The organism is Streptodolium elevatio (genome assembly GCF_040649515.1).
GTDB lineage: Bacteria > Actinomycetota > Actinomycetes > Streptomycetales > Streptomycetaceae > Yinghuangia > Yinghuangia elevatio.
Genome location: NZ_JBEZFP010000061.1, coordinates 1 through 49,231 on the forward strand (window position 1 = coordinate 1; position 49,231 = coordinate 49,231).

General features: G+C 71.9%; 46 protein-coding genes and 1 pseudogene. 25 read left to right on the top strand and 22 right to left on the bottom strand.

The window, feature by feature from the left end; translation table 11 throughout:
- The first annotated feature begins 323 nt into the window (after positions 1-323).
- Entirely contained in the window at positions 324-1,385 is a 1,062-nt protein-coding gene (locus AB0C36_RS22755) for an ABC transporter permease (protein ID WP_358356743.1), read from the top strand.
- A gap of 88 nt (positions 1,386-1,473) precedes the next feature.
- On the opposite strand, the gene AB0C36_RS22760 is transcribed toward AB0C36_RS22755, so the two are convergent.
- The 3 genes and pseudogenes from AB0C36_RS22760 to AB0C36_RS22770 form a co-directional block, all read right to left on the bottom strand.
- Positions 1,474-2,433 carry an NAD(P)H-quinone oxidoreductase gene (locus tag AB0C36_RS22760; RefSeq protein ID WP_358356745.1) on the bottom strand — a complete coding sequence of 320 codons (960 nt, stop codon included), beginning with the start codon at positions 2,431-2,433 and terminating at the stop codon, positions 1,474-1,476.
- Positions 2,434-3,256: 823 nt separating this feature from the next.
- Positions 3,257-3,442, bottom strand: a pseudogene (locus AB0C36_RS22765) (hypothetical protein); the annotation flags it as partial.
- 41 nt (positions 3,443-3,483) lie between these two features.
- Positions 3,484-4,101 carry an L-threonylcarbamoyladenylate synthase gene (locus tag AB0C36_RS22770; RefSeq protein ID WP_358356747.1) on the bottom strand — a complete coding sequence of 206 codons (618 nt, stop codon included), beginning with the start codon at positions 4,099-4,101 and terminating at the stop codon, positions 3,484-3,486.
- A gap of 169 nt (positions 4,102-4,270) precedes the next feature.
- Between AB0C36_RS22770 and AB0C36_RS22775 the strand changes: the two genes are divergently transcribed.
- Positions 4,271-4,411 carry a hypothetical protein gene (locus AB0C36_RS22775; protein WP_358356749.1) on the top strand — a complete coding sequence of 47 codons (141 nt, stop codon included), beginning with the start codon at positions 4,271-4,273 and terminating at the stop codon, positions 4,409-4,411.
- A gap of 104 nt (positions 4,412-4,515) precedes the next feature.
- Here the strand turns inward: AB0C36_RS22775 and AB0C36_RS22780 are convergent, their stop codons facing one another.
- Positions 4,516-4,911, bottom strand: a complete 396-nt coding sequence (locus AB0C36_RS22780) for a MerR family transcriptional regulator (RefSeq protein WP_358356751.1) — start codon at positions 4,909-4,911, stop codon at positions 4,516-4,518.
- Between the two features lie 50 nt (positions 4,912-4,961).
- On the opposite strand from AB0C36_RS22780, the gene AB0C36_RS22785 reads away from it, so the two are divergent.
- Positions 4,962-5,774 carry an MBL fold metallo-hydrolase gene (locus AB0C36_RS22785; protein WP_358356752.1) on the top strand — a complete coding sequence of 271 codons (813 nt, stop codon included), beginning with the start codon at positions 4,962-4,964 and terminating at the stop codon, positions 5,772-5,774.
- 702 nt (positions 5,775-6,476) lie between these two features.
- Positions 6,477-7,043: a hypothetical protein gene (locus AB0C36_RS22790; RefSeq protein WP_358356754.1), complete on the top strand. Its 567-nt coding sequence runs from the start codon at positions 6,477-6,479 to the stop codon at positions 7,041-7,043.
- A 72-nt stretch (positions 7,044-7,115) separates the two neighbouring features.
- Here AB0C36_RS22790 and AB0C36_RS22795 read toward each other — a convergent pair whose 3' ends face one another.
- A complete protein-coding gene (locus tag AB0C36_RS22795; protein WP_358356756.1) occupies positions 7,116-7,418 on the bottom strand; it encodes a hypothetical protein in 303 nt (100 codons plus the stop codon).
- A 190-nt stretch (positions 7,419-7,608) separates the two neighbouring features.
- Here AB0C36_RS22795 and AB0C36_RS22800 point away from each other — a divergent pair, with 190 nt between their 5' ends.
- Both AB0C36_RS22800 and AB0C36_RS22805 read left to right on the top strand, forming a co-directional pair.
- Entirely contained in the window at positions 7,609-7,863 is a 255-nt protein-coding gene (locus AB0C36_RS22800) for a hypothetical protein (protein ID WP_358356758.1), read from the top strand.
- Positions 7,864-8,211: 348 nt separating this feature from the next.
- The gene (locus AB0C36_RS22805) at positions 8,212-9,315 is read left to right on the top strand and encodes a hypothetical protein (protein WP_358356822.1); all 1,104 of its coding nucleotides are present in this window, start codon (positions 8,212-8,214) and stop codon (positions 9,313-9,315) included.
- A 66-nt stretch (positions 9,316-9,381) separates the two neighbouring features.
- Here the strand turns inward: AB0C36_RS22805 and AB0C36_RS22810 are convergent, their stop codons facing one another.
- The 5 genes from AB0C36_RS22810 to AB0C36_RS22830 all read right to left on the bottom strand — a co-directional run bounded on the left by AB0C36_RS22810 (position 9,382) and on the right by AB0C36_RS22830 (position 13,843).
- The gene (locus AB0C36_RS22810; RefSeq protein WP_358356760.1) at positions 9,382-10,128 is read right to left on the bottom strand and encodes an HNH endonuclease; all 747 of its coding nucleotides are present in this window, start codon (positions 10,126-10,128) and stop codon (positions 9,382-9,384) included.
- A gap of 725 nt (positions 10,129-10,853) precedes the next feature.
- A complete protein-coding gene (locus AB0C36_RS22815; protein ID WP_358356762.1) occupies positions 10,854-11,018 on the bottom strand; it encodes a hypothetical protein in 165 nt (54 codons plus the stop codon).
- Between the two features lie 81 nt (positions 11,019-11,099).
- The gene (locus tag AB0C36_RS22820) at positions 11,100-11,621 is read right to left on the bottom strand and encodes a hypothetical protein (protein WP_358356763.1); all 522 of its coding nucleotides are present in this window, start codon (positions 11,619-11,621) and stop codon (positions 11,100-11,102) included.
- Between the two features lie 114 nt (positions 11,622-11,735).
- Complete coding sequence (locus AB0C36_RS22825) at positions 11,736-12,068, bottom strand: hypothetical protein (RefSeq protein WP_358356765.1); 333 nt, start codon at positions 12,066-12,068, stop codon at positions 11,736-11,738.
- Positions 12,069-13,699: 1,631 nt separating this feature from the next.
- Positions 13,700-13,843: a hypothetical protein gene (locus tag AB0C36_RS22830; RefSeq protein ID WP_358356767.1), complete on the bottom strand. Its 144-nt coding sequence runs from the start codon at positions 13,841-13,843 to the stop codon at positions 13,700-13,702.
- A gap of 156 nt (positions 13,844-13,999) precedes the next feature.
- Between AB0C36_RS22830 and AB0C36_RS22835 the strand changes: the two genes are divergently transcribed.
- A complete protein-coding gene (locus tag AB0C36_RS22835) occupies positions 14,000-15,169 on the top strand; it encodes a saccharopine dehydrogenase family protein (protein ID WP_358356768.1) in 1,170 nt (389 codons plus the stop codon).
- Here AB0C36_RS22835 and AB0C36_RS22840 read toward each other — a convergent pair.
- Entirely contained in the window at positions 15,162-15,371 is a 210-nt protein-coding gene (locus AB0C36_RS22840) for a hypothetical protein (RefSeq protein ID WP_358356770.1), read from the bottom strand. The genes AB0C36_RS22835 and AB0C36_RS22840 overlap by 8 nt on opposite strands.
- Between AB0C36_RS22840 and AB0C36_RS22845 the strand changes: the two genes are divergently transcribed.
- Positions 15,370-15,918, top strand: a complete 549-nt coding sequence (locus tag AB0C36_RS22845; RefSeq protein ID WP_494410255.1) for a hypothetical protein — start codon at positions 15,370-15,372, stop codon at positions 15,916-15,918. The two genes, AB0C36_RS22840 and AB0C36_RS22845, sit on opposite strands and share 2 nt — an antisense overlap.
- 471 nt (positions 15,919-16,389) lie before the next feature.
- Positions 16,390-16,752: a hypothetical protein gene (locus AB0C36_RS22850; protein WP_358356774.1), complete on the top strand. Its 363-nt coding sequence runs from the start codon at positions 16,390-16,392 to the stop codon at positions 16,750-16,752.
- A 489-nt stretch (positions 16,753-17,241) separates the two neighbouring features.
- Here the strand turns inward: AB0C36_RS22850 and AB0C36_RS22855 are convergent, their stop codons facing one another.
- Positions 17,242-17,634: a DUF6223 family protein gene (locus tag AB0C36_RS22855; protein WP_358356776.1), complete on the bottom strand. Its 393-nt coding sequence runs from the start codon at positions 17,632-17,634 to the stop codon at positions 17,242-17,244.
- Positions 17,635-17,851: 217 nt separating this feature from the next.
- Between AB0C36_RS22855 and AB0C36_RS22860 the strand changes: the two genes are divergently transcribed.
- Complete coding sequence (locus AB0C36_RS22860) at positions 17,852-18,976, top strand: sensor histidine kinase (RefSeq protein ID WP_358356778.1); 1,125 nt, start codon at positions 17,852-17,854, stop codon at positions 18,974-18,976.
- Complete coding sequence (locus tag AB0C36_RS22865) at positions 18,973-19,635, top strand: response regulator (protein WP_358356780.1); 663 nt, start codon at positions 18,973-18,975, stop codon at positions 19,633-19,635. The genes AB0C36_RS22860 and AB0C36_RS22865 overlap by 4 nt, the downstream gene beginning before the upstream one ends.
- 717 nt (positions 19,636-20,352) lie before the next feature.
- Here AB0C36_RS22865 and AB0C36_RS22870 read toward each other — a convergent pair.
- A complete protein-coding gene (locus AB0C36_RS22870) occupies positions 20,353-20,607 on the bottom strand; it encodes a hypothetical protein (protein WP_494410256.1) in 255 nt (84 codons plus the stop codon).
- Positions 20,608-21,066: 459 nt separating this feature from the next.
- On the opposite strand from AB0C36_RS22870, the gene AB0C36_RS22875 reads away from it, so the two are divergent.
- Positions 21,067-21,201 carry a DUF1508 domain-containing protein gene (locus AB0C36_RS22875; RefSeq protein WP_358356824.1) on the top strand — a complete coding sequence of 45 codons (135 nt, stop codon included), beginning with the start codon at positions 21,067-21,069 and terminating at the stop codon, positions 21,199-21,201.
- Here AB0C36_RS22875 and AB0C36_RS22880 read toward each other — a convergent pair.
- The gene (locus AB0C36_RS22880) at positions 21,155-22,021 is read right to left on the bottom strand and encodes a helix-turn-helix transcriptional regulator (protein ID WP_358356784.1); all 867 of its coding nucleotides are present in this window, start codon (positions 22,019-22,021) and stop codon (positions 21,155-21,157) included. The two genes, AB0C36_RS22875 and AB0C36_RS22880, sit on opposite strands and share 47 nt — an antisense overlap.
- A gap of 100 nt (positions 22,022-22,121) precedes the next feature.
- Here AB0C36_RS22880 and AB0C36_RS22885 point away from each other — a divergent pair, with 100 nt between their 5' ends.
- Positions 22,122-23,033 carry a phytanoyl-CoA dioxygenase family protein gene (locus tag AB0C36_RS22885; protein WP_358356786.1) on the top strand — a complete coding sequence of 304 codons (912 nt, stop codon included), beginning with the start codon at positions 22,122-22,124 and terminating at the stop codon, positions 23,031-23,033.
- 357 nt (positions 23,034-23,390) lie between these two features.
- Here AB0C36_RS22885 and AB0C36_RS22890 read toward each other — a convergent pair whose 3' ends face one another.
- Positions 23,391-24,209 carry an MBL fold metallo-hydrolase gene (locus AB0C36_RS22890; protein WP_358356788.1) on the bottom strand — a complete coding sequence of 273 codons (819 nt, stop codon included), beginning with the start codon at positions 24,207-24,209 and terminating at the stop codon, positions 23,391-23,393.
- A gap of 113 nt (positions 24,210-24,322) precedes the next feature.
- Here AB0C36_RS22890 and AB0C36_RS22895 point away from each other — a divergent pair, with 113 nt between their 5' ends.
- On the top strand, positions 24,323-24,922 hold the full coding sequence (locus AB0C36_RS22895) for a helix-turn-helix domain-containing protein (protein WP_358356790.1): 600 nt from the start codon (positions 24,323-24,325) through the stop codon (positions 24,920-24,922).
- Between the two features lie 251 nt (positions 24,923-25,173).
- On the opposite strand, the gene AB0C36_RS22900 is transcribed toward AB0C36_RS22895, so the two are convergent.
- Positions 25,174-25,425 carry a response regulator gene (locus AB0C36_RS22900; protein WP_358356792.1) on the bottom strand — a complete coding sequence of 84 codons (252 nt, stop codon included), beginning with the start codon at positions 25,423-25,425 and terminating at the stop codon, positions 25,174-25,176.
- A 953-nt stretch (positions 25,426-26,378) separates the two neighbouring features.
- Between AB0C36_RS22900 and AB0C36_RS22905 the strand changes: the two genes are divergently transcribed.
- From AB0C36_RS22905 to AB0C36_RS22925, 4 genes are all read left to right on the top strand, one after another.
- Positions 26,379-27,713: a cation:proton antiporter domain-containing protein gene (locus AB0C36_RS22905; protein ID WP_358356793.1), complete on the top strand. Its 1,335-nt coding sequence runs from the start codon at positions 26,379-26,381 to the stop codon at positions 27,711-27,713.
- A gap of 739 nt (positions 27,714-28,452) precedes the next feature.
- Positions 28,453-29,253 carry a hypothetical protein gene (locus AB0C36_RS22915; protein WP_358356796.1) on the top strand — a complete coding sequence of 267 codons (801 nt, stop codon included), beginning with the start codon at positions 28,453-28,455 and terminating at the stop codon, positions 29,251-29,253.
- 167 nt (positions 29,254-29,420) lie between these two features.
- Complete coding sequence (locus AB0C36_RS22920) at positions 29,421-29,753, top strand: hypothetical protein (protein WP_358356797.1); 333 nt, start codon at positions 29,421-29,423, stop codon at positions 29,751-29,753.
- A 20-nt stretch (positions 29,754-29,773) separates the two neighbouring features.
- Positions 29,774-30,532, top strand: a complete 759-nt coding sequence (locus tag AB0C36_RS22925; RefSeq protein WP_358356798.1) for a GNAT family N-acetyltransferase — start codon at positions 29,774-29,776, stop codon at positions 30,530-30,532.
- Positions 30,533-30,810: 278 nt separating this feature from the next.
- Here AB0C36_RS22925 and AB0C36_RS22930 read toward each other — a convergent pair whose 3' ends face one another.
- Positions 30,811-31,464, bottom strand: a complete 654-nt coding sequence (locus AB0C36_RS22930; protein ID WP_358356800.1) for a hypothetical protein — start codon at positions 31,462-31,464, stop codon at positions 30,811-30,813.
- Positions 31,465-32,027: 563 nt separating this feature from the next.
- Between AB0C36_RS22930 and AB0C36_RS22935 the strand changes: the two genes are divergently transcribed.
- Positions 32,028-33,371, top strand: a complete 1,344-nt coding sequence (locus AB0C36_RS22935) for a hypothetical protein (protein ID WP_358356802.1) — start codon at positions 32,028-32,030, stop codon at positions 33,369-33,371.
- Between the two features lie 39 nt (positions 33,372-33,410).
- Here AB0C36_RS22935 and AB0C36_RS22940 read toward each other — a convergent pair whose 3' ends face one another.
- The 4 genes from AB0C36_RS22940 to AB0C36_RS22955 all read right to left on the bottom strand — a co-directional run bounded on the left by AB0C36_RS22940 (position 33,411) and on the right by AB0C36_RS22955 (position 37,025).
- Positions 33,411-34,289 (bottom strand): NAD(P)-dependent oxidoreductase, encoded by an 879-nt coding sequence (locus AB0C36_RS22940; RefSeq protein WP_358356803.1) that lies wholly within the window; start codon positions 34,287-34,289, stop codon positions 33,411-33,413.
- Positions 34,286-34,969, bottom strand: a complete 684-nt coding sequence (locus AB0C36_RS22945; RefSeq protein ID WP_358356805.1) for a TetR/AcrR family transcriptional regulator — start codon at positions 34,967-34,969, stop codon at positions 34,286-34,288. The genes AB0C36_RS22940 and AB0C36_RS22945 overlap by 4 nt, the downstream gene beginning before the upstream one ends.
- Positions 34,970-35,138: 169 nt before the next feature.
- Positions 35,139-35,615, bottom strand: a complete 477-nt coding sequence (locus AB0C36_RS22950; RefSeq protein ID WP_358356807.1) for a hypothetical protein — start codon at positions 35,613-35,615, stop codon at positions 35,139-35,141.
- A gap of 444 nt (positions 35,616-36,059) precedes the next feature.
- Positions 36,060-37,025 carry a hypothetical protein gene (locus AB0C36_RS22955; RefSeq protein ID WP_358356808.1) on the bottom strand — a complete coding sequence of 322 codons (966 nt, stop codon included), beginning with the start codon at positions 37,023-37,025 and terminating at the stop codon, positions 36,060-36,062.
- Between the two features lie 689 nt (positions 37,026-37,714).
- Here AB0C36_RS22955 and AB0C36_RS22960 point away from each other — a divergent pair.
- Positions 37,715-38,971, top strand: coding sequence for an SLC13 family permease (locus tag AB0C36_RS22960; protein ID WP_358356826.1), 1,257 nt, complete (start codon positions 37,715-37,717; stop codon positions 38,969-38,971).
- 251 nt (positions 38,972-39,222) lie between these two features.
- A complete protein-coding gene (locus AB0C36_RS22965) occupies positions 39,223-41,796 on the top strand; it encodes a S8 family peptidase (protein WP_358356810.1) in 2,574 nt (857 codons plus the stop codon).
- Between the two features lie 49 nt (positions 41,797-41,845).
- Here AB0C36_RS22965 and AB0C36_RS22970 read toward each other — a convergent pair whose 3' ends face one another.
- A complete protein-coding gene (locus AB0C36_RS22970; RefSeq protein WP_358356812.1) occupies positions 41,846-42,298 on the bottom strand; it encodes a flavodoxin family protein in 453 nt (150 codons plus the stop codon).
- A 436-nt stretch (positions 42,299-42,734) separates the two neighbouring features.
- Between AB0C36_RS22970 and AB0C36_RS22975 the strand changes: the two genes are divergently transcribed.
- From AB0C36_RS22975 to AB0C36_RS22990, 4 genes are all read left to right on the top strand, one after another.
- Positions 42,735-42,929 (top strand): hypothetical protein, encoded by a 195-nt coding sequence (locus AB0C36_RS22975; protein WP_358356814.1) that lies wholly within the window; start codon positions 42,735-42,737, stop codon positions 42,927-42,929.
- 199 nt (positions 42,930-43,128) lie between these two features.
- Positions 43,129-44,922 (top strand): ATP-binding protein, encoded by a 1,794-nt coding sequence (locus AB0C36_RS22980; RefSeq protein ID WP_358356816.1) that lies wholly within the window; start codon positions 43,129-43,131, stop codon positions 44,920-44,922.
- 421 nt (positions 44,923-45,343) lie between these two features.
- The gene (locus AB0C36_RS22985; RefSeq protein WP_358356818.1) at positions 45,344-48,325 is read left to right on the top strand and encodes an ATP-binding SpoIIE family protein phosphatase; all 2,982 of its coding nucleotides are present in this window, start codon (positions 45,344-45,346) and stop codon (positions 48,323-48,325) included.
- 367 nt (positions 48,326-48,692) lie between these two features.
- Positions 48,693-49,067, top strand: a complete 375-nt coding sequence (locus tag AB0C36_RS22990; RefSeq protein WP_358356820.1) for an RNA polymerase-binding protein RbpA — start codon at positions 48,693-48,695, stop codon at positions 49,065-49,067.
- Positions 49,068-49,231: the final 164 nt, after the last annotated feature.

Consider the following 49,231-nt stretch of genomic DNA (forward strand, 5'->3'; position numbering starts at 1 on the left):
GATGCGGATCGGTGGCGTCGCACAACTCCTGCGCGGCGGGTTCCAGGTAGGGCGTGACGGGCGGGGGAAGCGAGGTCATGGCGGCTCCAATCGCGAGCACACGCGTGCCCTGGAAGATACGTCCCGCACGACTGCCGACCGCTCGGGTACGGACGGGCCGCTCACGGGACAAGGCCCCTCGCCCAATCCTGGTACGCAGCCCGGGCGGCGCAACCCGACGCGAACGGATTTCGCGCCGCCCGCCGTCCCGCGGCGCGTTGCGGGCCTACTCCGTTCGGCTCTCCCGGCCTGCGAAGGGGAGCACCGGGCCGGACCGTGGGGTGATGACGCAGAGCGTGCTGGCCGAGGTGAAGGACGCCGTCACTCCGCGGGCCACGGTGCTGGTGATCGGCGTGATCGCCCTTCAGATGCTGTTCATCGCGTCCTACGTGGGGGCGCTGCACGACCCCAGGCTCAAGGACGTGCCGTTCGGGGTCGTGGCGCCGCAGGCCGTGGCGGAGCAGACCGTGGCGCGCCTCGACGAGCTGCCGGACTCGCCGTTGGACCCGCGCGCGGTGGCCGACGAAGCAGCCGCACGGCGGCAGATCATGAACCGGGACATCGACGGCGCACTCGTGGTGAGCCCGGCTGGTACGACCGACACCCTGCTGGTCGCCTCCGGCGGCGGCAAAGCACTCGCCATTGCCCTGGACACGCTGACCGCCGCCTTGGACCGCACGCAGGGCCGCACCGTCCACACGGTCGACGTGGCCCCGGCGTCCCCGCACGACTTCAATGCCTTGTCGGCCTTCTACCTCGTCATCGGCTGGTGCGTCGGGGCCTACCTGTGCGCGTCGATCCTGGCGATCAGCGCCGGCGCCCGCCCCGCCAACCCCGCCCGGGCAGCGACACGGCTGGGCACCATGACGCTCGTCGCGATCGCCGGCGGACTCGGCGGCGCGGTCATCGTCGGACCGATCCTGGGGGCCCTGCCGGGCAGCGTGGTGTCCCTGTGGGGGCTCGGCGCACTGGTCATCTTCGCTGTGGGGTCCGCCACCCTCGCCCTCCAAGGGCTCTTCGGCATCATCGGCATCGGCCTGGCCATCCTGCTCGTGGTCATCGCGGGCAACCCGAGCGCGGGCGGCGCGTTCCCCCAACCGATGCTGCCGCCGTTCTGGCAGGCGATCGGCCCGGCCCTGCCTCCCGGCGCAGGTACCTGGGCGGCCCGCTCGATCGCCTACTTCCACGGCAATGCCATGACCTCCGCCCTGCTGGTGCTCTCCGCCTGGGCGCTCGCCGGAATCGTCGTCACGATGCTCGCCGCGATCCTGCGGCAACGCCGCCCGGCAGCCCCGGAAGACGCGGCGGGACGGCACGGCCGCCCCGCCGCAGAGCCGGGCCGATAGCACCGCAGGCCGGTGCGCGGCGCCACGCATCGGAGACGGAGGCCACCGGCCGACGGCCCCGGACCAGCCCGCGCCGGCACGGTTCGTGTCAGTCGTTCACGAGCACGATCTTGCCGGTGTGCCCGCCGGACTCCATCACCCGGTGCGCCTCGGCAGCCTGGGACATCGGCAGCGTCCGGTCCACGACCAGCCGAACGGCCCCGCTCTCGATCATCGGCCAGACATGACGCTGTACGTCCGCGACAATGGCCGCCTTCTGGACCGCGGAACGCGTGCGCAGCGTCGTACCGTGCACCGACAACCGCTTGAACACCAGATCCGCCAGGTTCAACGAGCCCTCCAGGCCGTCCTGCAGGCCGATGACGACCAGGCGTCCGTCCGCGGCGAGGGACCGCACGTTGCGTTCGAGGTAGCCGCCGCCGACCACGTCGAGGATCACGTCGTACGGGCCCTGCTCGGCGAAGTCCTCCGTGCGGTAGTCGATCGTCACGTCGGCCCCCAACTCCCGCGCCTGGGCGGCCTTCTCGGGGCCGCCCACGGTGGTGACCACACGGGCCCCCAGCGCCTTGGCGACCTGGATCGCGAAAGTGCCGATACCCCCGCCGCCGCCGTGCACGAGGAGCGTCTCCCCCGCGGTGAGTCCCACGGTCATGACGAGGTTGGACCACACCGTGGCCGCGGCCTCGGGCAGGGCCGCCGCCTCGACCAGGCCGACCCCCCGAGGCACCGTCAGCAGCTGCCCCGCCGGCACGGCCACCTTCTGGGCGTACCCGCCCCCGGTCAGCAACGCGCACACCTCGTCACCCACCCGCCAACCGGTCACGCCCTCACCGACCGCGCTGATCCGACCCGAGACCTCCAGCCCCGGGTACGGGGACGTGCCCGGCGCCAGCGGATACAACCCCCAGCGCTGCATGACGTCCGCCCGGTTCAGGGCACTGGCGCTCACATCAACCACGACTTCGCCGGGCGCGGGCCGCGGATCCTCGACGTCGACCCACTCCAGGACCTCGGGGCCACCCGGTTCCTTGATCGCTACAGCCTTCATGGCACTCCCATCCCACGGCCGACCGAAGGGCTCGTCCATTGCCGAGGCAAACACGGCGGCAAGCCCGCGGCAAAAGATGCACGCGCCGACCGCACGGACCGCAGGGCCGTCACCGCGATCACCGGCAACCCACGCCCCGACGAGGATCACCGCAAGCCCAATGTATGCACTGCATACTCTACGACGAGAAGTATGCACCGTCAACATTGGTGGGTGCCCGCCACCGTCCTCGCCGTGCCCCTCGAGCTCCCCGGCAGCGGGCACCCTGCCGGCGACGGCATACCGCCGCGCAGTCGAGCGGTGACGTTACGCGGGCCGAGCGTCGGACCCAGCACCGCCACCGCGCCCGGAACCGGCAGCTGAGCCCGGAGTGGACCCGGCCCATGAGGACGTGCGGAGGCTCCCGCACCCCGAGCGGCCCTGCACCCTGCGTTGGCCACCCATCCAGCTTCCAGGCACGCGCCGTTCACCTGATCGGGTGGCGGCGCTATCGGACCGCCGTATGCGGCCACGGACCAGGCCCCGAGGTATTGGAAATACAGGTACTGGCCGGCCACCGTCCAGGCATCCCACTGCGACGGGCATGCGGAACACGTCTGCACGACCCGTGTCAGCTTCCGATCCTCGTCCGCACTTGCACTCATCCGACGATGATCACGCAGCTTCAGGTACCCGGCAATCGACTTCGGACCGTCGCCACAGCCACCTCAAGCAGCAGCCAGACGCACGCCAATCTGATCGGCAGGACAGCTCATGGCTGCAGCGCAGCACACGAAGGGGCGCACCCCGGCTGTTGCGCCCCCTCAGCGTTCTTGCGCTCGGTTCACCTTCTGCCGTATTTGACGTCGCGGCGCTTGGCGCGCAGGCGCGCACCGGTGGCGCCCATTCGCCACTTCGCGAAGGGGAGGCTGACGTCGTAGCGGCTGGCGACCTCCTCATCGGTGAGGCCGTCGTAGGCCATCTGGAGTGCTGCCTGGGCGGGCAGGAGGAGTTCGCCGGATAGTTCGGCCGCTTGGTTCTCCTAGGATCGCGACTGTCCGAACCCGTCCGCTACTCGAACCGCGCGGTGTCGCCCGCTCCTCGACGGACGATCTCGGCCTCGTCGCTGGAGAAGTCGATGACCGTGGTCGGCTGGGTGCCGCAGTCGCCCGAGTCCACCACCGCGTCCACCACGTGGTCGAGCCGTTCCTTGATCTCCCAGCCCTGTGTCAGCGGCTCGTCCTCGCCTGGCAGGAGCAGTGTGCTGGAGAGGAGCGGCTCACCGAGTTCGGCCAGCAGGGCCTGGGTGACGACGTGATCGGGAATCCGGACGCCGACCGTCTTCTTCGGGTGCAACAGTTGCTTCGGCACCTCGGACGTCGCGCGGAGGATGAACGTGTAGGGGCCGGGCGTCGATGCTTTGATGGCACGGAACACGTCGTTGTCCAGGTGCACGAACCGCCCCAGTTGAGCGAAGCTCTCGCACACCAGGGTGAAGTGGTGCCGGTCGTCGAGGTCGCGGAGCGTCCGGATCCGGCTGAGGCCGTCACGGTTGCCCAAATGGCATCCCAGTGCGAAACAGGAATCCGTCGGGTAGGCGACGAGCGATCCGGAGCGGATCAGGTCGGCCACGCCGCTGATGGTGCGCTGCTGGGGGTTCTCGGGGTGCACATCGAAGTACTTCGCCATCCACCGACCCTACGGGGGCCGCCGACCCGCTTCCGGCCGACGGATGTCACCCCGAGCCCGATCGACGCAGGCGACGCCGCCGGGACCGTCCGGGTCCGCGCGTTGCGGTGGGGTGCGCAGCAGCTCCGGGGCGTGCGCCCTGCATGCCGAACTGCCCGGGTGGAAGGCGATGACCAACTGGAACCGCGGCGGCTGGGAGCCGGGACCGGTCGACGAAGTTCACATCGTGCCCGGTGCACAGGTGCGGCCGATCCACGGTCAGGACTACACCGGACTGCCCCGCGACGCAGGCGGCGGCCTGGTGCCGTAGCTCCGGGCAGACGCAGGGCCGTTGCGAAGGGAACGGCGCGGCGAACCGCGCGGCGCGTTCTCGGTGCCGTCACGGGGCAACGGCGCAACGCAGTCGACGCGTGATCAGCCCTTCTCTTCCCGCGCCGCGTCGGCGAAGGTGCGCTTGAACTCGGGGCATTCGACGAGCGGGTCATGCGTGCAGAAGGCGGCATGCTGGAGGCTGTCGCGCATGCGCGTGAGCTGGTCGATCCGCACGTCCACCTCTCGTGCCTTGTCGGCCATCCGGAGGCGGAGTTCCTCGTCACGGGGGCGCGCCGCTAGGAATCGGGCGATCTCGGCGATGGTGAAGCCGCAGCTGCGGGCGCAGTCGATCAGCATGAGCCGGCTCAGGACCTCGGGGTGGTACTTGCGGCGCAGTCCATTGCGCCCGGCCGGCGTGATCAGCTCCCGCCTTTCATAGAAGCGCAGCGCGGAGGGGGTCAGCCCGGACTGCCGCGCGACCTCGGCGATATCGAGCACCGTCGGCCTCCCTTGACTTGAACCGCGGTTCAAGTCAGAGCATACGCACCATGCGTATCCATCACCTCAACTGCGGTTCTGTTCGCGCGATCGAAGCGACGTATGACGGTCCACCGTCGACCCACGCCGTCAATCACTGCCTGCTGGTGGAGACGCCGGCGTCCGGTCTCGTGCTCGTCGAGACGGGCCTGGGCCTGGACGACGTACGCGATCCGGATGCCTCCCTGGGGCGGGAGTGGGTCGAGATGGCCGAGCCCGCCTTGGCGGAGGACGAGACCGCGATCCGCCAGATCGCCCGGCTGGGTTACTCCCCGCTCGACGTCCGCCACATCCTTCTCACGCACCTCGACGTGGACCACTGTGGCGGCCTGCCGGACTTCCCCCACGCCCGGGTCCACCTTCTGGCCTCGGAACTGGACGCCGCCCTGGCCCAGGCTCCCAGTTTCCGCTATCGGCCCGCGCATTGGGCGCACGGTCCCCAATGGGCCGCCTACTCCGGGGCCGCCGGCGACGATTGGTTCGGCTTCACCGCAGTTCAACCTGACGGGCTGCCCGAAGACATCAAGCTGATCCCGTTGGGCGGCCACACCTCGGGTCACGCCGGTGTCGCAGTGCGCGACCCCGGCTCGGACATGTGGCTCCTGCACTGCGGTGACGCGTACTACTACCACCGTGAACTCCAGCCCGTGCCCGAACGGCACCCGCTGTTGGACTTCGTGCAGACGAGCTCCGAGACCCACCGTGACCTGCGGCTGGGCACCCAGGCGAGACTCCGCGAACTCGTCCGCGACCACGGCGACCGGGTAACGGCCTTCAGCGCGCACGACCCGTGGGAACTGGCCGCCCTCCAAGCGGCTGCGTGAGCAGACATGCCCGAACACCTCGACGCCCTGCGCGCCGCCGTGGCGCACATCGCCATCCCCGTGGGGACATCGCCGGGAGACTTCTCCCAGATGCTCGAAAGATTGATGTCGACGCCCAGCTCGGTCACGACCCGCCCGGTTATCACGTGCAGGTGGATGCCGCCGCGGGGCAGGAAGCGGGCTGGGCCGCGCGTCACCCATTCGGGTTTTCATTGTTCAGGAACACCGCATGGCTGCGGAACGCTGCTGCGAACCTCACCACCGCCCCGCAGCCCCGCCCGTACCGAGCCGGCCCACCCACGACGCGCGTGATCAATACAGCTAGGCGGCCTTCCCGTTCGCAAGCACGGTGGCGACATGCCGGCATCCCGGCGACCGAAGGACGCGCCGAACTCGTCACCGTACGGTGGAATCGGTGAGTGATCGACGCCGTCGGGGTTCTTGGACAGCGCCGCTCGGTCAGTGGTCGTCTTCAATGTGCCGAGTGGGTATCGCGGGCTTACGTGATCATGGGGCCATGACCATCGTCATCGTTGCTGGTAAGTCCGCCTTGGCTGTTGGCACGCGTGCCAGCGTTCGGTTCTCGGCCGCTGGCCGAGCACTTCACGCTCCAAGATCTGGGCGGCGACACGCACCGGGCAGGCTTGGTGCGCGCTGGACGCGAACGTCGTTGCGCCGTTCTGGCTCGGGGAGTAGGTCGCTGTGTGGAGCGAGATAGCCGCAGCAGTCGTGTCCGGGGTCGTGGTCGGTGTCATGACCGTGTCCCTCCAGGCCCGCAACGCCAAGGCCACCGAGAGGAGCGCTCGGACTGACCCACCACCCGTCGAGGAGGACCATGCGCTGCGCCGCGCGGCCGCCTTGGAAGCCCTCGCGGTCATTGCGACGGCCGAGGACGCGCTGCGCTTCATGCCCGAGACTGACCCGACTGGCTCCGACCAGGAGGTTTTCCTCGACCGCGTCGTCTACCCGGTTTCCCTGGCGCTGCACCGGCTCGCCGCATTCGTGCCTGAGGCACACTGGCCCGGTCCGGAACTCATCGGCCTGCTCCATCGCCTCGGCCCAGGCTTCCGCAGTCGCCACGGGGCGGTCTCCGTCAAGGCCGAGCAGGTCCTGGAGCACGCGTGGGCGGTGTGTTATGCCGTCCTCGACGCCCGTGCACTGCCTGACATGCCGCCCCATCTGTGGAACGAGCGCGGACCGTGGGGCGGCACCGCCGCTGTGGACCAGGGACCCGCCCCTGAAGGCTTCACGGACGACCCGCCGTTCTGAGAGCGGCGTCCCGGGCCGTCAGAACCACCAGAACCTCCGACGACAGGCCTCGAAGCCGCCCGAAGGCCCTCTTCAGGTACCCGTAGCGCGCTGCTCCGGGCGGTCCAGAACCTCGCGCCAAGCACGCTCGCGCTGGTCGATCAGACGCCCGGCGCGCTTGAGAGCCGTACGCGTGGCCTCCCCGCGCTGCGCCCGCTGGTTCGCGAGGACCGCCGCTTCGCTCCAGCTGATGCCGTCGTTCTTGGCATAGGTGTAGGCGACGGCACGGTCGGCGTCGGTCTTCAGCCACCGGAGCGCACGGGGCACGCGCGGGTCGTCGAACTGGTCCTCGGGGGCGAGGACCCGGGCGATCGCTTCGTCCTCGGGCCCCGGCACGGACACATCTGCGCTCGCCCGACTCCATGAACTGCAGCAGGAATGGGGCGCAGCTGAAGCCCTGTACAGGCAAGCTGAGGCGGCATGGCCCCCGCTGAACGCTGTCTGGTCCTTCTTCTCTCTCCGGGTCAGTGAGTCACCACGGCATTACGTACTGGACCCCCGACCGACGCTCTGGGACCAGGTCCGCATGCGCGAGCGCGCAGGTGCCTGCGACCACGCCTGGGAACTGGTCGTGGCCGCCGCAAACGCCGGCGACGCAACTGCCCTGTGGAGGCTGGCCGGCGACCGTATGCGCCGACGCCGCACTGTGGAGGACGGGTTGAAGGCACGCGAGGCGCGCATGGTCCTCAGATACGGCATCGACTCCGACGGCCACCCCAGCCGCCCATGGGACACGGACCGGCAGCTGCATGGAGCAGCACCCTGGTGGGTCGACGCCTGACAGGGCGCCGCCCGTCGACACCTGACCCGCATGCAGAGTCCTCCACCGGCGCGTCGGCATGTCAGCGGTGATCTCAACAACACTGACCGGCTGGTCCCTGCGTTCGCCCCACCCGCGGAACAGTCGAAGAAGATTCCGGGTTCGTGTCGTCCGTCGGCGCTAGCCTCATTCCAGCGGTCGCCCGCATCAACGATCCCTAGCCTGCCTCGCAGGTCTCTCGGGTGAGGGCGCGCCGTTTTGGCAGTCTCGGCCCCGGTGGGGCCTCTCGGTGATTGGACGCCCTTGATGCGTCGTACGGATGCGGTTCTCCCCTGGCTCGCGGACCACCAGTTGCACATGGTCGCCACCATGGCTCATGTGGACGACACCCTGGACCGTGCGCTGAGGCTCGTCCACGACTACTCCGCCCGAGGGCCGCTGACGCTGAAGAACGTGGTGCGCGGTGACCGCGAGGAGGTCGTCGTGGAGGCGATCGCGCCGCTACCGCAAGCTCTGCCCCGCTTGGTGGCCGATGCCCTGACCCAGCTGCGGGCCGCCATGGAGCACGCCCTATACGCCGAGGTCGAAGCGCAGCTCGCGCGTCCGCTGAGGGACGAAGAGGCGGTGCGGATCGAAGTGCCCGCGTGTGTGACCGCAGCCGCGTGGACGAAGTGGCTGGGCAACACCAAGCGTTCGCAACTGGCACCGCTGCGCGTGGGAACGCCCTTGACGGAGCGGCTCGAGCGTCTGCAACCGTTCCAACGCAGCGATCCTGACGATCATCCCTTGCAACTGCTGGCCAAACACACCAACACCGCCAAGCACCGAACCCCCGCCCAGATCGCCACCCGGATCGGCACCGTCTACCCCGACGATCCCGCGAGCCCGCTGGAGGCAGTCGTGCCTGCAGACCTGCGGCCGCGGCCCGGAGGCGGTGCCGCTGTCCAGGTCGGAGACACCATCGCCAGCGCGCCACGCGGGCAGCGGATCGCCTTCTCGGTGGTCCCGACGGTCTGCCTGCGTCGACCCCACACCGGGGTATGGACCATCCTCGCGCACGAGCTACGGGACCTCGAGGAGTGGGTGCGGACCATAGCGCTGCCTGTCCTGCTGGCCGGGCGCCACGACCTCCCGGTGATTCCACCGCAGTTGGACATCGCCACCGGCTACGACGACGTGCGCACCCGTCTCGCTGAGGCCGGCACGGTGCCAGCGGCCGAACGGTCCCGGGCCCGATTCGGGGCCGCAGTCGCGCGCACCGGGCTGGTCGACGTCCTCGCACCCTCCGCGGTCAGCCCCGATGCGGAGATCGTCCGGGCGTGGGTCGCCGCGCTCACCGACGCTGAGGCGGTAGAACGCGCGATCCGCCTCGCGGCAGTCCGCCACGACCTCGCTGCAATCGTCGTGGTGTTCCGCGCCCTCATTGCCGAAGCCCGCGCGCATGCGGCGCGCGCGATCAACAGTTCGGATTGAGTCTCAGTACAGCGCCCCCGTCCGACATCCACCGGTCCACCCCGCCGCCGTTGTTTCTCCAGCGCGTCAGCCCCTCATGTACTGCATGGCCTCCGCGTGCCGTTTCCTCGCGGTGTCGCGCAGGAGCTCGCGGAGCTGTTCGCCCTGTCGACCGTGCGTCTTGACGGCGTGGCAGTTCGGGCACAGGGCGACCATGTTGGCCGGGTGGTCCGCGCCGCCGCGGGAGAGGTCTTGGACGTGGTCGACCTCGAGTATCGGCTCGCCGGTCCTGGAGACCTCGCGGAAGCCATGGCTCGCGCATAGCGGACTCTCACACCGGCCTCCGGACCGGGCGATGACCAGGCTCCGAGCCTCGCGCAAGCGCCGCTGCCGGCGGACGGCCTCCTGGGGCATCAGCGCCACGTGCCCCGCATCCTCCAAGACCTGCACCCGCCGCCGGTAGTCCACCGGCGCGGGGCTGGTGCCTGGCGCCGGCGCGGTGTCGGTCTCCCCGGGAACGGACTCGGTGGGAAGCAGCGCCGCTACGGTTCCGGGCGTGCAGCCGGGACACCACAGCTTGTTCGCCTCGGTGTACGCGCCTTGCCGCGCGCCCGGGACCAGGTGCCGCCCGACGGGGTGACCGCTGTCGTGGAGGGTGCACGCGAGGCCGTACTCGTAGTCGTAGAACCGGCCGTCCTCGTGCTGCTTTCTCCGGACGATGACCTGCAGGTCCCGGTGCGGTTTGGCGTACTGCACCAGCCACCCCGGTATGCACGACGGCCCGTCCGGCACCTTCCGCCAACGGCCGTCCGTACCTTGTTCCTTCTCCAGCATGGGCACCCCGTCATCCCAGCGCGCGCCGCACGCACCCGCCGAACAAGCAGACTATGCAGGCCGGGCACCGCCGGGGGCGCCTACCAGCAAACTCCCGCGCGGGGCCGCGCACGCGGTCAGGCGAACCGAGCGGAACGGCGCTCACCGGTCTGGAAGTTGAACTCCCAGAGGTGTACTTCAGGCGGTTCGCCGCAGAAGTCGCAGACTCCGTCGCTCAGGAGCCCCTGGGAGTAGTTGTGGGCGGAACCGCCGGGGCCGTCGTAATCGCGTTGCGCGCTGCTCTGCTGCAGTTCCGACCTTGCTGACAGCGGCCGCAGCAGTCGTGCTTGAAGATGGTCGGGTTCACCTTCTTACTGCATCCACCGTGGCTGCACCGGTAGTAGCCGCCTGCATGGTTGGTGTACCGCCGGGTGGTGGGTGGGTCGGCGGCGTCGTCCTTGGCCGCAGCGTCTGCTCTGGCGCGGGCCTCTGCAGCGGCGATGAAGCCGTTGATCACCACAGCGGCCAGCACGATCACACCGGTCTTGACAGCAGGCCCAGTAGGGCTCCACCCGGCGGCGATGCGCTGGCGGAAGGTAGCGGCCCCAGCGCTGGCCAGTTGCCGCGGCACGGAAGGCTGGGGATGATCGCTCGGAGGGTGAGCAGGTGTTTCGTCCGGCGCTGGCATTCGACAGATCCTTCTCTCAGTTCCGGAAACTGGCACAGTCGGGGTTGCAGGGCTGGTGTCAGTTGCTGGAGGGGTATTCCGTCCACAGGCCCAACCCGGCCAGGAGCTCGGCGACTTCGTTGAGGAAGCGGCGGACGACCTCGAACGGCAGGTCTCCGTCCTGGTCGTCCCACAGCATCGGTCCCTCCACCGGGTCCTCGTCGCGGAAGCTGACCATCGACAAGCGCTCTCCTGGCGGCAGCATGCGAGTCAAGCCGGCTGCGGCGACCTGGTCGGCGGCCGCGGCTGTGCACAACTGGAAGTATCAGCCGTTGTCTTCCTGAACGGGCACCATCGCGTATCCGGCGCCGGCGTACTCCCACACCACCGGTCGCGGCGCCGCCCCCGTCGTTGGTGTGAGGTCGGCGCGGTCCAGGATCTTCCGGACCGCAGCCACGTCCTCGGGGCGCCGGCGGCGCAGGCGGCCTGCGGGGGTGGACGCCAGGTCGGCCGGGCGGATGACCACCAGCGTCAGGCCGCGGGCGGGGATAAGGGTGTCGCCGAGGCGGCCGTACAGGGCGCGCTGCTCGCCGCGGTGGACCCCGCTCACCGTGAGCTGGTCCGGTTTGTCGAAGAACGCGGTCGGCACGTCGTGTTGCCGCTCGCGGTACTCAACGACCAGCTGCTGCCGCTCCCAGTACCCGTCCACCGGCAACCGCGCCCGCCGCCCGGAGGTGCCCCGGTCCCCGAGGAGCCAGTGGAACCGGTGCTGCCGACTGCCGCGCTCTCCCAGGACCGCGTCACACAGGTCCAGCACGTACGCCTCGTCGCTGTCTTCCCGCCCCATGACCGTCCATCCTCCGTGACCGGTCCGCGCGAGATGACGCGAACGACGAAAGCTGACCGTCGAGTTGAGAGGCGATCTTGTTCAGCGCGCAAGAAGCCGACGTGCGCGGGGTGATCAGGCGGCGGCCCGGGAGGCGAGCCAAGCAGCCCACCATCCGGCGCCGGGCAGGTGGCCGTAACGGGAGTCGGCGCGTGCGCGCCAGAACGCTGCCACGCGGACGGAGGCGTCCTGGGTGGCCTCGACCGGAGCCGGGTACGGGCGCGAAGGCAGGTACCGCCCCGCGGCGGGAACCGCCGGGGCGCCGGCGGCGCGGAGCGCGCAGGTGCGGTGCTGGCCGTTGGTGAAGTTCTCCTGTCTGCCGTTCCAGAGGACCGGGTCGGTGAACAGGGACGCGATCCACGGGTGTTGCTCGGGAGTGGTCCTGGGTCGGCCAGCGCGGCCTGGCACATGTCGACGGGGTCCTGACCAGGTGCGGTGGCGTCGACGGCGATCTCGGCGATGACCTTCCAGTCCTGGTGGTGGTAGGGGCAGGCGGCGAAATCGGTGTCGGTCAGGGCGCCGAACAGTTCGGCGTTGACGGCCGGCCACACGTCGCTGTCGGCCGGGTAGGTGGCGCGGATCTGTTCCGCGCGTTCCTGATGCGCGCATTTGTGGAGCTTGCCGGGCCACGGCAGCTGGGACAGCGGCACCGGCCGGTAGCCGGTGACCCCGTCCACGTGGAGGGTGCGGGCTTCCTGGTCGCCGTCGAACTCGCTGTCGTAGAGGTCCTGTTCGTCCGCGGGTGGTGCTGGCCGCAGGACGGCGTCCGCGCGGCGCTGGATGTCGGGGTCTGCGGGGCGCAGCCCGTCCAGGACGACGTCAAAGCCGTCGGTCGACCAGGGGTCCTCGGTGTCGTAGGCGACGCGTTCCACGTTTGGGGCGACCAGGACGCGCACCGGCTTCGCCGGCAGCAGCAGGAGACCCGGAACCCCGAACACCCCGACACCGATGACCGGGCCGTCCGCCCACTCCGGTGCGGCGAACAACCGTCGGCCTGCGGCCGGGTCGAGGTGGCCGACCCCACTCCGCGCGGGCGTAGCCCTCATCCACGTCGAGGTTGTCCTCCCCCGAGGCGCAGGCCTGGATCTGCAGGTAGTCGCCCACCGAGAGCGCGGAGGCCGGCTTGGCGAACGCCGCCCGCCGACGCCCACCGGCGTGAGGGACGGCAGGACGGACGGGGGCGGTCGGGGCGGCGGGCTGTTCCGGCTCTACGGGGTCGTTGCGGCGTGGGTCCGGGGCGTCGGGGACCACCGCGCCGCCGAATAGGGTGCCCGGACCGGGCTCGTCCCACCACTGGTGCGTGGCGTCGTGGGCGCGGCGTCGGGCAGGGACACGCAGCAGGGTCCGGTGGTCCCTGGGGCGCAGCAGCAGCGGCCCCGGCAGTCCGTGGCAGAACACCGCGGGGACCGCCCGGCCCGGGCGCGGCCGGCCGCTGCGCGACGGCAGCCCCGCAAGGTCGCGCAGGTGCTCGACCCGGTCGATCCGGGCGAACCCCTCCACGGGTCCGCGGTGCCGGGCACCGAACCGCGCGTCACCCACCCGGAGATAGTCGCCGACCCTCAGTGCCTCGGCCAGCTGCGGCCACATCTGCACGACAGCGTCCCCCGTTCCGGCGCCGCGCGCCGCGGCCAGCCTTCGTACCGACAACCCATTCCCGTCGGCCGGTGAGGCCGATGCAGGCGAATGCGGCCCGCTGCTGTTCAGCACCAGCAGCGGGCCGCGTCTTGGGGGGCGGGTTAGCCTGGTGTCAGGCGGTCCGGGGTCCCTGGAGCAGGAAGTTGCGAAACGTCCTGCGCACTGATGTTCTCCCGGCTTTGGGTCGGTTGCCGGCCGTACCGCCACCCGGCTCCGCCGCACGAACCGCCACTGCGCGGAACGACACCGCCCCGAGCAGTACACCCGCTCCGGCTTCGACCCCGGCGGCAACACCGCACCGCAGGCCGGACACAACCGCCCCCGCGCCCCGACCCGCAGCCGTACAACCCTGCCGCCGTTCACTCCAACAGCGTAGAGACGCGGGTCAGTTCAAGAACGAGCACTTACGGGTGGTCGAGCCAGTGACGCTGACCGTTGACGTCGACGGTGACACCGTACCGGGTGATCTCGGGGCGGCCGTGGTCCTCCCACCAGCGGTACGCGGCCTCGGCTTCGTCCCACAGGCGGCGCGGGCCCTGTTGGGTCACGTCGTGGCGTTCCCGTACGGGGATGGAATCGGTGGAAGCCCAGGTGCCGCTTTCGCGGATGTGCACAGCATGTGCACTTCAAGCAAGAAGCCGGCTCCGCGGGGCTCACCGGGCTCGGCGACAGGCGCGATCGACGCGCCTGCTAGCGTCCGCCTCATGGGGGCACCACGCGTTGTAGTCGTCGGGGGCAGCGGGTTCTACGGCCGGTACGTCGTAGCCGACTTGCTGCGGCAGCCGGAGGTCACGGTGACGGTCGTCTCCCGGCGGCCACCCGCGCCCGGGTTCGGGTCGCCGAGAGTGGATTGGGTAGCGGCCGACCGAACGGACGGCCCGCGGCTGGCGGAACTCTTCGCGGACGCGGCCGCAGTCGTCCACTGCGCCGGCCCGTTCCCGGCGATCGGCGCGCAGCCCTGGGAACCGCTGCGGGCCGCGCTCGCGGCGAGAGTTCCGTACGTCGACATCTCCGAGGACCGCGCCTTCCGCCACGGCGCACTCGAACTCGCCGCAGGAGCCGAGGTCTCGGTGGTGACCGGTGCCTCCGTCGTCCCCGGCCTCCAGGCCCTGCTCGTACGCGACCTCGCCCAAGGGCTGGACCGGGTGGACGCCGTACGCTGTTCGGCCGCCCCCGACACCCGACGGCATCGCGGACCGGCGATGTTCGAGGCCATGTTGCACGGCGCAGGACTGCGCTTCGAGGCGCCGCGCGGTGGCAAGGCGGCCACCGTGTACGGCTGGTCCGAGCCCGAGTGGGTGCAGTTCCCGCCGCCGGTGGGCCGGCGGCTCGTCCACCAGGTCTACGAGATGGCCGATCTCGATGTACTGCCCGAGCTGTTCGGTGCCAGGACGGTCAGCTTCAAGGCCGGCACCGAGTTCGGCACTCTCAACCGGGCGCTCGGCGCGTTCGCGGCGTTTCGGGCACGGACCGGACGCCCCCGGCAGCCGGAACGCTGGACCCCGGTGGTCAGGGGCGTTTCCTGGCTGGTGGGCCGCTTCGGCGACGAGGCCGGGGCGTTCATGGTCGAGGTGACCGGGCCGCGCGGAGGACGCACCCTGACTCGGCGGATCGGCCTGACGGTCTTGGAGCACGGCGGCCGGATCCCCGCCCTCCTCGCGGGCATAGCCGTGGAACGCCTGCTCGGCGGAGCCCTGGACACCCCTGGCGTCCTCCCCTTGGACCGGTGGCTGCCCGCGGCCGACCTCTACGCCGCCTTCAAGGACCGCGACGTCCGGCTGTGGACGACCACGTCCGACGACACCGACGACTGGCGGATCCGGTTGTTCCCGTCGGCGAAGGTCGAGGGCCGCGACGTCGGCAGGCTCATCTAACCTCGGCGCATGCCTCTCCGATGCGCTGTCCGCGCACCTTGCCAACCCGCGGTTCTGGGCCGCGTACAACTTCCAGGACGACACCCTCGACGATCTGCTCGCGGACGCCGAGCCCAACGACGAGGACGACCTGGTCTTCCCGGATCTCGAGGACTGCGAGATACCCGTCGAGGTGACCGACGAGCACGCTGGTCCTGAGCATCGACGTCGACGCCGGCTACTTCGAACTCGGCCTCCGGACGTCGACGTCGGAGGAGGAACACACACTCGGCTGGGACGACCAAGCGCACTGGCATCCGCACGTGTTCCGCTGGGACGAGCTCGACCTCGTCTGCCGGGCCGCCGCGCTGCGTGATCCCGGACTCCCCCACCCCGGCCCGCTGGTCGCCTTGCTCGCCCGCTTCGCGATCGCCGCCGATGACGTCGACGTCGCATCCTTCACCCCGATCCTCGACGCAGCGTACTCCCACCTGCGCACCGCAGCAGGACCGGAGGCCGAGGCCTACTGGCCGAGTTCCACCGAGTGGCCGGGCGAGCGCGACCTGCGCGGTGCGTCCGTCACCTGGCAGACCGACGCCGACGGTGACACCTTCCCCGAGCAGCCTGCGGCGCACGCGGGAACTGCAGACCTCCACACCCTGCGCCGACCGCCGGGAGTCAAGGCGGAGACCGAGGCCAAGGCCGGTTCGGACGCGGAGATCGACACGGATTCGGACGCCGTCGACGAAGGCTTCCCCTTCGCCGCGTGAGCCTGCCAACGTGTCGTCAGGACCGGGTGACAGTGGCTGGGCTGCCGGTCGGTGTCGGGCCGTACAGCGCCACCGTGACCTTCCACGTGCGAACTGCTGTCGGGGCGCCAGACAACGCGCCGCGTCCGACGTCCCCCGTCGTTGCGGAACCACCTCGATGCCCTGCACTGGGAGGGACTGGCATGCCGGACGGAATCCTCTGGCTCCCCGACGAGTTCAAGATCCTCTACTGCGTCGTCTTCGTTCGGAGCGTGACCGAGGAGGAGTTGGCGCGGCGCCTCGGCGCAGACCCTGCTTCCGCGGTGCCGATGACCTGGGCGGACGTGGATGACCGGGCCGTCGGCTCGTATCACGGTATGCCCGAGGAGGTCATCCAGCTCGGCAGGGCGGGCGACTGGGCGTTCGCGTTCGAGCACCGCTCCACCGTCGGCTACACGTTGCTCGCACCAGTCTCGAACGGGGACGGAGGCGGTGCTCGTCGCCGACTTCCACCTCACGCGCGCCTTCGCGTACGCGCAGCACGGCGAAGTCGTCACGCGCTTCGAGCCGGGCATGGAGCGCTTTGCCGCGGGAACCGACCCGCGCCGGTGGTGGCCCGAGATGATCGAGGCCGGACTGCTCCTGCCGGACGGTCGGTCCCCCACCGAGGCGAACATCTCCGCCGACTACGACCGGGACTGCCTGCGTTTCGCCGAAACCACCTTCACGCTGGACCTGCCCCGCGAGGCGATCGTCCACGGCCCCCTGCCATCCGTCCTCGTCCCCAACTCCGAGTACATTCCGACACCGTCAAGACCCATGCGTCGCCGACCTATGCGCCGCGACCCGCGGTAGAGCGCGCCACCGCGTCGGGGTGCGCCTCCCGACACCACTCAGAGCCGCTGGTTCCCGTGGCCTCGCGCGCCAACCGTCTACTCGCAGGCGCTCTGTCAGCGGGGCGGGTCCCGGCGATCTCCGCTTCAGGGCATACGGCCGCTTGCGCGGCGAGCGCGTCGCGTTCCGCGACGTCGCCCGCCAGGCCCCACCGCAGCTTCATCGCAATCCAGTTCACCGCATACTCGCACCGGTACAGCTCATGCGAAGGCACCCACTGCGCCGGATCCTTGTCCGCCTTCGACCGGTTCGACGTCGGTGACACCGCGATCAACGGCCGCTCGTCGTCCAGGTCGTTCGCGTATGCATGACGCTCCGACCCTGACCATTCCGCCGCTCCGGCTGGCGGGGGGCGCTAGTCCAAGCGTGCGATATTCCCCACGTCGGCATGCGACAGTGCCTGGCGTTCATGCCTGCGTCGTGTGCCGAGTGGGCCCGTGGACGGCCGCGTCATGCCGGCACGCGGCGGGAGCGGGTCAGGGCCAGGGTGCCGAGTGCCACGGCGATCAATCCCACGATCAGGGCGACGATGCCTCCGCCCAGGCCGTTCCCCGTCCCGAGGCCGCCTTCGGCGGTGACGACGACCAGGAGCCCGAGGGCCGCGCTGATGATGCCGGCGGCCACGGCGGCGACGGCGCCGCTGCGGCCGGTGCCCGGACCGGAGCGGGTACGGACGCGGCCGGTGGCGCGGGCCAGGGCCAGGCCGCCGACCATCGCGCCGGCCAGCCCGAGGAACGCGGCCACGGTGGCGCCGATCCGCCCTGAGCCGAAGTCGCCGACGGCGAGGGGCTGTGCGGAGGCGTGCACGACGGCCGGTGAAGCGAGCACGGACAGGGCGGACATGGGCTGCTCCTTCTGCTGGGAATGGATGTCGTCCGAGGATGTCCGCCGGGTCCGTGCGCGGTCGTCCACCGACTGCAGACTCTTTGCGCTGCCGCCGATGACTCATCCGGCTACTGCGGACGCGGCAGGAGCCGTGCCGGTACCGCGCCTGCGGTAGCCGGGTGCTCGTCCGTGAGCGGGACCCGGCCGAACGGGGTGCCCGGCTAGGGTGCGCCCTATGACGTCAGGACGGTTCGCGGTCGGCACTGCTGCCCGGGATTGGGCGGTCGCCGTCGGGGTGGCCGCGGCGCAGTTGGTCACCGGGCTGTCCGCGGAGCGCTCCGCCGGCGTTGTCGACCTGCTCGGGTACGTGCTGCTGGTGGCGGGCGGCCTGGCGCTGGCCGCAGGCCGCAGGGCGCCGGTGGCTGTACTCGTCGGCACCGGGCTGTGCGCTCTGGGTTACCAGGCGGCCGGTTTCGATGTGCCGGTCGTGGCTTTCTTGTTCGCGGTGTACGCGGCGATGCGGGCGGGGCACCGCAAGGCCACGGTGGCGGCGTCCGTGGTCCTGTTGGCCGCGCTGCCGCTGGCCGCGCTGGTGTCGTTGCGCGACGGGGGCGAGGCCTACGCGCAGGCCCGCGGCGCACTCGAGATCGCGTGGCTGATCGCCGCGGGCGCGGCCGGTGAGGCGCTCCGGCAGGCCGAACGGCGCGCGGACGAGGCCGAGCGCACCCGGGAGGAAGCCGCGCGGCGCCGCGCGGACGAGGAACGGCTGCACATCGCCCGCGAATTGCACGATTCGCTCACCCATCAGATCTCGGTGATCAAGGTGCAGGCCGAGGTGGCCGTCCACCTGGCGCGGCGCCGCGGCGAGGAGGCCCCCGAGGCGTTGCTGGCGATCCGCGAGGCCGGCCGGGAGGCGAGCCGGGACCTGCGAGCGACCTTGGAGGCGCTGCGCGACGACGGGAAGGCCCCGCCGCCGGGGATCGACCACGTCCCGGAGTTGGTGGAGCGGGCCCGTACGTCCGGCCTGGCGGCGACGTTGACGATCGACGGGCCGCGGCGGGGCGTGCCGGCGCCGGTGGACCGGACCGCGTACCGGATCGTCCAAGAGTCGCTGACCAACGTCGTCCGGCACGCCGCCGCCGCATCCGCGTCCGTACGGATCCACTACCGGCCCGACGCGCTGACGATCCGCGTGGACGACGACGGCACCGCCACACCGGCCGGTACCGCGGGCGCCGGCGTCGGGTTGACCGGCATGCGCGAGAGGGTCGCCGCGCTCGGCGGCTGCCTGGTCGCCGAACCGCGCGCCGGGGGCGGGTTCACCGTCCAGGCGGAACTTCCGGTGGAGCGCGCCTCGTGATCCGCGTCCTGCTGGTCGACGACCAGCCGCTGCTGCGCAGCGGGTTCCGCGCACTCCTCGACGCCGAAGGCGACATCGAGGTGGTCGGCGAGGCTGCTGACGGCGAGCAGGGTGTGGCCCTGGCCCGCGAACTCCTGCCCGACATCGCACTCGTCGACATCCAGATGCCGGTCCTCGACGGCATCGAGGCGACCCGGCGCATCGCCGCCGACCCTGCATTGGCCGACGTCCACGTGGTCATCCTCACCAACTACGGCCTCGACGAGTACATCCTGGACGCGCTGCGCGCCGGCGCCGCCGGGTTCCTCGTCAAGGACATCGTGCCCGAAGACTTCCTGCCCGCCGTCCGCGTCGCCGCGCGCGGCGACGCACTCCTTGCCCCCTCGATCACCCGCAAGCTGATCGACCGCTACATCGCCCAACCGCTCCCCGCCGGAACGGTCACCGGGCTGGACGAGCTGACCAACCGCGAATGCGAAGCCGTCGCGCTGGCCGCGCGCGGCCTGTCCAACGACGAGATCGCGGAGCGCATGGTGATCAGCCCGACGACCGCGAAGACCCACCTCAACCGCGCCATGGCCAAACTCCACGCCCGCGACCGCGCCCAACTCGTGGTCCTCGCCTACGAATCAGGACTGGTCACCGCAGGCCAACCCTGAGACCCACCGCCCAGATGCCGCCGACCACGCGAACGGCAGGACGTGGGTCCCGGTGACCTCCACATCCGGGCACACTCCAGCCTGCCCGGCCAGGGCGACGCGTTCGGCCCCGTCAACCGATCTTCGAGCGGTCCGACGCCGCCGACACCGCTCATCAACAAACGCCCGTCGTCCAGGTCATCCAAGTCGTCCAGGTCATTCGCGTACGCCAGACGCTCCGCAGCCGCCCACGCGGACGCCCCGACTGGCGGGCAGCGACGTTCGAAGCCTGTCGTGCTGGCGTGCTGCGCCACGTCATGTCCGTCGGCGGAGCCCGCCAACGCGCCACCACGCCCCCGGGCACACGGTCAGGGCGGCCCGGCGCAGTCGGGGCGTACAGTCCCCCCGGATGCCCCGGAGCGAGCACACGTCGGGGGGCGCCGGACGATGCGCCGCGTCTGCGGCGCCGGCCCTCACCGGTGGTCGACGAGACCGAAAACAACGTGCTGATCGCGAAGTTCGCCGCCCGCACTTGGGATCCTGGCCGGCGTTTCGACACCGCCCGCATCCCCACAGCGTGGATTATCGAGAGCTACAGCCCCGACCGGTCGACGCAACTCGACGACCAGGTCGAGTCGTACGCCGCCGACGGAACCGACGTGGAACTCCCCGACAGACCGAGGAAGTCGCCACCTATTCGCCGACGGTTTCGCGCAACCGGGCCTGTCGAACGCACTCCTACCGCAGCCCGATCTGCTGCTTGTCCTCCAGAACACCCTTGGTGAAGAAGAACTGGGCCTGGGTGCCGTACTGCCCGAGGCACACCCATCCCGCGTACTCCCCGTCGATGTTGCCCGACGACACCACCGAACAGTTCTCCCGGCCCATAATCGCCAACATCTCCTCCGGGGTCATCCCTCGGGTGACCTTGTTGAAGTTCGCCAGCGTCGCCCCCTGCTTCCCGGGCAGCGGCACCGGCAGATCCGTCGGCATGTCCACCCCAGGCACCTGCGGCGCCTCCCCGTCATCCGAATCCGAGCAGCCCCCCGCGAGCACCACAACAGCAGCAATCACCAGAGAACCGGCGGCACCGCGCAGACGTCCCATCCTCAACTCCCCGTGTAGACCGATGCGCACCGTACAGGCGCACGTACAAATCCCGCGCCCCGATGAGCATCAACCCCCCAACGCCCCCGCACCAGCGGCGAACCCCTCAACCTCCGGCGTCCGCAACCACCGGGTGCCCTACTTCCGATCCCGTCGGGGTGATGTGTGGGTCGCTGCCGCCGAGTGCCCGGGACACCGAGCGCCCTGACACGTCGTCGCCTGCCGCCAAGACGCTCGAACGCGTGGTTTCCAGTGACATGAAGTGGTCAGCGCGGCGGGTGCGTTCGAGGTCTACGCCGACAAGGCGGCAAGTACCGGTTCCGGCTCAAGGCCGGGCACGGCCGAATCAGCGCGACTGGCGAGGCGTACAAGTCCGAGGCGGCGTGCATGAACGGGATCAGGTCGCTCCCGCCGGGCGCGCCCGGCGCGAAGGTCAAGGAGCCCACGAGCGGCTGCGCTGCCGGTATTCGGTTGGTGTGAGGCCGGACAAGCTGCGGAAGCGGCGGGCGAAGTACGTCGGATCGTCCCATCCGACGGCGGCGCCGACCCGGGCGGTCGGCAGCGCCGAGTGGGCCAGCAGGGTGGCGGCGTGCTCGACCCGGAGCCGGGCCAGGTAGCCCAGCGGGGTCAGCCCGACCGCGCGCCTGAACAACCGGCCCAGGTACGCCGGATCGAGGTTGACCGCCCGGGCCAGGTCGTCCAGCCGCCACGGTCGGTCGGGTGCTGCCTCCAGCCGGGCGACGGTGGCTGCGACGGCGGGGTGGAGGGCAGGCTCGGGTGTCGGCCCGTCGCGGTCGCGGGCGTCGGCCAGCACGCCGAGGACGGTGGCCAGGCGGCCCAGCACCCGGCCGCGGCGGCTCTGCTCGGCCCCGAGGTCCCGGGCGAGCAGGCCGATCTGCGCGACGGCCTCCTCGGCGGCGGCCGGATCGACGGATGTCACCGCCACGCCGTGCGTGCCGGAGGCGACCGGATCGGTCCACAACATCCGGCGCAGCATCGGGATGTCGTACAGCGCCGCAAGGTCGGGCCCCGGCGCCCGGGTGGACAGGCAGCAGTTGGCGACTACGAGTTCGGCGCAGCCGCGGAACCCGTGCCAGGCGCCGGGTCGCAGGACGATGACGTGTCCGCGCCGCAGGGGGTGCTCGCCTCGGCTGGTCATATGTCGGCCGTCGCCTGTGGCGACGACCGCGATCTCGAGGAAGTCGTGCGCGTGCGCCTCGATATCGGCGTCCACGCGGTGGACCCCCGCCAGGACCGGTCGCCCGGCGAACAGGGCGTGCTCGTGCAGCGTGGCAGGCATGTCGGAATCGTACGACTGAGTGTCGGGATCGGCCTGGCCCGTCCCGGCCGCCTTGGACGAGGCTTGCTGTGGCGCGACAGCGGAAAACCTGGAGGCGGGAATGGCCAGAACCACAAGTAGGCGTGCCGGCAGCGACATCGGTGCCGACGGGCGGATCTCGGAGGAACTCGTGGCGGCGTATCGCGTAGACGGTTTCGTCCGGGTACGCGGCGTGCTCGCGCCGGGGCAGGTCGAGCGCTTCCGTGCCGGCGCCGAGGCGTTTTTGGCGGCGCACCGCACCGAGAGCCTGGAGAAGCAGGGTGTGTTCCGGCAACTGGTCAACGTCTGGCAACGCGACGAGGTGCTGCGGGAGTTGACGTTCGACGCGCGACTGGGCCGGATCGCCGAGCAGCTCGCCGGGTTCCCGCTGCGGCTCTGGCACGACCAGATGCTGGTCAAGGAGCCGCACAACAACGCCGCCACGGAGTTCCACCAGGACCGTCCGTACTGGCCGCACGAGGGCGACCGGCTCGCGCTGTCGGTGTGGACGGCGCTGGTCGACGTCCCGCCGGAGCGCGGCTGCATGACCTTCCTGCCCGGCACCCAGAACCGCGCCGGGCTGCGCGCCCAGGACCTGCACCGCGAGGAGGACCTGTTCGAGCTGGACCCGTCGTTGCGCTGGCTCCCCCGGGTCACCGTGCCGCTGCAGGCCGGCGACTGCACCTTCCACAGCGGCCGCACCGCGCACATGGCCCTGCCCAACCGCACCGACCGGGCGCGGCTCGCGCACGTCACGATCTACATGGACGAGGCGACCCGCTTCAACGGCGGCCACCATGTAGTGACCGACCCCCTCGGCCTCGCCCCCGGCGACCGTCTGGACGGCGCCACCTTCCCCCGCCCATGGGCTCGGACATCAAGCCACCCGGACGGGAACACCCCCTCAGACACTGAACCCACTGCCAACACAAGGCCTACACCGGCGATGCCCCCGCCTGACTCGCCGTCCAACACCACGAAGGACATCGCGTGATCCAGGCCACGCCGAGCCCCCGCGTTCGACGATGGCCCGTCCGCTCTGAACTGGGGGTGAGGCCATGGCACCCCCATGGCCCAGAGAGCCTCATGAAGGGACTGCAAAACCGTCTATGAGCCAGACGAGTTGGAGGCGTAGCGTCCGCCGAACAGCTACTCGCTTCCAGGGCGGCTGCCTGCTTCTGCGGTGCCTGGATGGCGAGTTGGGGTGGCGGGGTGGTCAGTTGCCGCCATGAAGCCCGGGAGCGAGCCTCGGCCGCGAAAAGCTGACGTTGCGCCGCGGGACTCGCCCGCGGCGCAGTCGGAGGAGTCCGTGGCGGAGTACGCGAACGCGGCCCGGCGCGGACGGGCTCGATCAGCCGATCGGTGGTGCGAGGTATTCCAGTGCATAGCCCTCGCGTGAGGGGGTTACGCGGGCGATGCCGGGTGAGTCGAGGTGGGCACCGGCTACAAAGTGGTGTGGTTGGGTGAGTTGTTCGAGGAGGTCCACTCGTGCGGCGCGGGCCTGGGCCTGGTCGCCGTCGAACTCCCAGGATACCTTGGGCCGTTCGAATTGGAGGCTGGGAACGTGGACGGTGTCGCCCCAGGCAAATAGGTGGCCGGCGCTGCTGGTGATCTCGTAGACGGTGTGGCCGGGTGTGTGGCCCGGTGTCGGGATCGCGGTGGCCCAGTCGTTGATCGCGGCCTTCTCCGTCACGGGTACGACCCGGTCACGGATCGGTTCGAGACGTCCGGTGAACACCGAGGTGTCGCCCGCGCCGATCCATACGCGCTCGAGTCTGCCGAACGCCTCGGAGCCATCCAGCGCGATCAGGCCGCTCACGTGGTCTTCGTGGTTGTGGGTTATAGCCACGTCGGTGATGTGCTGGCGGTCGATTCCGGCTTCGTCGAGCGCGTCGTAGATCAGTCCCATGGTTGGGTCGTGCCAGTTGTTGGACGCGCCGGTGTCGATGAGGAGCGATCGCGTGCCGTCGGTGACGAAGAACGCGTTGACGGATAGCCGCAGGTTGTCGCCGACCAGCGGGACAGTCGCCGGCAGCTCGGCAAGCGCGCAGCCGTCCTCGTCTCGGAGTCGGGTCGGTGGCATGTCGATGTATCCGTCGCGCAACGCGGTTACCCGCAGGTTGCCGAATTCGAAGGTGGCGTGGTGTCGGCCACGTGTGATCAGGCGCATGGAACTCTCCGTCGTGTCGGGCGTACTGCATGCGTCTTCTATAGAAGACTCAATCTCTTATAGGAGAAACTCTACACTGTGCGCAGCGACGCATACATCGATCGAGGAGCACGGTGCTCGAGCAGGACGACAACCCGCACCACGGCGACGACCTGGCCGGCGCGTTCGGCCGCAACGTGCGGCGGCGCCGCGAGGAGGCAGGCCTGACGCTGGAGCAACTGTCCACCCAGTCGTCGGTCAGCCGGGCAATGCTCTCCAAGGTCGAACGCGGCGAGAAGAGCCCGACGATCGGCGTCGCGTCCAAAATCGCCCACGCGCTCGGCGCTTCGCTCTCGGACCTGATCGGCGCGCCGGCGGCCGCGGCGTCCGGTGTGGCCGTCGTCATGCGCAAGAACGATCGGCCCGTCTTCCGTGACCCGGAGTCCGGCTTCGAGCGGCACATCGTGTCAGCGGCCCCGGGCGCGGGGGGATCCGAGTTGGTCGTCCACTACCTTCCCGCGCAGGTCTCCACCGGGCTGCTGCCCGCGTATCCGCAGGGCACGGAGAAACAACTCGTCGTGCTCGAAGGCGCCCTCACCGTCGCGATCGGCGGGATCATCGAGACCCTGGACACAGGCGACTCGCTGTTCTTCCAAGCCGACGCGGACCACGGCTTCGCCAACCGAACGGACGGGCCCTGCCAATACATCATGGTCATCTCGCGCAGACCCTGATCGGCCGCCTGTTTCCGAACTTGGGGCGGTGGGACGCGTTGATGCACGTCGAAGCGCGTGGCCCAGGGCGGCGCGCTTCGACGTTTGGTGCCGGCCTGACGTCAGGAGCCGGGGAGGGCGGCGGTCTCCAGGAAGAACCGGTCGATGCTACGGACCGCGGCGGTGAAGTCGCCAAGGTAGACCGGCTTGGTGACGTACGCGTTGCCGTGACCGCGGTAGGCGGCGGCGATGTCTTCAGGCCCGGGAGGTGGTCAGCACCACAACGGGAATGGTCTTGAGGTCTTCGTCGGCTTGGCGAGCTTGAGGAACTCGCGGCGGTCCATGCGCGGCATGTTCCAGTCCAGCACGATCAAGTCCGGGCGCGGCAAAGCCGGGTCACGCAGCCACTTCAGCGCGGCGACCCCGTCCGGCCCGGTCGAACGCCGCGCGCCGCGGCCGCCGAGCAGGGCCTCCTCGAGCGGCATCGCGTCCGCGTCGTCGTCGATGCACCTGGTGTGCGCCACTACGTGGACACGAGGTATTCGCTGAGCACCACCCTGATCATGCAACTCGGTCCAGACGACGCCATCGCCACCGAGACCAGTTGAGCTGGTTGTGCTCCTGGCTCTCGTTGGCATGTGTACGGACAGGTGTGAGTGGCACGCGGGGTCCGCAGCGTCGATCGCCTGGTTGATCGGGTCGCGACCGGGCGGGTTGGATGGAACGGGCCGGAACCCCAAATTCGGGCAAGGACAAGCACGTTGACACCCGCGTCGCCGTTGGCGCGCCCCGGTGACCTCTCCCTTGTCCGCAGCCTTCTCGAATGCCAGTGACGTAAGCCTTGAAAACGCCACGCGTACACGCTCGTTCGCGTTCAACACCCGGACGTGATCACGTACTCACGCCTTGTCCCCTCCGGACGTGAGACGGAGTTGGCTGCATAAGAACACCCACGGTTCGTTCTACAGTCCCCCCGGACTTGACGTGGTCCTGCGTTGCGGAGACGTTGCGGCGCGGTCGGGCCCGGCTCGATCGGGGAGCCCGTGCAAGCGCTTCAGAGCCGGTCGCTGCCGTACGTACAAGCGGCGGGGTGATGGCTGACGTGGTTCGCTGCACCGGGCAGCCGGGGGCAGCAGTGGCACGGAGCCGGCTGTTACCAGACGCTTGTGTAGTTGTTGGGTGGCCGGGACGCCGGGACGACCGTGGAGGCGACGGCTTCTGCTGTGTCCCAAACGGTGGTTCGCCGGGAGCAGTGGTTCAGCACAGTTCCCGAATGTCATGCAGTTCCGCGAACACGTTGCCGACGCCGTCGCGGGCCCGCGCCCACGAAACCGTCGCCGCCGGGTATGCAACGCGACTCTCCGTCCGGGACGCGCGAGCGAGTATCCGCAAAACGCAGGTGCCACGCACACGTTGGCCGCTGGTCACGCGCTGCGCCAGCCTGAGGGCATCCACACCCGACCCAGGGGAATCCCGCGTGAGCACGGACGAGTTGGTCACCCACGTCGTCGCCGGTACCGCCGTCATCGTCGCTCTGAGCCATCTGCTCAGGGCCGTCGCGCGGAAGATGCGCCAACCGGCCGTGATCGGCCAGATCCTCGCCGGGCTGGCCCTGGGTCCCAGCCTGCTGGGGCGGTTGCCCGGCGGGTTCATGGACATGCTGTTCCCGCGGCAGGTGCTGCCGTACCTTTCCGTCGTCGCCCAAATCGCGCTTGTGCCCTTCCTGTTCGCGGTGGCCTGTGAACTCGACCTGCGCGTGCTCCGGCAACGGCGCAAGGTCGTACCGGCCGTGGCCGCGTGTGGGTTCGTCATACCGATGGTGCTGGGCGGCGGCGCCGCGTTCCTCGTGGCGCCTCTCTACACCCCTCCCGGCGGGGACGTAACCGGGAACACGGGCTTCGTCCTCTTCATGGCCGTGTCCATGGCTGTCACGGCCGTCCCGGTGCTGGCCAGCATCATCCGTGAACGGGGCGCGGCATCGACCGTCGCGGGCGTCGTCTCGATGACCTCCGCGGGCGTCATCGACGCTCTCGGCTGGATCGTGCTCGCCGCGGCCGTGATGGCGGCGGGCAGTTCGGAACAAGAGCACCTGTCGCTGCCCGCGACGGTGGCTCTCTTCGCCGTGTACATGGCCACGATGCTGTGCGTCGTACGTCCGGCACTGCGGCGCTGGCTGTCCCGCCCCGAGGCTGTCCCCGGCGGCGACCTCCCCGTCGTCGCGGCGCTGGCCATGGCCTCCGCGTGGGCCACGTCCGCGCTCGGACTGCACGTCATCTTCGGCGCGTTCGTCGCGGGGATGATCATGCCGCGCGGAGCCGACGGCGAACCGGACGCGAGCCTCGTACGCCCGCTCCAGGACAGCGGCACCATTCTGCTGCCGGTCTTCTTCATGGTCAGCGGACTGTCCGTGGACATCGGTGCGCTGAGCCGAACCGACCTCGCGCTCCTCGGCATCTTCACCGCCGTCGCCACCGTCGGCAAGGTCGGTGGCGGCTACCTCGGCGCGCGCCTCGGGGGAATGCCCTCTCATGAGGCGACCGTGGTCGGCGTCATGCTCAACACTCGAGGGCTGACCGAGCTGATCGCCCTCAACATCGGCCTCCAGAGCGGCATCATCGACCAGTCGCTCTACACCGTGCTGGTCATCGTGGCCCTCGTGACCACGGTCTCCACAGGCCCGATCCTGACCCTGCTCCGATTCCCCCGCACTTCCCCGGCCGCACCCGTCGCCGCCACCGTCGCGGCCGACGCCCAGGCCGACGCCCCGCTCCCGGTCCGCGGTTCGCCCGACCCCTCAGACGCAACGACCTAGCTCAAAGCCCTGCGTCGCCCAGGGTCTTGGGCATGGCCCAGACCGGGAGCGGCGGCTACTTGGCCACGTACTCGTGTCGCGATTGCTGGAAGGCATTCCGCATGAGTTCGGCTATCGCAGTCGGCCGCATACCGTCCGGCAATTGGAGAGTTGGGTCGCTTCAGTCGCTGATCCGTAGGGCCCAGTGCGCTGACCTGCACAAATACGCCAGCGACTCAGGGGTCTCACTCAGCGACTGTCGACGATTTACCGTGCCTGGTTGCCGGGTGCGGGTCGCTTCCACAGTCGCTTCGATCGCTGTCCTGCGGTCGGCGCATCCGTGTTGCGGCGTCGCCAGGTCTTGACTCTCGGACGCCCGGACTGATGGTGCGTGGGTCGACGGCTTCGGAGGGCGCGCCGGTGGCGTAGAGCCCGTTGGGGGTCTTGGTCGCGGTCGTGGGGGGGGCAGCCACATCACCCGGCGCAGGAAGGTTCCCAAAGCCCGGGAGGCGTTGGAGGCGTTGGAGGCGGGGCCGAGGACGGCCTAGCCGACGAGGCGTCCGTGGCGGTGACAGGCGGGTTTGCCGGCGCGGCGCGGGGGCCCTGTGTCGACAAGGCGGCATCCGGCCAGGAAGCGGCCGAGGTGAGGCGTACGGCTGGCGGCCTTTGGGGCTTGGCGCCTCGATCGTCCGTGCGCACTCCGCATATTGCAGGGGCTTCCCTCACCGCTTGTCACCCGCGGGTGACTACGGTCTCGGTCATGGATTCGCAAAATGACGCTCTCGCCCCGCCGCCCCAAAGGTCCGGCCGCAGTCCGTGGCTTGTCACCGGGATCACGGCTGTGGTCGCGATCGGCGTGATCGGCGGCTTGCTGTCGATATCGGGCAACAGCGGTACTCCGACCGGGCCGATGGGCGGAAAGACGCCGCCGATCCCGACGCTCCCCGGCGGCGTCGGCACGAAGTCCCCCACCGGTGTGCCGTCGACCGGGGCCGGTGGGAAAACACCCGCCACCGGTGCGTCGGGGAAGCCGACCGGCAAGAACGACTGGAACAACGCGACCGGCGACACGACGGTGTTCACCGCCGACGAGTGGTTCCCCGAGACGGGCGCCCGGACGGTCGAGGCGCGGTCGTACCAGCATCTGGCCAAGCAGACCGGCTCCTGCACGGCGGCCGAGCCCGAGATGCGCCTGCTGATGAAGGGGACTTGCATCAAGGTCATCCAGTCGGTGTGGGCCAACTCGGGGAAGACACATGTCGGGGCGCTCTCGGTGGTGTCGCTCACCGACAAGCCCGCCGCCACGGCCCTGCAGGACCAGCTCTCCGACGACCGCAGCAAGGGCCAGTACGTGAGTTTCCTGACGCCGCCGTCGAGTTCGGGCGTACGCGTCCCTGCGTCGGCGCCGACCTGGGTGAGCACGACCGTGTCGGGTCACTACATGGTGATCGCGGAGGTCGTACGGGTCGACGGCGGAGCCAAGGATGCCACGTCACGGGAAATGGTCAACGACCTGCGTGCGGTCGCCATGAAGTACGTCGACACCGTCTCCACCCCCTGACGATCCGCCCGACCGGTTGTGGTTGTGAGGGCGGGTCCGCGGCGCGTTCCGATGACGACGCGCGGAGTTGCCCGGACCGGCCGGGATCCGAGGCAATACCCTCAGCCTTCGCCGGGGCTGTTACGCCACGCTGGGGGCAAGGAGGCCACTGATCCAGGGAGTTGCGCATGCAGGACGGCGTGCCGGATCGCGCATGGGCGGCGGGGGAACCTGTGTCGGTGGCCAAGTGGGTCGTCCTGGTCAAGGAGCACCTGGCTTCGGGCGGGCGCATGGAGATCACGCAGGTGTATCCGGCCGACAACCAGGAATCGGCGCGGCGCATGGCCGATCACCTCGTGTGGACGTACCAGCCCCGGCACCCGTGGACACCGGGCGGCCGCCGGGTGTTCCGGCGCGGCGTGGACGCGTGGATCGTCGACGTCCAAGGGCAGGTGCAGCGCATGCACTTCGAGGTTTTGGTCGCCGAACAGCTGGCCGGTCCCGGGCAGTTCGGGCAGTAGCGGAGTTCGAGGGAGCGGCGTTGTTCCGAATCCGGGTCGTACGGGATCCCGACGAGATCTCCCGGCTGATACCGGAACTCGCCGCCGTCTGGGCCGCGTCCGAGTCGCAGGACGTCCGGGCCGCCACGGAAGCCAAGTACCGCAGGGCCTCGACCGACCCCCAGGCGCCCGCGTTCAGCGCCGCGGTGGCGCAGACGTCGGACGGCCGTGTCGCGGGCTTCCGAGCCGGTTCGCTGTACACAGGGGACCGGTCCCTGTGGCGGGACTCCTTCGGCGGCCCGCTGCTGGTCCCGCGTGCGGGCGGCATGCACGCGATCAGCGCGGCCACCAGGGAGCGCTGGGCCGACCGGCCCGTCCCGCACGGGCTCGCGGTGGCCGTACACCCGGAGTTCAAACGGCAGGGCCTGGGCAGGGAGGTGACCCGGGCCTGGGGGGACGGGCGCCCCGCCGACGAGCAGTACGCGACCGGCCACATCGCCCCCGACAACACGGCCTCCCTGGCCACCTTCCGCTCGCTCGGCGCCCAGATCATCGGCACCCGCGAGGACGGCAGGTACTTCTACCTTCTCCCGCTCCGCGGTCAGGGCCCCGCCGAAGTCGACCGTCAAGTGGCCGCCATTCAGCGGGACGCACCCGGCTTCGACGCAGCCCTGGGCGGACTCACCGCCGTGCCGGGACGGATCCCTGGCACACATGCCACCCGCGCGCCCGAGGTGGCCCTCCCCATCGGCCGAGCCGTCGAACGCGCGGCCGGCCTCGGCCGGAGCCTGGAGAAGTGAGGGGGTACGGAGGGCGTGGTTCGGGGGTCGCCAGGGCGGCGTCCCACGGGTCAAGGAGGGCGTCGGCCGACTCTGGTCTGCGAGCTGGGGCCTGAACGCGCCGGAGAGCGGGAGTTCGGCCTAGGTGCAGATGACCTTGCCGCGTGGGGTGTAGCGGATGCCCCGACGGCGACCGGACAGACGGCGGCGGGCGCAAGCGGCCCGCAGGCGAGGATCAAGCCGCGGGACCGACAACTCGTCCGCGGCTCTGCATCCGCCGCTGTGAAAGGCCATACGTCTTAGGTGCTTTGGGCGCCCCTCCCACCTTCCACAGTCCGCCGATGATGCACAAGCAACGGCCCGTGAGCCACTGGGGCCGGAGCGCCCATCGCCGCGAGCAGTTGTCGGTGGAACTGTTCCTCGGCCCACCCCGGCTCGTCGTGAATCAGCGCGTGGTGCACCGCGTCCACGTCCGGCGACCAGCCGGCCTCCACCGCCCACGCCGCGACCCGCCGCGCGTGCCCTGGCATCTCGCGTACCAGCCGGTCGTGCTCCGCGTGCCACGCGGCCGTGTACGCCGTCGCGGGCATCCCCGTCTCGTCCTCGTAGCAGAGGTCGACGGGCAGTTCGTACTCGGCGGCGTACTGCGGCCGGAACCACGTCTGCCACGGGCCTCCGTGTGCCGACCAGCCGTGCACCAGCCCTGCGTCGCTGTCCAGCACGTAGCAGATCAACGCGGGCGCGCCCGTCTGTTCGCCGAGCCGCCGGACCGTTTCCGCGGTCTCCCCCGGTACGCCGTGCTCGACCGGGACGATCTGCCACGCGTCGCCGTACGCGCGCTCGGAGCCGAGGCAGTCCTCGTGTCCTCTGCGGCACAATCCCCCGTTCAGCGGGTCGAGTTCCCGCGCCGAGCGTTCACTGCGTACCACCACGAACTCGCCCCAGTAGCCCATCTCGCGCGCTTCCCTCGCTCACAGATCGTCCCGGGGCATGCCACCCCCGGAGGGCAGGACCGTAGTGCGTCGCACCGACACCGGCGGCCACCAACCGCCAGGCAGGGCAACGCGGCACGCGCGGGGCGAGACAGCGCAGCGATAGGCGGCGACACACGAAGCGACATGATCAGGCGAGGAGCGAGCGCGTTCAGGCAGGACCTGCACATCCCCGAGCAGCCCCGGATACAAACCCGCGGCCCCCTCGCCGCGGCGCGTCACGGCGTCACACGACGTCCATCGTGACGATCCGTCACGAGCCGTCCCCCGCCCGCGCGCCCTCCGGCGCTCGTCCGCAACTTTCCTGCCCCGCGGCCGCTTTGTTGCCTCTCTGTGCCCGTCCATGTCCTCCCCGCAACTTTCCTTGCTGCGGCGCGGCACCCGCATCCGGGCTATCCCGGACAACCCGGGACCGGTCCACACGGCTGGCACTTTCGGGCGGATTTCCCGCCTTCGCCTACCCCGGGGACCCTGCCCGTTCTATCGTCGGCCCGATCGGTGTCACCCGAGGGAAGGGGCCGGCCGTGACCCCACGAGGAATGGGTGCCGCGCGGGTCGGACAGGCGTTGGGGCTGGTCCCCCGCCAGGTCCGACTGGCGGCGCGGGCGGGGCTGCTGGACCAACACGAGGACGGTACGTTCGACGCGGACTGCGTCGCCCGGGCCGCCGCCGACCAACGTCGTTTCCTGGACGCGCTGCACCGCGAGGAGCCGCTGAGCGCCCGTCAGGCGTCCGCGCGTCTGCACATCAGCCGGGAACGGTTCACCCGCGTGGCCCGCACCGCCGAACTGCCGGTGGTGGAACGCCAGTGGCTGCGCCGCAACGGCCGCGACCTGGAGGTCTGCTACTACCGGACCGCCGACGTCGACGCCCTGCTCCCCCATGTCGTCGCGGACATCGAACTGCGTGCCGCAGCCGCGGCCGTGGCGCGTTCGCAGGCCGCCGCCAAAGCTGCCCGCACGCGCGCGTACAACCGCGAACGGGCTCAGCACGCGCGCCAGTTGCTCGCCACCCGCCGTCCGGGGGCGATGGGCGACCCGGTCGAGACTGTGCTGTGGGCCGTCGCCCTCGGGGCCGCGCACGGCCGGATCCCGCCGCGCCTGCGGCGGTTCCGCGACGACACGCGGGCCCGCGCGCTGGCCGAACTCGTCGGGCAGGCACGGCTGCGCCCCGCCGAACTCGCCCAGTTGGCCGAGGAGGCGACCGGCCCAGCGCTGCGCGTACTCCCCTGCCTGGCGAAGCCGCAGGAGGTCGCCGCGCGCCTGGGGGTGCCGGCGATGCGGGTGGCGGAGCACACTCCCGCGCTGCACGGCTACATCGCCCGTTCGACGCTGGAGGAGCTGGCGCAAGTGCCGCCCGGGTGGCTGCTGCTCCTGCGCGGCGACCAGGAGCTCGAGCGCGTCTCGGCGATGTGGGGGCGCGAGCAGGAACTCGTGTGGCAGCAGGCGCGCGAGCGTGCGGACGCGGTGCTCAAGGACGCCGCCCGCGCGGTTGCCCGCTTGTCCGACGAGGCGGTGGCCGAGTTGTTCGGCCTGGATCCGGAGTTGGTGGCGGCGTTGCGGCCGCGCAGTGGACGGTGGTCGGCGGCGTACGTCGAGGAGTTGCTGCGTACCCGCCCGATCTGGCTGGACGACGCGGACGCGGCGCGTGCCGAAGTGGTCCGGCGTGCGCAGTCGGCGGAGCGGCGGGCGTCCGCGCGTACGGCCCGCCGGCTGGGCTGGCGCCGGGTGTGGGCGCATGTGTTCGGGATGCCGGTGGAGGACGTTCCGGAGACTGTGGGCCGCCCGACCCAGGCGGCGATCCGCGCCGCGCTGGCCTCTCCCCCGCGCTGGGCGCGCCAGGCGGACGGCGGCGGCGCGACCGTGTAGTCCCGGGCCCGTGCCGCGTCGGCGCGTTCCGCGGGGCGGTCAGGCCGATGGCCGAGTGGCGGGGTCGGTGGCGAAGCCGGCGAAGTAGCTTGCGGCCATGTCGTCGTCGCCGTGGCCGCGTGCTTCGGCGCGGCGGAAGCGGGCGCCGGCGGCCTGGGTGAGGTCGACGGAGATGCCCGCGCGGGCGGCGGCGTCGGCGATGAGGCGGGTGTCCTTCTCGGCGTTGCGGACCGTGAAGCTGGGCGTGTAGTCGTTGCCGCGGATGGCGGCCATCTTGGCCTGGAGGTACGGGCTGTCCATCGGGCCGCCGGTCATGACCGCGGCGAAGTCCGCGGGGTCGACGCCGAGGCCTTCGGCGAGGGCGAGGAATTCGCCGATCACGGAGGTCATGGCGATGCCGTAGCCGACGGTGGTGAGCTTGAGGCGGGTGGCGTCGCCGACCGCGTCGAAGCGCAGGGTCTTGCTGCCCACGGCGTCGAACACGCTGTCGAGGGCGGGTGGCCGGGGGCCGCCGGCGAGGATGACGAGGGTGCCTGCCTCGGCGGGCTGCCGGGTGCCCTGGACAGGTGCGTCGACGAGGACGAGTCCGTGGGTGTCGGCGAGTTCGGCGAGCCGTTCGAGGGCGGCGACGCCGACGGTGCTCATCTGTGCCCAGACCTGGCCGGTACGCAGGCCCGGTGCGGCGGCGGTCATCGCGGCATGGACCGCGTCGCCGTCGTTGAGCACCGTGAGGATGACATCGGCGCCGCGTACCGCGTCGGCCGGGTCGTCGGCGACGGTGGCTCCGGCGGCGCCGAGAGGTTCGGCGCGCTCGCGGGTGCGGTTCCAGACGCGGAGGTCGTGGCCGGTCGCGAGGAGGTTGCGAGCCATGGCGGAGCCCATGATGCCGGTGCCGAGGAGGGCGACGGTGGTGGTCACGTCGTGGTGCCTTTCGAGGTGGGGCGGTCGCTGGTACGGGGGCTCGTACGGGCGCTGGGTCGGTGCGTTGCGGATGTCGGTGGCCCGTCGGGTGACCCGTCGGGGACGACGGAGAGCAGGAGGTCGACGACGGCGTTGAGGCGTGCGGGGTCGGTGCCGGCCTTGGCGCGTACGCGGAGGCCCTGCACGGTGGTGACGACGAGGTCGGCGAGCGCGGCGGTGTCGGTGTCGGGCGGGAGTTCGCCGCGTTCGCGGCCGCGGCGCAGGACATCGGCGACGCATGCGGTCAGGCCGTCGAGGGCGTCGGTGACGACGCGGGCGGCCATGGGGTCGTGCGGAGTGCGTTCGACGGCGGTGTTGGTGATGAGGCAGCCGCGTCGGCGCGGGTCGCGGGCGGTGCTCTCGATGGTGTCGAGGAGCAGGTCGCGCAGGATCTCGCGGACGGGTGCCGGGCGGTCGAGGCGGCGGGTGTTGTCGGTGGCGGTGCGTCGGGCGTACTGGGTGAGTGCGGCTTCGTAGAGGCCGTCTTTGCTGCCGAACGCGGCGTACAGCGAGCCGCGTCCCAGGCCGGTCGCGTCGACCAGGTCCTGGATGGATGTCGCGGCGTATCCCTGGTGCCAGAAGACGGCCGTGGCGGCATCTATGGCGGCTTCGGTGTCGAACTCCCTGGTCCGGGCCATGCGCCCACCCTAACCTGAATATGGAACGATCAGTCAAGATTCTTGTCGTGCCGCGTGCCGCGTGCCGCGTGCCGCGTGCGGCGAGCGGCGAGCGGCGAGCGGCGAGCGGTATGGGACGGGACGTGGCCGTTGACTTGGGCGACGGCCCCAGGCAGGCGCGCGAGGCGGGTCAGTGCGGTCCGGCGCGCCCGGTCAGGCCGACGGCCCGGTACAGGTCGTCGAGCCCGCCGCGGGCGAGGGCGCGGTCGACGGCGTCCGGTACGGCGGCCAGGTCGGCTTCCGCGGCCCACGCGGTGACGGCCGCGACGGCATCTGCCCGCCGGTAGTCGTCGGGCAGGGCGGCGGCGTACTCCTCGGCGACGCGTTCCTCGCCGAACACCAGGTCGAACGCGGTTCCGCCCGGTGTCGCTCCCTCGCCGACCGCGCACAGGCCGTCGACGACATACACGGCGAGCGCGGGGGCGCCGGTCGCGCGGGCCAAGGCGAGGACGTCGGCGTCGCCGGCTCCGGTGTCGGCTATGCGCAGCTCGCGCCAGGTGCCGAACACGCGTTCGCCGCCCACCGCCCCCGCGAATGCCGCCACCGCGGGGGCGCGGCGCAGCTCGGAGTCCCCGCGGGCGAGCACGACCCAGCCGACGTAGTCCATGCGTGGGGACGGTACGCCACCGGCTGACGCGCCGTCAGCAGGCTGTGGGGGCCTACCGGTCACGGGTCACCACCGCCGTGAGCGGCACGACGGGTACACGCGGTGTCCGTCGTGTCAGCGGTGTTCGCAGTGTCGGTGCGGTCAGCGGATCGGGCATGCGTACGAACGCCGAGGAGGGCCTCGCCGTGGCGAAGCCCTCCTCGCAGTCGGTGGGCGGGTCGCCTCGCGGCGAAAGGCACGCCGAGGCTCCAGCCGAACGGTATTCCTCGGTGGCAATAGGTGAGACCCGGGGACACCGGTCCCACCGACCACCCGTTACAACCACGGCATGTGCACGGGCATTCCCGGCGGCTGGGTCACTGGTGACTACGCATCCGCGACCTACGCACTCGGAAACTACGCCACCGGCGCCGCACGTCCGGGCCGCCCCGCCCGCGTACGGCATCAGGCGTCACCGCCGTCGGGGTCTTCCTCGGCCTCGGCCTCGCGGCGGGCGCGGCGCAGCCGGGTCTCGGCCTCGTGTACGGCGCGGTCGGCGGCCTTGAGGTCGGTGCGAGCCTCGCGTACGGCGGTCTCGGCGTCGCGCAGTTCGTCCTGTGCGGCGGCCAGCCGCGTGGCGAGGTCGGCGGCGCGGCGGGCCGCGCGCTCCTGGTGGGCGGTGGTGCGGTCGAGGCGCTCCTGCTGCCCGGAGCGGGATTCTTCGGCGGCTTCGTGCGCCTCCTCCGCCTCACGCAGCGCCTTTCCGACGCGGTCGGCGCGGGCGCGGCGTTCGCGGCGGGCCCGTGCCCGGTCGAGGTCGGTCGGCGCCGAGGCAGCTTTGGTCGTGCTGGTCGTGGTGTTGGTGGCGCGTTTGCGGCCCGGTTCGGCAACGGGCGCCGGGGCCGCCTCGGGCGCGTGTCCGGCGGTGGCGTGCGGTCTTGTCACCGCGGACGGGCTGACGGCCGGGAACCCGGCGGCGCCGAGCGGGCGGGACAACCGCCCGGACGCCCACTCCCGTGCCGCGTCCGGGTCGGCGAGCGCGGCGTGCAGGGTGTCCTGGACTTCTTGCAGGGCCTGGTTCCCAAGGGGCTGCCCCGCGGACGCGGCAAGCTGCCGGGCCTCGCGGGCAAGTGCGGCGGTCACCTGGCGCTGGCGTGCGGAGAGGGTGCGCAGTTGGGCGGCATCGACGTTGAGGTACGCGTTGCGCAGTGCCTCGCCGAGTTCGAGCAGCGGACCGGTCTCGTCCGGGCGGGTGCGTACGAGGAGGTTGCTCGCCCAGGCGGCGAGGGTGGGTTTCGGCAGGGCTCGGATGCGTTCGCCGAGCGGGCGGTCGCCGGCGCGGACGGCCTCGGCGGCGCGCGCGTTGCGGGCGGCGGTGAACTCGCCGGGGGTGAGCGCGTACAACTCGTCGGCGACAGTGTCCAGATCCACGTGGGGACCTCCATGGCCGGGCGAGTGGGCTCGGGACGGTTGCGGGCGGGCTGTTGGGGGCGGGCGGGGTGCGGTTTCCTGCCGGAAACCGCCGCCGGTTGCGGACGCGGGGGTACGGGGCGCGCGGCGAACCGCTACCGGGCCCCTGCCCGCCCGGGCGCGCGCTCACGCCCCGCCGCGAGAGGTGGGGGCGGCGTGCACCCGGGTCCGGGCCCGGTCGCGCCCCACCGCACAGCCCTGGGTCCACAGCCCTGGGTCGGCGCGGCCAAGGCCGGAAGCCAGGGCCACCGGTTGCGTCAGGCCCGGTCGGCCTGGTCTGCCCGGTCTCTGCTCAGGCCAACCGGGCGTCAGTGTCTGGGCTCCCGCGGCCCCGATGGCGTCGTTGTCCGATGTGCGCCGGGTGTCGTCCGAATACCGTCCTGGTGTGGCCGCTGCGTCCGGCGCGGCCGTACGCTCCGCCACGGTCCCGTCCGGTCCGGCCGGGCGTCGTCCGCCGCGCCTGCCGGGTCTGTCCTCCCCCGGCCGCGGGCAGGTCGGGGTGCCGGGGGCGAGTGCCGGTCGGGGCGGGCGCATCGCGGCTGCGTACGATCGCGTGCCGACCGCAGCACCACTGCCGTACCGACCAACCCGTCCTGGCGGCCGCCCCGGTCGCGCGACCGTCTGGCCACCGAGTCCGAAAGGCCGTACCCCTGAACGCCGCGTCCGCGGAAGCGCTCTCCGTCGTCCTTCTCCTGGCGGTCCTCGGTTTTGCGGTGGTCCGGCCGCGGGGGCTGCCGGAGGCCGTGGTGGCGGTTCCCGCGGCGGGGGTCGTGGTGGCGACGGGGGCGATATCCCTGGGTGCCGCGCGGGAGGAGGCGGAGCGGCTCGGGCCGGTGATCGGCTTTCTCGCCGCGGTGCTGGTTCTCGCGCGGTTGTGCGACGAGGAGGGCCTGTTCGAGGCGTGCGGTGTGTGGATGGCCCGAGCGGCGGCGGGGCGTCCGCGTGGTCTGTTGGTGCAGGTGTTCGCGCTGGCCTCGCTGATCACTGCGGTGCTGAGCCTCGACGCGACGATCGTGCTGCTGACGCCGGTGGTGTTCGTGACGGCCGCGCGGGCCGGGGTGCGGGCGCGGCCGCATGTGTACGCGTGTGCGCATCTGTCGAACACGGCGTCGCTGCTCCTGCCGGTGTCGAACCTGACGAACCTGCTGGCGTTCGCGGTCAGCGGGCTGAGCTTCGTCCGTTTCGCGGCGTTGATGCTGCTGCCGTGGGTGGTCGCGATCGCCGTGGAGTACGTGGTGTTCCGGCGGTTCTTCCGGGCCGATCTCGCGGCCGTGCCGGAGGTGCCGCCGCGCGTGGACGCCCCGGCCTTCCCGGTGTTCGCGCTGGTGACGGTGCTGGGCACACTGGCGGGGTTCCTGGTGGCGTCGGCGGCGGACGTGGATCCGGCGTGGGCGGCGGCGGCCGGTGCGGCGGTGCTGGCGGTCCGGGCGCTGCTGCGGCGGCGCACCACGCCGGGCGCGTTGGTACGGGCGGCGGCGCTGCCGTTCCTGGCGTTCGTGCTGGGGCTGGGCCTGGTGGTCCGGGCGGTCGTGGACAACGGGTTGGCCGACGCGCTGGGGCACGTGGTGCCGCACGGCACCGGGTTGCCCGCGCTGCTGGCCGTCGCGGCGTTGGCGGCGGTGCTGGCGAACGTCGTCAACAACCTGCCCGCGGTGTTGGTGATGCTGCCGCTGGCCGGTCCGATGGGCGCGGGTGCGGTGCTTGCGGTGCTGCTCGGGGTGAACATCGGTCCGAATCTCACGTACGCCGGTTCGCTGGCCACGTTGCTGTGGCGCCGCATCATGCGTGAGCAGGGGGCGGAGGTGGGGTTGGGCGAGTTCACCAGGCTGGGGCTGCTCACGGTGCCGGCCGCCCTGGTCCTGTCGGTCACGGCGTTGTGGGCGTCGTTGGCGCTGATCGGCACCTGAATCGGACCACCGACTCGAGAACCGACTCGACGACCGATTCGACGCCTGGCTCGACACCTGGCTCGACAGCCGACGTCGCGTGACTTGGCCTCAGTTCGCGTGACGCCGCCGGCCGCGCGTCCGGGACGAGGCCGGGGAGCGCGTGCGCGGGTAGCGGTATGGTCGGCGACCGTGACCGGGGCGAGTACGGCGTTGACGGGCATCGGGACGGTACGGGCCGAGCGCGGTCCTCGACGTGCGGGGAGCGCGCGGTGAGGGCCCCGGGCGGTCGGGGCCGCCGCGCCGCGTTCATGGTGACGGCCGCGGTGGTTGCGGCCGCCGTTCTTGCCGCCGTCCTGGTGGTGGTGCTGCGGGACGACCGCGGCGGCGGAGCGGATGCCCGGGTGCGGGCCGAAGCGGTGCTCGACGCACGCCAGTTGGCGCTGATCCGTGCGGCGAAGCCCGGTCCGCGGTGCGAGGACGCGACGCGTACCGGGCCTGTGCCCGCGGCGGACGCCGGGCTGGTGCCGCTGGACGTGATGCGCGTGGACGGCTCCTGCCTGTCGGTGGCGACCGAGTACGTTGCACCGGGGGACGTGGAGGCGCGCCGGGCGGTGCTGGCGCGGGATCCGGCCGTGGTCGTCGCGGCGGTGGCGCCGCCGATGACGCCGCACGCGCTCTCCCCCGCTGCCGCTCCGGCTCCTTCCGCGCTCTCGTCTCCATCGACTCAGGTAGCCCCGGCGGCGCCGACGCAGGAGGACGACCGGCGCGGCGACCAGTGGCCGCTGGACTTGCTCGGTGCCCCCGAGAACTCCGCGGACCTGCCGTGGCCGGACGGGACCGGGGTGGTGGTGGCCGTCATCGACACCGGTGTCGACGCGGGACATCCGGATCTCGCGGGGGCGGTGGTCGGGCGTCGGCACTACGAGGGCGAGGGCGCGCTCGACGAGGAGGGCCACGGTACGCACGTCGCCGGGATCGTGGCCGCGCGGCGCGGCAACGGCGGCATCGTCGGTGTCGCCCCCGGGGTGTCGGTGCTGGATGTGCCGGTGCACCTGAAGAAGGCCAATCCGCGGGGGCCGTCGTGGTGGACCGGGCTGACCTGGGCGGTGAACCACGGGGCGGACGTCGCGAACATGTCGTTCGGCGGGGCGTACTCGCTGTACCAGCTGCCGGAGTACCGCGACGCGCTGGCGTTCGGGGCGGCGGCGGTGGAGTTCGCGCGGGCGGGCGGGGTAGTGCTGGTGGGCTCGGCCGGGAACTGCGGCGAGCGGTTCGCGGGAAACCCGTTCGACAACGACTGCGAGGACCGCCATCAGCGGCAGGTCCCGAGTGTGTACGACGGTGTCGTGAACGTAGGCGCGGTGAACGACGACCGCGAGGTGATGGCGTACTCGTCGAAGAACGACGACGTGGACCTGGTCGCGCCGGGCGGGCAGCAGACGGCTCTGCTGCCACCGGGGCACGGGGGCGGCCTGGTGCTGTCCCTGGCGCCGGGCGGCAAGTACGCGGGGCTCCAGGGCACGTCGCAGGCGGCCCCGCACGTCGCCGCGGCGGCGGCCGTCGCGCGGTTCGTACGGCCGGACGCGACGGCCGAGGAGGTCTCGCGGGCCCTGGTGGACACCGCGGATCCCGGCGGCGTGGACGAGGACGACCGCGGGAAGCGCGGCACCGGGCGCGGCATGCTGAACATCGCCGGCCTGGTCGACCGGATCCGCAACGGCCCGCCACCGGGGCCGACTTCCGCGCCGACGGCCGGGCAGTCTCCCGGGCCGTCGGGTTCGCCCGGGGCGCCGGTGGCGCTCGCGGAGCGTACGCAGGCGGCGTACGTGCAGGACGGCACGCTGTACGCCTACGACGGCGCGACCTCCCACCCGGTGCGTGCCGCGGACCGTCCTCCGGGTTGGCTGGCCTGGTCCGCGGACCACACGCTGCTGGTGGGTGCGGACGAGCGGACGCTGTTCTCGTGGGCCGGGCCGGGCACGAAGCCGGTCGAGAAGCCGTGCGACGACTGCGCGGGCGGTTCGGGAGGGTCCGGCCCTCCGGCGCTCGTGCAGGACGCCGCGGTCACCGACCCCGGCGGCGGCCCGCCGACGGGCGACCTGGTGCTGCGTATGGACGTGGACGGCACGCTGACCCGCTACAACGCGCACACGCTCGACGAGATCGGGTCGTCCGTTCCGGCGTTCCCCGCCGACGCGGTCGGTTCGAAGTCGCTGCGCGGCCCGGTCGGGGGCAGGCTGCTGGTCCACGAGTCGGGCGGGGCGCAGGCGTCGGAGCGGCTGTGGCTGGTGGACCCGGTGTCGGGGCAGGTCGGTCCGTCGCACGATGTCGCGGGGTCGGTGGTCGGGACGGTGGCCACGAGCGCGGCCGGTGACAAGGTGGCCGTCGCGACGGGCTACGGGTCGTGCGGCAGCCCTCAGGGGGTGTACGTGCTGCGCGGTTCCGATCTGGGCGAGGTGGCTCGGCCCGCGCCGCCCGCGGGCGTGATGTTCGACGAGATGTTCTTCAACGGGGACATCCTGTACGCGGCCATGGCCCGGTACGCGATGCCGCCGGGTGAGCCGTGCGCGCGGACCGGGTCCGCGGGCCTGTGGCGTTTCGCGGGCGGTGCGTGGGAGCGGGTCGATGCGGCGGTGGCTGCCGGGCGTCCCCTGGAAGGCCGTTCGCCGGGGGCGGCTCCCGCGGCTCCCGCGGCGGCCACCGGCTGGCTGCTGGCGCGTGACGGGCGGGCCGTGCTGGAGCCGGCCGCGCCGGGCGACCCCGCAAAGGGCGACCTGGGGCCGTTGGGCGATCGGGTGTGGGCGACGCCGACGCGTACGGAGGTTCCGCTGAAGCCGCGGTGACCCGGCCGCAACGACCGGGCAGCAATGACCCCGGTCGGGGAGGTGCCGGCTAGTCCATCAGCTCCGCGGCGACCACGGCGCCGAGTTCGGTGCAGGCTTCGCGGGCGTCCTTGGTGACGGGGCCGGTGATCTCGACGGGCGGGCGTACGCGGCGCAGGTCCATGGCGGCGGCGGCCGTCTCGACGGAGCGGACGGCGCCGGTGGTGTCGCTGTTGCCGTGCACGTAGAGGCCGTACGGCTTGCGCTGGGCGCCGTGCGCGTCGAGGTAGAGCAGCTGGTCGAACCAGTGCTTGAGGGCGCCGGACATGTAGCCGATGTTGGCGGGGGTGCCGAGGAGGTAGCCGTCGGCTTCGAGGGCTTCCTGCGGTGAGCACACCAGGGCGGGGCGCACCCGGATCTCGACGCCGGTGATGTCGGGGTCGCGGGCTCCGGTCAGGGCGCACTCCAGGAGTTCGGCCAGGGTCGGGGACGGGCTGTGGTGCACCACGAGGAGAACTGTCATCGGACCGCCACCCGCGCTCACGTCCTTTCGCCGCTGTACGTGGTCCTGTGCCTGATCCGGTTCGGATTCCGTGCCGGGGTCGATGCCCGGGGGTCGTGGACCCGTACCCGGGGTCTGTGCCGGGGCCAACCCTACGGAAACGGGGGTCGCGGCCCCGTTGTCGGGGCGTGGCGCGGGCGGGGGTTGGGCCGTACGGGTGGACTCGCCGCGGCGGTGGGACTGGCGGTGAGTGGCCGGGAACGCCGCTGATCAGCGGCGAGCCGGGTGGTTTTGGTGACGATTTAACCCGTTTGTCGGGTTGCGTCGTTCTCACCATTTGTAAGGATAAGACCACTTTCTGTGATGTTTGTGACATTCGAAGTCCATGGCGTCGTGGTCCGCCGCCGTCCCACCCGCACCACGTGCACACCCCAGTGCACCGCCCCCAGGAGTCATCGTGGTCCTGTCCATCTCCGGAGTCCTGCTGCTCGGCGTCATCGCCTTCCTGTTCTTCCGCAAGGACGGGATGAAGATCTCGCACGCCCTCGTCTGCGCGCTCTTCGGCTTCTATCTGGCCAGCACCGCCATCGCCCCGCACATCACGGCCAGTGGCAACAGCCTCGCCAGCCTGCTCGGCGGGCTGAACTTCTAACCGCACCGGACATCCGTTCGGCTGCACGGCACGTTCGGAGCCGCCCGCCCACGGCGGCACCCGCGTACCCGGCCCTGGCTCGGCGACGAGTCGGGGCCTTGCGCGTACCCCCGTCCGGACGGGCCGCCGGCCGCGACACGCCCCCTCTCTGCCGTCCCGCAGCACCCCGCAAGAAACCCCTGCCGCCCCAGGAGCCCCCGTGCCGTCCCCCCTGCCGCCCACCGCGCCCGCCCTGTCCCGCCGCGTCGCCGCCGCCACCCGCAACGGCCTGCACGCGACCCGGGCCGGACTGAGCAACGGCCGCGCCCACCTCGGCCGCGTACGCCACCACGCCCGCGACATGTTCTCCCCGCTCCTGCACCTCGGCCGCGGCCTGCGCCGCGAGGCGGCCTGGGCGCGCACGTGGTGGAAGGAGGCCCCGCCGGACAAGCGCAAGGCGGCCGCCGTCGGCGTCGCCGTCTCCGCGGTCCTGCTCTACTTCCTGCCGTTCGGGCCGCTCCTGGCCCTCGCCGCCGTCATGGCCGGGGCCGCCTGGATGGGCCGCGACCGCACGCCGCCGCCTCCGCCGGGCCCGCCGCCCGGCGACGGCCGGCTCCAGGCCGTCTACAACGGGCTCGTCCCGCACCTGGCCGACGACCACGACCCGGCGGGGCTGTTCGTGCCCGGCGGCGAGTACGCCAAGGCGTTCGAGCACCACGAGTTCGACGGCGACCGCCTGACCCGCCTCGAACTTCGCTACTCCCCCTACTTCACCGACGACGACCCCGACGCCCGGGCACGCATCGAACGCGTCATCGAGGCCAAGGCCGGCCGCGCCCGCGAGTACCTGTACGACTGGGACACCGAGAACAACCGCCTCACCGTCGCCGCGCTCCCGCCGCTCCCCGGCCCGGTGCCCGCCCAGCCGTACGTGACCGCGCCCTGCGAGATCGTCCTCGGGTTCACCGACGCCAGCTCCACCAACCGCCTCATCCCCGTGTCGATGACCCCGGGCGGCCCCGCCGAACCCGCGGGCGCGCCGGTCGACAAGGCCGCGGGCGCCCCGCCCGCGGCGGCCACCGCCCCCGCGAACGGCGCCCCCGCGGCGAACGTGCACCAACTGCCGCCCGTCATCTGGCGTACCGGCACCCGCACCAACGCGCCGCACCTACTCGCCGTCGCCGGACCCGCCGCCGGGAAGACCACCCTGCTGCGCACCATCGCGCTACAGGCGCTGCGCGACGGCGACCTGATCGCGATCGACGCGACGGGGTCGGGCGACTTCGCGTACCTCGCCGGCCGGGTGGGTGTGCTGCGCGTGGACTCCACGGCCGACCAGGTCCGCGAGACGCTCACGTGGCTGCACGCCGAGACCACGCGCCGCGCCGCGGCGATCGGGGACGCGAAGGCGGCCGGCGTACCGGTGCCGGAGGACGCCCGGCGCCCGTTGCTGGTACTGCTCGACGAGCCCGCCGAACTCGCCGACGCCACCGGGGCATCGGCGTCCGACGTGTACGAACTCCTCGACCTGCCGCTGCGCCTGGGCCGCACCACGCACATCAGCGTGGTGACCACCGCGCGGCCCACCCAGCTGGCCCGGCTGCACCCGGGGCTGCTCGGCGAGACGCACACCCGGATCGCGCTCGGGCCGCTGGACACGGACACGCTGGTCGCGGCGCTCGGTGCGGAGCCGGGCATCACGGGCGGCGACGCGATGCCGCCGGGGCGCGGGTACGCGCGGCTCGGCGCGGGCCCGGTGATCCGGCTGCAGACCCCGTACACGCCGGACCCGCTGGAGGACGACACCCCCGAGCCGGACCGGCGGCGGATTCTGGACCTGCTTCCGGACGTCGTCCTGGCCGCCGGCTCGCGCGCGCCGGACGCGGCCCCGGCCGGCGCGGCCGGGGCGGCGGCGGGTGCCGTGTCCGACGGGCGGCCCGAGGGGACGGTCCCGGTGACAACCGGGCTGTCCGGCGCGGGCGGCGGCGCTCCGTCGCTCGTGAAGTCGCACTGAGCCGGCCCCGGCTCGGGGTGAACAGACCAGCTGGTGGGCGCCGGGCGATCGGAACCGGGCGAAAGCCGATCCGACACCGGCGCCCTCCGCGTCCGAAATGACCATCGCGGGTAGTCCGTTCGAGTGAATAACCGCGAGATGTGCTGGTGGCGGCCGTGGCCCCGGGAGGATGTTCCTCGCGGGGCCACGGCACGTTCCGGGCCCTGCGCGGCACGGGTGTGATCAAGAGTGCGACTGAGGTGTGGCATGGGTGGCGGGCGCGCGGCGCAGGTACGGAGGTCGGCGTCGTAATGCGCCCGTATCCGACCGTTCGCGCCCAAGCGGGTCTCAATATGCCAAACCACGCTCACCGGACCGGGCCCCGCGCCATGATGGACCACCGACACACCGCCCGGGACCGCAGCCGAGGACGTGGACGCCCGTGTTCGACCTCGCGAACCTCACCGCCAGCGACCTCGTCGTCTGCGGCTCCGACCTGCGGCAGGCCACGGCCGCCGCGACGACCCCGGAGGAGGCCGCCCGGGCCCTGGCCCGGCACTTGCGCGGCGCGTTCGCGGACGCGGCCGCCGGAGCACCGCAGCTCGGCCTCGTGCGGGTGTACGCGACGTCCCGCCGCCGCGGCGGCGACGCCGGTGACCGCGTCCTCGAACTCCTGGCCGGCGACGGCGCGTTCGAGCCTGGGCCCGGGCACCCCGGCGCACCCGACCTGATTCCCCTCGCCGGCCCCGGCGTGCCCGCGCCGCTGCACCCGGCTCTGGACGCGGTGCTGCGCGACCTCGGGATCTGCGGCGACGCGACACCGCGGGGCGGTGTGCCGGCGCTACGCGTGCCGGAGTCCGCCGGGACGCCGGAAGCGGTGTCCGTGCCGCGGCCGCCCGGTCCGCCGGGGCTGCCCGCGGGCTTGGCGCTGTCCGAGCCGGCCTCGGCCCCGCCCGACGCCGCGGATGCGGTGGCGGACACCGCGCAGTACCCGGACCCGGACACGGACAGAGACCCGCGCGCCGCGACGAACTCCCGCACGGACACAGGCACGTTCGCCGCATATCCCGCGCACGCCGCCGCCATCCCCGCGCCGCCGGGCGCCGCGCTGTCCTTCCCCGCGGCCGCCGCGGGGGCGGTCGCCGAGACGGTCCGCGCCACCGTGCGCGAGACCCTCGCCGAGACGATCCCCGAGTCACTGCCCGAAGCACTCCCCGGATCGGTGCCCGGATCGCTGCCCGAGGCGTTCGACGAACCGCCGCGCGAACCGCCGGCCGCGTACGTGCCGGAGACCGTCCCGCGGTTCCCGGGCCGCGGCCCCGCCGGTCCGCGCCCGCCCAACGACCCCGCGTCCGCCCCGGCCGCCGCGGCAGACCCCGAGGCTGCCCAGCGGCCGGCCCCGCTCATGGGCACCGACCCGGACGCCGACGCCGAGCGCCACGCCATCGCGCACATCCCCGACCAGATGGCCGCCCTGCACGGCACCCGCACCGTGCTCGGGTACGCGGGAACCCTCCCCGACGGCGAGCTGTTCGCCGTCCTCCTCTACAGCGGCCACCACATCCCGGCCGCCGCCGCCGAGGCGCTGCGCAGCCTGACCGCCGCGACCCGCCTGGCGCTGCTGCCCGCCCCGCCGACCCCGGTGCCGACGCCGCGCAACGGGCAGATGACCGCCGCGCGCCTGGACGCGCTCGAGCAGTTGCTCGCGGCCACCGAGGACACGACGGTGGAGCAGGCGCGCACGGTCGAGACGTACCGGGGGCGCGTGCGGACCCAGGCCGAGCAGCTGCGCATCAAGCAGCGCCGCCTGGAGCAGGAGACGCACATCGTGGAGACGCTGTACAGCGTCGGGCAGCAGCTGACCCGGGAACTGGACCTGGACCAGCTGGTGCAGACCGCGACCGACGCGGCCACGAAGGTGATCGCGGCGGAGCACGGGATCCTGCTGTACCGGGACTGCGACCGGGACGACGGGCTCGACGACATCCGGCACGCCGCGGCGGTGCGCGGCGGCACGCCGCATCCGCTGCTGCCCGACCCCGGGGTCCGGCTGACGCTCGCGCACCTGGGCGCGGACGTCGTACGGTCCGGGGATGTCGCGGAGCACCCTGGGCGGTGGCACCCGGCGCCGGTGGCCGCGGACCCGGAGGCACTGCCGGTGCGCAGCTACCTGGGCGTGCCGGTGGTGAGCCGGGAGGGCAAGGGGCTGGGGGCGTTCGCGTTCTCGCACTCGAAGCCGGACATCTTCACCGAGCGGGACGAGCAGTTGGCGCTGGGCATCGCGTCGCAGGCCGCGGCGGCGATCGAGAACGCCCGGCTGTACCGGAGTGTGCGGGACACGGCGGTGCGGTTGCAGCGTTCGCTGCTGCCGCCGGAGCTGCCGGACATCGAGGCGCTGGAGATCGCGTGCCGGTACCTGCCGGGGGCGCGGGGCTCGCAGGTGGGCGGGGACTGGTTCGACGTGATCCCGTTGTCGGCGGGGCGGGTCGCGCTGGTGATCGGCGACGTGATGGGGCGGGGGCTGGCCGCGGCGGCGGTGATGGGGCAGCTGCGTACGGCGGTGCGGGCGTACGCGGTGATGGACCTGCCGCCGGCGCAGGTGATGCGGCATCTGAACCGGATGATGGCGGGGATGGGTGCGGAGGACCAGATCACGACGTGCGTGTACGCGGTGTACGACCCGTGGCACGACTCGGTGCGGTGGTCGAACGCGGGGCACCTGCCGCCGGCGCTGATCACGGCGGACGGCTCGGTGCGGCTGCTGGACGACGACCTCGGGGTGCCGCTTGGTGTGGAGGGCGCGACGTTCGAGGACGCGGACGTGGTGTTCCGGGCGTGCGACCGGCTTCTGCTGTACACGGACGGGTTGGTGGAGCGGCACGATGTGTCGCTGACGGACCGGCTGCAGTTGTTCACGGCGGAGGTGGGCGGGGCGGCCCGGAATCCCGACGGTGTGCAGGACACGTGCGACCGGTTGATGGGCGGGATGCTCACCGGGCGCGAGCACGACGACGTGGCGCTGCTGCTGGTACGGGCGCGGGAGGGCCGCGAGCGGGCGGCCGCGCTGGAGTTGCCGCCGACGGCGAAGGCCGGGCGGGAGGCGCGGTCGTTCGCCCGGTCGGTGCTGGCGCAGTGGCGGCTGCCGGGGCTGGGGGACGCGGCGTGCTCCGTGGTCACGGAGCTGGTGGTGAACGCGGTGGAGCACGCGCGTACGCCGATGGAGCTGCGGCTCGGGCACCGTCCCGGGCGGCTGGTGGTGCAGGTGGCGGACCACGACGGTCGGCTGCCGCGGCGGATGGCCGCGGCCGAGGGGGACGAGCGGCACCGGGGGCTGATGATCGTGGCCGCGTTGGCGGCGGACTGGGGGGTGCGGCCGACGGACACGGGGAAAGTCGTGTGGGCGGAGCTGGTCGAGCCGCGGTGACGGGTCGGGCTCACGGGTCCGCCGGGGTGGCGGGCCGACAGTGCGGCGGGACGGTGCGGCGCGATGGTGCGGTGCGACGCGGTGTGACGCGTCTCGCACTCGGCACCTGATGTCGGTTTTTGATCGCTGTTGGGCAGCTTCTGTACGTTATGTGCGCCAGTCGGCCGCGAACAGTACCTCGAATGCCGCCACCCCGCATCCGAGATGTGATGAAACGTCCGAATGCGGGTAGTTACCCGGGCGACACGGACCCAGGGACCGCGATGCCCGGCACCACCGGGAATCTTCGGCGCCCTCCGCACGTTGATCGATCGAACAGGCAGCCACGGCTGTCGCAGTGGACTTCAAGCCCAGGAGGCACGATTTCATGAGTGAGCGAGCTCTCCGCGGCACGCGCCTCGGCGCCACCAGCTACGAGACCGACCGTGGAATCGACCTGGCCCCGCGTCGCACCGTCGAGTACGCGTGTCCCCGCGGTCACCGGTTCGAGATGCCGTTCTCCGTCGAGGCGGAGATCCCCCCGGTCTGGGAGTGCCGCAGCTGCGGCGCGGTCGCCCAGCTGGTGGACGGCGCCCCGCCGGAGGAGAAGAAGAACAAGCCCGCGCGTACGCACTGGGACATGCTGATGGAGCGGCGCACGCGCGAGGAGCTGGAGGAAGTCCTCGCCGAGCGCCTGGCCGTGCTGCGGTCCGGAGGCATCGACCTGCACCACGACCCGCGGGACAACCGCAAGACGGCCTGACCGCCGAACTGTCCCCGGAACATCCCCGCAACGACGACACCACACGTCCACGACGGCCGCCGCCCCCGGGCAGGCGGCCGTCCGCACGTCCAAGGGACGAGCGCACCTCGTCCATGCGCGCACACGCCGGTGGCCCGGCCCGATCGACACGTGATCGGGCCGGG

Excerpts from the sequence above, each read along its gene's own strand:
- AB0C36_RS22755 (WP_358356743.1), top strand. The coding sequence starts at position 324 with ATGACGCAGAGCGTGCTGGCCGAGGTGAAGGACGCCGTCACTCCGCGG.
- AB0C36_RS22855 (WP_358356776.1), bottom strand. The coding sequence starts at position 17,634 with ATGTCCGCCCTGTCCGTGCTCGCTTCACCGGCCGTCGTGCACGCCTCC.
- AB0C36_RS22775 (WP_358356749.1), top strand. The coding sequence starts at position 4,271 with ATGACCAACTGGAACCGCGGCGGCTGGGAGCCGGGACCGGTCGACGAA.
- AB0C36_RS22915 (WP_358356796.1), top strand. The coding sequence starts at position 28,453 with ATGGATTCGCAAAATGACGCTCTCGCCCCGCCGCCCCAAAGGTCCGGC.
- AB0C36_RS22885 (WP_358356786.1), top strand. The coding sequence starts at position 22,122 with ATGGCCAGAACCACAAGTAGGCGTGCCGGCAGCGACATCGGTGCCGAC.
- AB0C36_RS22890 (WP_358356788.1), bottom strand. The coding sequence starts at position 24,209 with ATGCGCCTGATCACACGTGGCCGACACCACGCCACCTTCGAATTCGGC.
- AB0C36_RS22820 (WP_358356763.1), bottom strand. The coding sequence starts at position 11,621 with ATGGGGCGGGAAGACAGCGACGAGGCGTACGTGCTGGACCTGTGTGAC.
- AB0C36_RS22760 (WP_358356745.1), bottom strand. The coding sequence starts at position 2,433 with ATGAAGGCTGTAGCGATCAAGGAACCGGGTGGCCCCGAGGTCCTGGAG.
- AB0C36_RS22990 (WP_358356820.1), top strand. The coding sequence starts at position 48,693 with ATGAGTGAGCGAGCTCTCCGCGGCACGCGCCTCGGCGCCACCAGCTAC.
- AB0C36_RS22870 (WP_494410256.1), bottom strand. The coding sequence starts at position 20,607 with ATGCCGACGGATCTGCCGGTGCCGCTGCCCGGGAAGCAGGGGGCGACG.
- AB0C36_RS22810 (WP_358356760.1), bottom strand. The coding sequence starts at position 10,128 with ATGCTGGAGAAGGAACAAGGTACGGACGGCCGTTGGCGGAAGGTGCCG.
- AB0C36_RS22840 (WP_358356770.1), bottom strand. The coding sequence starts at position 15,371 with ATGCTCAGGACCAGCGTGCTCGTCGGTCACCTCGACGGGTATCTCGCA.
- AB0C36_RS22805 (WP_358356822.1), top strand. The coding sequence starts at position 8,212 with ATGGCTCATGTGGACGACACCCTGGACCGTGCGCTGAGGCTCGTCCAC.
- AB0C36_RS22800 (WP_358356758.1), top strand. The coding sequence starts at position 7,609 with ATGCGCGAGCGCGCAGGTGCCTGCGACCACGCCTGGGAACTGGTCGTG.
- AB0C36_RS22930 (WP_358356800.1), bottom strand. The coding sequence starts at position 31,464 with ATGGGCTACTGGGGCGAGTTCGTGGTGGTACGCAGTGAACGCTCGGCG.
- AB0C36_RS22770 (WP_358356747.1), bottom strand. The coding sequence starts at position 4,101 with ATGGCGAAGTACTTCGATGTGCACCCCGAGAACCCCCAGCAGCGCACC.
- AB0C36_RS22835 (WP_358356768.1), top strand. The coding sequence starts at position 14,000 with ATGGGGGCACCACGCGTTGTAGTCGTCGGGGGCAGCGGGTTCTACGGC.
- AB0C36_RS22785 (WP_358356752.1), top strand. The coding sequence starts at position 4,962 with ATGCGTATCCATCACCTCAACTGCGGTTCTGTTCGCGCGATCGAAGCG.
- AB0C36_RS22945 (WP_358356805.1), bottom strand. The coding sequence starts at position 34,969 with ATGGCCCGGACCAGGGAGTTCGACACCGAAGCCGCCATAGATGCCGCC.
- AB0C36_RS22860 (WP_358356778.1), top strand. The coding sequence starts at position 17,852 with ATGACGTCAGGACGGTTCGCGGTCGGCACTGCTGCCCGGGATTGGGCG.
- AB0C36_RS22950 (WP_358356807.1), bottom strand. The coding sequence starts at position 35,615 with ATGGACTACGTCGGCTGGGTCGTGCTCGCCCGCGGGGACTCCGAGCTG.
- AB0C36_RS22970 (WP_358356812.1), bottom strand. The coding sequence starts at position 42,298 with ATGACAGTTCTCCTCGTGGTGCACCACAGCCCGTCCCCGACCCTGGCC.
- AB0C36_RS22880 (WP_358356784.1), bottom strand. The coding sequence starts at position 22,021 with ATGCCTGCCACGCTGCACGAGCACGCCCTGTTCGCCGGGCGACCGGTC.
- AB0C36_RS22920 (WP_358356797.1), top strand. The coding sequence starts at position 29,421 with ATGCAGGACGGCGTGCCGGATCGCGCATGGGCGGCGGGGGAACCTGTG.